The following is a 57,671-nucleotide window of genomic DNA, read 5'->3' on the forward strand; positions in this document are numbered from 1 at the left end:
GAGCTGGGCAACGCGTCTCGCCCATTCTATTACATCCATTCCCGTATCAAGTCTTCCGCCATTTACGTATACATTCCATTTATCTTCTGCTACTTTTCTAGCATCAATTGCTATGACAATACATTGTGAGCCAAAATGTTCTGCACCTTCCTGAATTAACTTCGGATTTCTCACTGCCGCTGAGTTTATTGAAACTTTATCCGCTCCAGCTCTTAGTAAATTGTACATATCTCTCACATTTGAAATCCCCCCGCCAACTGTGAGAGGAATGAATACTTTTGAAGCAGTTTTTTCTACAACATCTATAATCGTTTTTCGTCCTTCATGCGTCGCAGTAATATCTAAAAATACGATTTCATCTGCTCCCGCATCATTATATAATGCGGCTATTTCAACAGGATCACCGACGTCTTGTAACCCTATAAAATTTACACCCTTTACTACCCGCCCTTCTTTCACATCTAGACATGGAATAATTCGTTTCGCTAACATAGTTTTGCTACCTCTAGTACTTCTTCTAAATCAATCGTTTTCTCGTAAAGTGCCTTCCCAATAATGACGCCATATATATTCATATCATTTAATCTTTTCACATCTTGAATAGATGCCACTCCTCCAGAAGCAATTACACGAATATCCACGCTTTTTTGCAGTAACTCTAATTGTTCAAAGTTCGGCCCTGCAAGCGTCCCATCTTTTGAGATATCTGTAAAAACAATCGTTTGAACACCTAAACTTTCCATTTGCTTCGCTAAATAGATGTAAGAAATTTCAGATAATTCTAACCAGCCCCTCGTTGCTACGAAACCATTTTTCGCATCAATTCCAACTATGATTTGCTCGTTATATAGACGAACTGCTTCTTCTAAAAATGATTTATCATAAAGGGCAGCCGTTCCTAATATTACTTTTTCTACACCTACTGACAACAACTTCTCCACTGCCGCGAGTGACCGAACTCCTCCTCCAACTTGCACCGGAATACGTACCGCCTTGCATATTTTTTCAATGACAGGTAAATTTACCGACTCCCCAGCAATTGCTCCATCTAAATCAACAACGTGTAGTATTTTCGCTCCAAGTTTTTCAAATATGATTGCTTGTGCGACTGGATCTTCATTCATCACCGTTTCTTTACTAAACTCTCCTTGATACAGCCTTACGCATCGCCCTTCTTTTAAATCGATAGCTGGGAAGATTTCCATGCTTCTACCACTCCTTTGAAATTTTTTAACATTTGCATTCCAATTTCACCACTTTTTTCAGGATGAAACTGTGCGCCAAATATATTTCCTTTTGCTACAAAACCAGGTACTTGCACTCCATACTCACTTGCCCCATACACAATTTCATTTGGACAATCTGCATAATAAGAGTGTACATAATATACGAAAGAACCGTCCTCTACTCCATTCCAAAGCGGTATTTCTCCATCTTTCTTTAACTTATTCCACCCCATATGTGGAATTTTATATGGAACTTTTAACTTTCTAATGACACCTGGCAATAAATTTAATCCGTTACAGTCTTGTAGTTCCTCACTTTTTTCAAATAAAAGCTGCATTCCTAAGCAAATACCCAGAAGCGGTTTTCCTGAACTTCCAACTTCTTTTAGCACACATACTAAATCTTTTTCTTCTAAAATGCCCATCGCTTTCGGAAATGCGCCTACTCCCGGTAAAATAACGCCACCACTTCTCAATATTTCTTCTTTATCATCCGTTACGATGTACTCTGCTCCAATATATTTTAATGCTTGTTCCACACTGCGAATATTCCCCATTCCATAATCTATAATAGTAATCAATTACAACATCCCTTTCGTTGAATTTATACCAGTAATGTTGGCATTTTTATCGACTGCCTCTCTAAGCGCTCGACCGAACGCTTTAAATAGAGCTTCAATTTTGTGATGTGTATTGCTTCCGTATAAAATGCGAGCATGTAACGTAATATTGGCAGCATGGGCAACCGCTCTAAAAAATTCTTCCGTTAATTCTGTGTCAAAATCTCCAAGCTTCGGATTTGTTAATTCACCTTGAAATACAATATATGAGCGCCCGCTTATATCAATCGCGACAAATCCTAAAGATTCATCCATCGGTACATACGCTGAGCCGTAACGGTTAATCCCCTCTTTATTTTGCAATGCTTCTTTCAAGCAAGTTCCGAGTACAATTCCAACATCTTCAACCGTATGATGCGCATCAACGAATACATCACCTTCAGCTTCAACTTGCAAACCGAATCTTCCATGCCTAGCAAATAAAGTTAGCATATGATCAAAAAAACCAACTCCCGTTTGCACAGAAACATTCGTACTTTCATCGAGCTGCAAACTTAACTTAATCTTTGTTTCATTCGTCTCACGTGCTTGACTAGATTGGCGCATTATTCTTCCTCCTTAAATCTAATTTGGATTGCTCTTGCGTGTGCATGTAAACCTTCTTTATTTGCAAGTTCTACAATATGATGCTGTACACTTCTTAACGCTTCTTCCGTATAAGAAACGAAGCTTGATTTTTTCACAAAATCATCGACGGATAACGGAGAGAAAAACCTTGCTGTTCCACTTGTCGGTAATACGTGATTCGGCCCCGCCAAATAATCTCCGAGCGGTTCAGGTGCATATGGTCCAAGAAAAATTGATCCAGCATGCTTTACATAAGCTAGAGCATTCATTGGCTCTTTTATGTGTAACTCTAAATGTTCTGGAGCGATTTCATTTGATAAATGAAACGCCTCTGCTAAAGAAGGGACAATAAAAATTGCTCCATTTCTTTTTATTGACTCACGAGCTATTTCACTTCTTGGTAACGTCTCTAGCTGTCTTTCTATTTCTCTTTCTACTTCTTTAGCAAGCTGTACATTCGTTGTAATACAAATAGCAGTCGCTCTTTCATCATGCTCTGCTTGTGATAATAAATCAGCAGCAATATATTCGGCATTTCCTGTTTCATCTGCGATAACTACAATTTCTGATGGTCCAGCAATCATATCGATATTGACTATCCCATATACTTCTCGCTTCGCTAGAGCAACATACAAATTTCCAGGTCCTACTATTTTATCTACTTTAGGAATCGATTCCGTTCCATATGCTAGAGCAGCAATTGCTTGAGCACCACCGGCCATATAAATTTCATCTACACCTGCAAGACTTGCAGCAGCTAAAATATGCGGATCAATTCCTCCTTGCCTCGGCGGTGTTACCATTACAATTTTTTTCACTCCTGCGAGTTTTGCTGGCAATACATTCATTAATACTGATGAAGGATACGAAGCTTTCCCGCCCGGCACATATACACCTACATTTTCTAACGGCCGAATGAGCTGTCCTCTAATTATCCCTTCACTCACGCAATCGAACATCGATTGTCTTTTTTGCTTTTCGTGATACGAGACAATGTTTTTCTTTGCCTCTTCTAACGCTTCTAAAAAAGCTTGTTCTACAAACTTACTTGCTTGTTTTATTTCTTCTGCACTTACACGAAAATCTTTTATCTCTACACCATCAAACTTTTTTGTATAGAACGATACAGCTTCATCTTTACTCTTCCTTACGTTTTGAACAATTTCACTTACACTTCTTTGAACAGTTTCTTCTATTATATTAGCGCTTTCTCGTAGCAATTTTATTTTCGATAAAGCCTCTTCGAAATCTTCACAAACTATCTCCATTTAAAGTCCCCCTATTTCCCTGACAAAATTTCTTGTTCCATCATATTTATAATACCGAATATTTCGTCTTTTTTAGTTTTCAATGCAGCCTTATTCACAATCATTCGAGCTGATATAGAGCACATTTCCTCAAATACAATTAACCCGTTTTCTTGTAATGTTTTTCCTGTTTCAACAATATCAACAATTGCATCTGCCAAACCTAGAAGTGGAGCAATCTCTACAGATCCTTCTATTTTAATAATTTCTACATCCTCCCCTTTATCATGAAAATATGTAGAAGTAATGTGCGGATATTTCGTAGCAATTCGTTTTTTTCGATAACTCTTCGGATTATACGTAGGAATAGAAGCGACACAAAATTTACACACGCCTACTCCTAAATCCACCATCTCATATATATCTTTCTCACATTCCATTAATATATCTTTTCCAACGACTCCAATATCAGCTACGCCATGTTCTACATACGTAGCAACATCTACCGCTTTCACTAAAATAAATGAAATGTTTGTGTTTTTACTTTTAAACACAAGTTTTCTTCCTTTATCTTTGAGCTCTGAACAATCAATCCCAATTTTCTCAAACAGTGGAATAACATGCTTTTCTAATCTTCCTTTCGTTAACGCAATTTGAATGTTACGCATGAAGCCTCCCCTTCTTTCTGGATGATCCATTTCTCTCTCCATACATATTCCACTAGTGACTCACTCTTCGCCTCAACGACTGTCATTATTTTATTCTTGTTTGCAAATTGAAAAGTATCGTTTAAATTAGAGAATAAAGATAACTGGGCATTCTTCCCGTCCTTTTGAAGTAAATTTCGTAACCTTTCCGCTTCTGCTAATCTATTTAACTCATAATGAATCATAATATCTATTCTCTTTCGTTTATATGGTTCTTGCTGCTCTTGAAGTGCCTTAACTATTTGATTTACTTGCACCGCGAGCCCAACCGCTGGCATCATCTCTCCAAAATTTCCAATTAACTCATCATATCTTCCGCCACTAACAATCTCTTCTCCAATTTCATATATATACCCTTTGAAAATAACACCCGTATAATAATCCAAATGTTGAACCATACCTAAATCAATTGATATGTAAGAGCCATATCCTAACTGTTCAATTGTTTCATATATTTCTTTCACTCTTGCAATGGCCATTTTCATTTCATTACTTGAGGCGAGTTTTTCTGCTTCCTCAACAACATCTAAACTCCCGAATAACCTTGGTAATTTCTCAAGTAATCTTACTGTTTCATCACACCGATCTAATTTTTTTTCTTCGATAAAATTTGAGAGACTGGCATAATTTTTACTCTCAATATATGTTCTAAGTAACTTCTCTTCTTCATCATGAATGGAGAGTTTTTTTACAATACATTTATATAACTGCACTTGCCCAATCTCAATTGTAAAAGATTGTACCTTCAATTTTTGAAGTGCTTGAATTACGCTTATGACACACTCAATTTCCGCTCTTACATTATCAATCCCGATAATTTCAATACCACTTTGTACCATTTCATTATATTTTCCAGAAAGAGACTCATTCGCCCGAAATACATTTCCACTATATGTAACTTTAAGAGGAGTGTCCCATCTCTGCGTTCCAATTACTCTTGCTAAAGGAATTGTCATATCTGGGCGTAAAACGATAATCCGCCCTTTTTCATCAAAAAATTTATACATCTTTTCTTCATCTATCGGCCTATTTTGAAATGCAAAAACATCGTAAAATTCAATTGTAGGTGTCCTTATTTCTTCATAACCTCTACCTAAAAAGGTCCGTCTTAATTTTTGTTCCACTTCTTCAACTAACGTACATTCTTCGAATAAGTAATCCCTCGTTCCATTCGGATTTGCCCGCTTCCACTTTTCCATCTCATTTCACACACCTTTCCCTCTCTAATGTATGCTCATTCCATTCACCTAAACCGAAAATAAAAAGAGCCTTGTAGAAAAAATACCTACAAGGCTCTTTAGTAGAGTGTAGGTACAACGGGAATAACCCTTGTGCCTACACGTTTTCACGTTAGGTTCAAGGGTTTCATGTATGATGATGTAGTTGTGTAAGCATTTTAATAGATTGCACGATATTCATAATACTTACTCCCTTTCTCCTCTGATTTTCACATAGTATATAACAGTTAATTCTGAATGTAAATAAATTTTTAATATTCCGTTATTTATTAATATAAGGCTATCTTTCTTTCATACTCTCCAATTTCTCGTTCGTATTGCATCGTAATGCTAATTTCATCTAGACCATTTAATAATTTCTCTTTCCACATTTTCTCGATTGCGAAATGAAACCTATGCGTATTCGTTGTAATTACCTCATTCTCTAAATCTACTTCTATTTGTTCACTCGCATCCGTTTTCGCAAGTTGTTCACGCATTTCTTTATCCATTACAATCGGTAACATACCATTTTTCATGCAATTCATATAAAAAATATCTGCAAATCCCCCGGCGATAATAACGCGGAAACCATAATCAGCAAGTGCCCACGGAGCATGTTCTCTTGAAGAACCGCACCCAAAATTATCACCCGTAATTAATATACTTGCTCCTTTTCGTTCTTGCGCATTAAGAGGGAAATTAGGATTTTCATGGCGCTCATTATCATAACGCCACTCATCAAATAAATATTTTCCAAATCCCGTTCTTTCAATTCTCTTTAAATATTGCTTCGGAATAATTTGATCTGTATCAATGTTATCATTCATAAGTAATGCGGCAGTACCTTTATGAATACGAAATGGCTCCATCATAATTCTCCTTTCTAATATCAACAAAATGACCATATAACGCAGCCGCTGCTGCCATAGCTGGGCTTACTAAATGTGTTCGTGCTCCTTTCCCTTGCCTTCCTTCAAAATTACGATTTGAAGTAGATGCACAATGTTCTCCTTCAGGCACTTGATCTGGATTCATTCCAAGACACATTGAGCATCCAGGCTCTCTCCATTCAAATCCCGCTTCTTCAAATATGTGATGTAATCCTTTTTGCATCGCTGCTTCTCTTATCCTTTTAGAACCAGGCACAACAAGGGCTCGCACACCGTCTTTCACTTTTTTCCCTTTTACAACAGATGCTGCAATTTCTAAATCAGATAATCGAGAATTTGTACAAGACCCAATGAAAACATGCTGAACTGGAATTTCAAAAGTACTTTGTCCAGGACTCAATCCCATATACGAATATGCTCTTTCATCATTTTTATCATGTTTTTCTGGTAATTTTTCATCAATTCGAACACCCATACTAGGATTTGTTCCCCAAGTGACATACGGTGCTAAATCCGTAACATCTACCGAAATATGTAAATCATAAATTGCATCTGAATCTGTATAAAGCTCCGACCATTTTCCCGTAAACATTTCATAGTCTTTCGGTGCATATTCACGCCCTTTTACATAAGAAAATGTTTTCTCATCTGGTGCAATAATGCCAGCTTTCGCTCCCCCTTCAATTGCCATATTGCAAAGTGTCATCCTCTCTTCCATTTCCATAGCATGAATCGTCTCACCGTAAAATTCCATTACATATCCAGTTCCAACTGCTACACCGTACTTTGAAAGGAGATGCAAAATAATATCCTTTGCATAAACGCCTTTTGGTAACTTTCCTTTTAATTCAATTCCCATCGCTTTCGGCTTTCGTTGCCACAACGTTTGCGTTGCTAATACATGTTCTACTTCACTCGTACCAATACCAAATGCTAACGCTCCGAAAGCACCGTGGGTTGCTGTATGACTATCACCACAAACAATCGTTTTCCCTGGCTGCGTGAGTCCAAGTTCTGGTCCTATAACATGAACGATTCCTTGCTCTTCATCACCAATATCAGCTAATGGCACCTGAAATTGTTTACAGTTCTCACGAAGTGTATCCAATTGCTGCTTCGCAATACGATCGGTAATATTCCAAACATCTTTCGTTGGAATATTATGATCCATAGTTGCAAACGTTAATTCCGGTCTGCGGACAGTTCGATTTGCCAGCCGCAAGCCTTCAAAAGCTTGCGGTGACGTTACTTCATGAACGAGATGAAGATCGATATATAATAAATCCAATCCATTTTCATTCGTTGCAACTACATGTCTTTCCCAAAGCTTATCTAGTAATCTTTTGCCCATTATCGTCCTCTCCCTACTAGCGCTTGCTCTTCCATTTCTTGAATAACCGCTTTCGTAAATGAAGTTGTCGTCGCATCTCCCCCAATATCAGCTGTAACTTTTCCGGATTTAAGAACTGCAGAAATTGCGGATTCAATTGCATACCCTTCTCTCGTTAATCCAAATGATTGTCCGAGCATCATCGCAACTGAACGCATCATCGCAATTGGATTCGCTTTATTTTTCCCTGCAATATCTGGTGCTGATCCGTGAATAGGCTCATATAAAGACGGCCCGTTTTCCGCATGACTCGCTGATGGAAGCATTCCTAATGACCCTGCCAATACAGAAGCCTCGTCACTTAAAATGTCACCAAATAAATTTTCGGTTACAATTACATCAAAACGCCCTGGATTCCGAATTAACTCCATAGCAGCTGCATCTACTAAAATGTGCTCTAATTCAACATCAGGATAACGAAGAGCCACTTCTTCCGTAACAGCTCTCCATAGTTTACTAGATTCTAAAACATTCGCTTTATCAATAGACGTTACTTTTTTCTCTCTCTTACTCGCTAATTGAAAAGCATACGACACGATACGTTCAATTTCATGACGATGGTACGTAAGTGTATCAGTTGCCGATTCTTCCGTTCTTTCTTTTGGATAAGAGAAATAAATACCACCTGTTAGTTCACGAACGACAACGAAGTCAATTTCATCTACGTTTTTTAATGGCGATAAATGTGCAGTTGCGCTTTCTACTGTTACAGGGCGAACATTCGCAAATACACCAAGTCCTTTTCTTAAAGCTAATAATCCTTTCTCTGGCCTTTCTTTCGCATCATCCCACCGAGGTCCACCAACCGCTCCAAGTAAAACCGCATCACTCGCTAAACAAGCGGCAAGTGTTCGCTGTGGTAATGGTTGCCCAGTTAAATCGATAGCAGCTCCGCCAAAGTACTCATCTTGTAAATGAAAATGATGTCCATATAGCCTCTCTACCATATGCAATACTTCCTTCGCGCTTTCCATAACTTCCGGACCAACACCATCACCCGCTAAACAAACGATACGTTTCTCCAATTAAAACACTCCTTTTTTATCTGAATTTTCAGAAATATATTTTGATAAGTAAGGGACGAGTCCCTCACTTATCAAACAGTTACTTCACAAGAGTAATAAAAGATTTTAATTTTCCCGCCGCATGAACATACGCTCTCGCCGATGCTTCTAATACGTCTTGCGCAACACCAAAACCTGATACTTGATGAGTTCCTTCTTTTAATTCAACATGAACATGTGCAAGTGCATCTTGACCTTGTGTTATAGATTGTATGCGATAATCCGCTAAGTCACATTCTAATCCTAAAATTCTTTGAATTGCATTATATATCGCTTCAATACTTCCAGAACCAGTTGCTGCATCTTCGTACATATTCCCTTCCGCATCTTTTAGTACAACTGTTGCACACTGTGTACTATTTGATACGAAGTGTACTTGCAATTGCGTAATGCTATATTGTTGTGCCGAAAATGCTGCTTCACCAAGCATAAGCGCACGTAAATCTTCTTCTGTAATTTCCTTTTTTCGATCAGCTAATTTTTTAAATGCTGCAAACACCGCATCTCGTTCTTCGTTTGTAAATTCGTAGCCTAATTCTTTCATTTTTTCCGTAAATGCGTGACGTCCAGAATGTTTTCCAAGTACAAATAGATTTTGAGATTCACCTATAAGCGCCGGTTCAATAATTTCATATGTCGTCACTTCTTTTAAAACACCATCTTGATGAATACCTGATTCATGAGCGAACGCATTTGCTCCAACAATCGCTTTATTTTTTGGTACAACCATACCTGTTAAACGACTTACTAATGTACTTGTCGCTTTAATTTCTTTTAACGTCATAGAGGACTCTGCTTCATAGAAATCTTTTCTAATATGGAGAGCAACTGCGACTTCTTCTAAGGCTGCATTTCCTGCTCTTTCTCCAATTCCATTAATCGTTCCTTCTACTTGTAACGCTCCGCCTTCAACTGCAGCTAACGAGTTCGCTACTGCCATCCCAAGATCATCGTGACAATGACAAGAGAAAATTGCTTTTTCATACGAAGGAACGGATTCTTTTAAGTATTTAAAAAGAGAATAATATTCTTCTGGATTCGTATATCCAACTGTATCAGGAATATTGATTACATTCGCTCCTGCACGAATCGCTACTTCTACTGCTTCAGCTAAAAATGCTCTCGATGTTCTTGTCGCATCTTCTGCTGAAAATTGTACTGTTGGAAATAATGATTTTCCGAGCGTAACCGAGCGCTGAATGCTATCTAATACATCTTCTTTCGACATACAAAGCTTATATTTCATATGAATGTCACTCGTAGCTAAAAATACGTGTAAACGAGGAGATACAGCACCTTTCACTGCGTCATATGCTCTTCGAATATCGCTTTCCTTTGCTCTAGCTAAACTCATAACCGTAGCATTTTGAATGGTATTTGCGATACGTTTTACCGATTGAAAATCACCTTCAGAAGCCGCTGCAAATCCAGCTTCCATTACATTAATACCAAGTCTCTCTAGTTGCCTCGCAATCTGTAATTTCTCTTGTTCATTTAAATTAACTCCTGGTGATTGTTCGCCATCACGAAGCGTCGTATCCATGAACAAAATCTGCTTCATATTATTTAATCCCTACCTTTACTCGGGGCTGTACAAAAGGCATCATTTCACGTAATTTACGTCCAACTACTTCGATTTCATGTTCATTTTCTTTCTCATTTGTCGCCTGGAAATTTGGTCTTCCTGCTTTATGCTCTGCAATCCAACCTCTTGCAAATGTACCATCTTGAATTTCTGCTAATACTTCCCCCATCGCTTTCTTTGTATCTTCAGTAACAACACGTGGCCCTGATACGAAGTCACCCCACTGCGCTGTATCTGAAACTGAGTATCTCATATTTTCAAGTCCGCCTTCATACATAAGGTCAACAATTAGTTTCAGTTCATGTAAACATTCAAAATATGCAAGTTCAGGTTGATAGCCAGCATCAACTAGCGTTTCAAATCCCGCTTTTACAAGTGCAGTCACTCCGCCGCAAAGTACAGCTTGCTCTCCGAATAAATCTGTTTCTGTTTCTTCTTTAAACGTTGTTTCTAATACACCTGCTCTCGTCGCTCCAATTCCATCTGCATATGAAAGTGCCTTTTCAGTCGCAACTCCTGTTGCATCTTGATATACTGCAAATAATGCAGGAACAGCTCCACCTTCCGCAAACGTACGACGTACTAGATGTCCTGGACCTTTCGGTGCTACTAGAAATACATCTACATTAGCTGGCGGTTTTACTTGATCAAAGTGAACATTAAATCCATGCGCGAAAACTAGAGAATTGCCGCCTTGTAAGTTTGGTGCAATTTCAGCTTCATATACTTCCGGCTGTAATTCATCAGGTAGTAGAATCATTACTACATCTGCTTTTTCTGCTGCTTCCGCTACTGTATATACAGAAAAACCGTCTTCTTTCGCCTTATCCCATGACTTCCCTTTCCTCAGTCCTACTACTACATCAAATCCGTTATCACGTAAGTTTTGCGCATGCGCATGGCCTTGCGATCCATATCCGATGATTGCTACTTTCTTTTCCTTTAATACATTTACCGTTACGTCTTTTTCATAATAAACTTTCGCCATTTTCATTTCCCCCTATTTTTTAAATAATTATTGAATTAACATAACTTGTTTATCTTGTTTTTTCATACTACGTGTAAATGCTGTTACACCTGTTCTAGCAATTTCTTTCAAACCGTATGGACGAAGTAATTCAATTAACGCTTCTACTTTCTCCTGAGTACCTGTTACTTGCACCACTATGGAATCCTTCCCAACGTCTATTACAGCGGCTCGGAACGGTTCAATTAAACTATATAATTCTGCTCTTGCTACAGACGTCGCTACTTTAATAAGTGCAAGTTCTCTAGCAATCATCGCTTCTTCTGTAATATCTGATACTTTCAGTACATCGATTTGCTTATGAAGTTGTTTAATTAACTGCTCAACTTGCTGTTCATTTTCAACGTGTACAACAATCGTCATTCTCGAAATATCCGATGATTCCGTATGACCTACTGAAATACTTTCAATATTAAAATGTCTACGTGTCATAACACCTGTAATTCGATTTAACACACCGCTTTGATTTCGAACTGTCGCTGTTACAATTCTCTTCACCTTTTCTCCACTCCCTCCATTTGGTGAACCCCTTTCCCTGGGGCAACCATCGGCATAACCTTTTCAGATTGAAGTACGCGGCAATCAATTACGACTGGCTCTCTTAATTCAATTGCATACTGTAATTGTTGCTTTGCAAGAAGTGGGTCTTCAATACGAACACCTTTTATGCCATATGCATTGGCAAGTGCGACAAAATCTGGTTGGCATGAAAGTAAGGAGTACGAATATCGCCTATTATAAAATTCCTCTTGCCATTGTCTTACCATCCCTAAAGCTTCATTATTTAAAATAAAAACTTTAACCGGTAAAGAATGCTCTTTTAACACACTAAGTTCTTGCAAGGTCATTTGAAATCCAGCATCACCCACAATTGCAATAACTAGTTCTTCAGGCTTTGCGATTTGTGCACCTATTGCTGCTGGAAACCCGAAGCCCATTGTTCCCAATCCTCCAGAAGTTACCCATCTATCTGGGTTTTTCAATGGATAATATTGAGCTGCCCACATTTGATGTTGCCCAACATCTGTTGTTACAATCGCTTCTCCTTTCGTAATCTCGTATAGCATATCAATTGCATATTGAGGTTTAATACGTTCTGCATGTTCTTTGTAAGAAAGAGGGTATTTTTCTTTTCTACTATTCAATAACGAAAGCCAATCATTGTGATCTACTTCCCCTTCTTTAAAAGTGAGTATAGCTTCTAATGCTTGCTTCGCACTCGCAACAATAGGGATTTCAGTCGGCACATTTTTCCCAATTTCCGCTGGATCAATATCTATATGTGCGACAATCGCTTCTTTAGCAAAATAAGCTAAATTCCCAGTAAGACGATCATCAAATCTTGCACCTATATTAATAAGTAAGTCACATTCATATAACGCCATATTTGCGGTATATGAACCGTGCATTCCTCCCATCCCTAGAAATAGTTCATCGTCTGGCGGAAACCCACCAAGACCAAGTAATGTATGAACAACTGGAATATGATATTTGCGAGCAAAGCTTGTTAATTCTTTCGATGCTTTCGCATGCAATACACCTGCTCCAGCTAAAATTAATGGCTTTTTTGAGACCTCAATCGCTTGTAATAATTTGTTTATTTGTAGTAGATTCGGTTCATAATTAGGCTGGTATCCTGGTAAATCCATTTGTACGTCGCTACATCTCTCGCCTTGCTCTACTACCATATCTTTCGGAAGGTCAATTACGACTGGGCCCGGTCTTCCCGTTCTAGCGATATGAAATGCTTCTTTAATAATTCGGGGTAAATCCGATGCTTTTCGCACTTGATAATTATGTTTTGTCACCGGCATCGTAAGCCCCATAATATCTGCTTCTTGGAAAGCATCACTTCCGATTAACGTTGTTGCTACTTGCCCTGTAAATACAACAAGTGGTAATGAATCAATCATCGCGTCAGCTAGACCAGTAATAACATTTGTAGCACCCGGTCCACTTGTTGCAATTACCACTCCTGGATTCCCTGTAATTCTTGCATATCCTTCAGCAGCATGAATTGCACCTTGCTCATGCCTCGTTAAAATATGCGGAATTTCACAATCATAAAGCGCATCATATAGAGGTAAAACCGCACCACCTGGATACCCGAAAATCACTTCTACTTCTTCCTTTTCTAGCGCTTCTAACAATAGCTGTGCACCAGTTGCCAGTTTCTCTTCCGTTTTTGAAGACATTTTTCTTATAAGCCCCCTTTTTTAAACCATTTATAAAATAAAAAAATCCTACGTCCACACTCCAGCTATGTGCTGAAGGGACGAAAGATTTCGCGGTACCACCCTTCTTCGCAAGATTACTCTTGCCTCAGTGACTCGGGATATGAGTCTAGCTAATAACGGAGCTACCGTCTAAGCCTAAACAAACGCTTCAGCTTAGCACTCAAGGGTGATGTTCGTTGACGTGAACCATCGGTTTCCAGCAACCACCGACTCTCTGTGAGGCTTCACAGTCAACTACTCCTCCCTATCAACGCTTTATCATTTCATAAAGAGCTATTATCCAACTTTATTTTCTTCGTAAATTTTCTCTCCATCTTCTACAACTAATTTACGGAATTCTTCTAATAAACGATTCGTATGTGGCCCTGTTCTCCCTAAACCAATCGTTCTTCCATCTACTGTCGTAACAGCAATTACTTCAGCAGCTGTTCCTGTTAAAAACACTTCATCAGCTACATATACATCGTGCCTTGTAAATAATTCTTCTCTTACGTCATATCCAAGTTTTTCGCCGATTTCTAAAATCGCGTTTCGTGTAATACCTTCTAACGCTCCAGCAGAACTTGGTGGTGTAATTAATTTATTTCCCTTCACAATAAATACGTTATCTCCAGAGCCTTCAGCTACATATCCTTGGTCATTTAACATAAGTGCTTCTTGTACTCCAGCTAATTTCGCCTCAATGCGAACTAAAATATTATTTAAGTAATTTAAAGATTTTACTTGCGGCGATAAAACATCCGGGCGATTACGGCGCGTTGCAACTGTTATAATCGGAATCCCTTTTTCATAATATTCTTGTGGAAATAAAGACAATTGCTCTGCAATAACTACTACATTTGGTTTCGTACAAGAATCGGGATCCAATCCTAAATTCCCAGGTCCTCTTGATACAACGAGGCGGATATATCCATTAGATAGTTTGTTTTGTCGAATCGTTTCAACAACGATTTTCATCGCTTCTTCTAACGTATATGGAATTTCTAACATGATGGATTTCGCTGATTCATATAACCGGACAAGATGCTCTCTCAAACGGAAAACATTACCGCTATATACCCTAATTCCTTCGAACACTCCATCGCCATATAAATAGCCATGATCATATACTGAAACCTTTGCTTCGTCTTTTGGAACAAATTCTCCATTTAAGAAAATCCACTGCTCGTTCACTTGAATGCGCCCCCTATGTTCTATGAGTTTTTTATTGTTTCCTAGTCTACTCTCCTTTTCAAATAAATCAAGTGAATTTTTAGAAAATTTTTAATTTTTAATCGTACGTACATCTTTGTTTATATTGATTTAATAACATTGTTAACGTTTACAAAAAGTCAAAAAATTTTTTTCGTCAAATTCTACTAAAAAAAATATTTGTTTAAAAGAAGGGTTTTCGCCAATTGATACGAATCTATTGTATTCAATAAACGGACGTCCGATTTTATAAATCCGGGAATATACAACGACTTTTGGTGAAAAAGGGGGAAAATAATAAAAATAACGCTGTCTAAAAATAACATTCATATTTTTCATTTAGTAATCATAATCCTATTTTTAAAAAACAATTTGTCAAATTGAAGGAGGAAATAACAATGGCGTGTGTACAAATTAAAGGAACGAGACAAGAGGTAGTAGAAATGCTACAACTATTTGATCTAATGGATACGAAAGGATTTTGTAAATTCGATAATTACGTTGAAGTAGAACCAAATAGTAGGAAACATAACAACTACACAGCTTCAATCGATATTCAATCTAATAACAGTTCAGCACAAGATACATTAAATGATCAATTCGTTAGTCAAATGCTTACTGGTGTATATAACGACTAAACAAATATTCTCTTCCTACCATCTTTTCATAAATATATGCTTTGGACTTGAGCATACTAGCAACTAGATGGTAGGAGGTGAAAATTATGGCTAGAATTGGTGTTGAGAACTCTTTAACAGATGTTCAACAAGCTCTTCAGCAACAAGGACATGAAGTCGTTTCACTTAACTCTGAAAATGATGCTCATGGGTGCGATTGTTGCGTTGTAACCGGGCAAGATTCTAATATGATGGGCATTGCAGATACATCGATAAAAGGATCTGTAATTAAAGCACATGGTTTAACAACAGATGAAATTTGTCAGCAAGTTGAAAACCGCACTTAATCATTTTTATCACATTATTTGCGAGCTAACATTTAACGGGAATGGTCTCACTGATTATAGTTTCAATTTATTTATAGAAAGAGGGCTCCTTTTCAAAAGGAGCCCTCTTTTTTATATTCACCTAACGGGAAAGTAACATATACTGGATGAAAGCCCTACCTCTCTCTCATCATTACGGTTCCACTGACCGCTCCTTGATTCACTAGTATACATATAAAGCTTACATATACAATTTATAGGGTTTGTTCACAAAAGTTGTTGGTAAGACTACCCGATCTTTCGCAAACTTTTCGTATTATATTCATAAGATTTATTTACTTTATACTAGCTTTAACCGAGACACGAATTAAAATTTTAACACCAATACAATAACTTGTCAATATTTTTTACAAATTAAAAACAGACATTAACGGTTTGTCTGTTTTAGAATGGAGCTTTTTCTTTTATTACATATACAACAAAACCGCTTACTAACATACATAAGCCAACTACTAAGTTTTTGATATTAATCATAAATTCCTCTCCCTTATTCCACACATCATATATATTTACAGTTCAATTATTCCGATCATCCTAAAGCGCACTTTTTCTAATATATCATAATTCCTAAAAAATGCAAGTTCACTTGTGACGACTATTCACAAATTTATCCACAGTGCTTGGTACAGTATTTAACGCTTTTTCAATTAAATGTGTACTACTATTGAGATGCAATACTTGTACACCGTTAGAACCAACTACTAAAAAAGCCACTGGGCTAATGGAAACCCCAGCCCCGCTTCCGCCTCCGAATGGATGACTTTGCTTGTTCTCTTTATGCTGCCCTTGTCCGCCGTTATGTTTTTCAGAAATAAAATCCCCTTTAAAGTCACTTCCACCAGCTCCAAAACCAAAAGCCACTTGAGATACTGTTAATACTACATTTCCGTCAGCTGTTGAAACCGGACTTCCAACAATCGTATTTACATCTACCATCTCTTTTAAATTTGTCATTGCTGTTTTCATTAAATTTTCAATTGGATGTTCCATTATGTACTACACCCTTTCCTCATTATTCTTTTTTATACTTTCCAAAATAGAGGAAGTCATACTAAGTTTTCCTATTTTGAAAAAACATTTTTCACTTTCCGCTTGGATATTACTCCCTGTACAAGTTCGGATAAAAATAGTAAAGAGAAACATACTACTATTGAACCTTGTTATGAAAGGAGTCCTTACTTTGACTGAGAAATTTGATGAATATAAAAAAAGAGATCGAATAGATAGTGATTATAGTGACTATAAAGAAGAATACGCAGCTGAAGTTGCACCACAGCGTATTGATTATGATGATAAAGATAACGATGATGTAAGATCATCTGCAGCTGGATCGACTGCTGGTTTTATTGCTCTTGCCTTAGCAATATTATCATTATTCACATTCCCAACACTATTTGGTCTTGTGTCTGTTCTACTTGGTATTTACGCTTATAATCGTGGAGCTACTGTAACTGGTGGCACCGCAGCGATTATTGGTGGTATCGCTGCACTTATTGCGATTTTATTCCGAGCGGCGATTATTGGTTTATTGTTCTCTCTTTTTTAAAAAGAAAAAGGTATCTCGCTTCATGCGGGATACCTTATCCTGTAAATACATCTTCTGATGGATATTTAATTTTTTGTTTCGCTGGTCGTGCCAAAGAGAACACAAGTGTTAACGGTCCGATTAATCCACAAAACATAACAAACATAATAATACATTTCCCGAACGCCGATAGCTTCGCAGTAATCCCCATTGTTAACCCTACTGTGCCAAACGCTGAAATTGTCTCAAATAATAACTGAATAAAACTGAAGTCTTCTGTAAGCATTAATACAAATACCGCTGTAAAAATAAGTATTTGACTAGCAACGACAATTGCTAACGCTCTCGTTACTGTCGACATTTTAATCGTACGCTGAAATAAAACAAAATCCTCTTTCTTTCTAAAGAAAGAAAGAACTGATGTAATTAAAATAACAAATGTCGTTAACTTAATTCCACCGCCTGTCGATACACTGCCCGCACCAATAAACATTAATACCATCGTAAATAGTATCGATGACTCTTCCATCCCACCATAATCTACCGTGTTAAAACCGGCTGTACGAGGTGTAATTCCTTGGAAGAACGAAGCCCATAACTTTTCATTTAAAGATAAGTGTCCCAAAGTCTTTATATTATTATATTCCAATACAAAAATCACAATCATCGCAATAACATTAAGTGCTATCGTTCCAGCAATCATGATTTTGGAGTGCAGTGATAATTTTCGGAAACTACGGCTATACCATATATCAATTAATACCGTAAACCCTAACCCTCCTATTACAATTAAAGAACAAATCCCAATATTAATAATAGGATCTCCTACATATCTTGTTAAATTATCTGGCCAAAGCGCAAAGCCGGCATTATTATATGACGCAATAACGTGAAAAATACTATAGTATAAACCTTTTCCAAAACCAAACTCTGGAATAAAGCGAATCGATAAAAAGATAACTCCAATTAGCTCAATACAAATAGAAAAAATAAAGACACGTTTCACTAATTTCACAAGACCACCAATATTTGTTTGATTAAATGCTTCTCCAATTAATAATCGGTGGCGTAAACCGATTTTTTTACCTAATACCCAAACTATTAAAATGGCAATCGTCATAAGACCGAGACCACCCGTTTGAATTAAAAACATAATAACAATTTCACCAAACATCGTAAACGTACTTGCAGTATCTACAACTCCTAAACCGGTTACAGTCGCTGCCGACGTAGCTGTAAAGAAGGCATCTACCCAACTAATATGTACTTTCGTTGCAAACGGTAACTTTAATAACAATCCTCCGACCACAATTAAACAAAAAAAGCCTAATGCTAAAATTTGTGGTGGATTTAATCGTATAAAGCGATTATACAACCCTTGTTTTTTTGCTACTTCCATATCACTAACTCCCTTTATCAAGTGAAGCTTTTATCCCCTCATAAATAAAGACTCTTTAAGAGCCTACAAGTAGCGGGATAAACCTTATATTCTCATAATATAGTTGAGCATAATCCTTTTTTTCATAGATTTCAACTTTTATTTATATTCAGACTCTATCGTTTTACAAAAGAATATTTTCTATTATATTTCCACTTATACTATAACTCTTACAACAACAACTATTTTATCCCTTTTCAAATTCCCATATCTTTCACTCCAAGTTCACACGAGGGTCACATCTACCTTTTATAGTATACGTATCGGAGCTGTTCCTCCCTAATTTATAAGACATTCCCCAGTGTCTTGAACAGCTTTCCATCCCTAATTAAATTGACATAAATTGTCCCCTTCCTTGACCATCCTATATGTGATGGTCTTATTTTTTTGTTCTTTCTATCTTTTATTTAAAACTCCCTCGCTCTTTCACTCCATGTTCACATCTAGGTCACATCCACCTTTTATAGTATACGTATCGGAGCTATTCCTCCCTAATTTATAAGACATTCCCCAGTGTCTTTGAATAGCTTCCATCCCTAATTAAATTGACATAAATTGTCCCCTTCCCTTGACCATCCTATATGTGATGGTCTTATTTTTTTTATTTTCTCTTTCTTCTTACTTAAAACTCCCTCGCTCTTTCACTCTATGTTCACATCTAGGTCACATCGATCTTTTATAGTATACGTATCGAAGCTGTTCCTCCCTAATTTATAAGACATTCCCCAGTGTCTTGAACAGCTTTCCATCCCTAATTAAATTGACATAAATTGTCCCCTTCCCTTGACCATCCTATATGTGATGGTCTTATTTTTTTGTTCTTTCTATCTTTTATTTAAAACTCCCTCGCTCTTTCACTCCATGTTCACATCTAGGTCACATCCACCTTTTATAGTATACGTATCGGAGCTATTCCTCCCTAATTTATAAGACATTCCCCAGTGTCTTTGAATAGCTTCCATCCCTAATTAAATTGACATAAATTGTCCCCTTCCCTTGACCATCCTATATGTGATGGTCTTATTTTTTTTATTTTCTCTTTCTTCTTACTTAAAACTCCCTCGCTCTTTCACTCTATGTTCACATCTAGGTCACATCGATCTTTTATAGTATACGTATCGAAGCTGTTCCTCCCTAATTTATAAGACATTCCCCAGTGTCTTGAACAGCTTTCCATCCCTAATTAAATTGACATAAATTGTCCCCTTCCCTTGACCATCCTATATGTGATGGTCTTATTTTTTTGTTCTTTCTATCTTTTATTTAAAACTCCCTCGCTCTTTCACTCTATGTTCACATCTAGGTCATATCCACCTTTTATAGTATACGTATTGGAGCTGTTCCTCCCTAATTTATAAGACATTCCCCAGTGTCTTTGGGCAGCTTTCCATCCCTAATTAAATTGACATAAATTGTCCCCTTCCCTAGGCCATCATGTGATGGTCTATTTTATTTTCCAAATACATAATTTAACTCTCTTCGCTTATTTCAGCAATTAGCAATGGTTGTATTAACTGCTGTACTAGCTAGTATCGGTACTGCAGGTGTTGGACTTGTAATTCTTACGATGGTTTTAAATCAAGCAAATCTACCAGTAGAAGGTATTGCTTTAATTATCGGCATCGACCGCATTCTAGACATGTCTAGAATGCGGTCGATGCAATTTGCGCAATGATTGTTTCAAAATCAGAAGAAAAATATAATACAGATCAATCTGCAGCATCTTAAATCAAAAAGGAGTGAAATGATTCACTCCTTTTTTGACTTACTTCCTTTTTTCGAACGATATTCTTTTCCTTTATTATCATTACCTGTTTCAAATTCAGCACTAAACTCCTGCTGAAATTGCCCTGATTTCGGTGAACCTTGATTTCCGCTACCTTTACTACCATTACGATTTGTCATATTTCCCCCTCCTTCCTTTATTAGTAGTATGGCGCTCTATCTTTTTTCATACACATTTTATTTTTTATCATCTATTACACACGAAAGAAGACCTTCCGTATATAGGGAAGGTCTTCTTTCGTGTTAAGTAAGCGTTTTCTTATTTATAACTACTTAAATAAGTTTTTTAGAAATAGATATCATTACATTCATTTCGTCTTCTGAAAGTGAGGCGAATCTTTCTTGTAAATATTTCTTTTTCTCACCTTCCATTTTCGCGACTAACTCTTTCCCTTGTTCTGTAATCTCTAAATATACAACTCGGCGATCTGATGTAGAACGTGAACGAGTTACAAAGCCTTTATTAATTAATTTTTCTGTAACGGCTGTAATATGACTATTCGACACATTTAACTCATTAGCTACACGTGATACCATTTCTTTATTCGTGCGGTTCAATATTCTAAGGACAATGAACTCATTCCACGGTATGTAACCACCAAATATTTTTCCAATATCATTACGCAACGTGCGAAACATAGAAAAAACATTTGTCGATAGTTCTTCCATTAATTGCTCTCGATTTTGAGACAACTTTGACAGCCCCTTTTATTTCATTTAGTTAAATAAAAACCTTATTAATAATTTTACATGAAATCTTACTTTTTGTCACCTTATTTTCCCATAATTCGTAGTTTTTTAATATATATTTCATGTTACAATGAAATTGATTTTCCAGAAAAAGGAGTGAATCTAATGGATGAGGAGGAAAAGTTCTCTAATTTCAGCCTAAAAGATAAAACAATTATCATTAGTATTATTTCTCTTTTTCTCATTATATTTTTTGCCTTTATATTCTTTGTATATGTAGGAATCTTTCAAATTACAGGTATAGAATATTCATCACGAACAGCTCTACTACTCTTTTTTTTACTTATCCTTTTCTTAGATGGTATTACATATTTTATATCCATTTTCTTTAAAGTACTCCTACATCCAATGATGACAAGTATGCCCAATTGGCTCTCGATTGCTCTTCTCTCCATTATTGAAATTACACTAGATTGGTTCGTCATTCATACTGCTGACGACTGGATAGAGAGCGTACAAATGTCCAACATAGCTGAATTATGTGTCGCACTATTCCTTTACACGCTAAATAAATTAATTAGTGATAAGAAAGAGTAAGAATACAAGCTTTTCTATATAAAAATTGGTACAATGAAAACAAATCATACTAAAGAGGTGTTAATTATGAATTTACAGCAATGGGCTGATAAAGGTATGTCCTTTGATACATATGTGAATGAAATGAAAGTAAACCAATACGAGCTACTACACATTTACAATAACTTTTTAATTCCAAATGAATTACTTCCTATATTAGAAGAACGCCAAAATGATGGCTGGCGTGTTATCGTATTAACAGCTGATTGGTGCGGCGATGCTCTTTTATGTGTACCTGTTATGAAACGAATTTCTGAAGTTGCAAATATTGATATGAGATTATTAATTCGCGATGAAAACTTAGAATTAATGGATCAATATTTAACAAATGGAACAGCACGTGCGATTCCAATCTTTATTTTCATTGATAAAGATGGAAAGGAACAAGCTGTCTTTGGACCACGCGCTCCAAAAGTACAAGAATTAGTAACTTCAATGCGCGCTACATTACCTGAAAAAGAAGATCCAACATTCGAGGAAAAACAAAAAGAAATGTATGCTAATTTCCGTGCTACATTAGCTGATGATACTTCTCTTTGGGAACATGTAATGGAAAGTATGATTGAAAAAGTAGTAAAATAAAAACCTGCCGAGTTCGGCAGGTTTTTTTATTTTAACAAAATTATAATCCTTTTTTCTGAGAATATGCAGCATCTACGCACTCTGCTAAACGTTCCATTTCACCCATATATACTGCACGTGTCATCCATCCGGTCAACTTATACATAATCTTATATAAAAAATTCTTCGGTTCAAATTCTAATATTAAGGTAAGCGATGTACCTTCTTCATCTTCTTCCAACATATAAGTTGCGGCTGTATAGCCTTGCTTCATGTCACATCCAATTGATACGATATAAGGTGCTTCACACTCTAAAATTTCCGCCTCAAACTCGTATATTTTCTTCCCCATCTTTTGCACGGATATATATTTATCACCTTCACGAGGATTGTTTACATCTACGTTTGGAGGATACCTATTTTCTACCATAAAGGTACTCCATTCCATTATTTTCTCGTCATTATTTACATAATCAAACACAACATCAATTGGTGCCGGAATTACTATTTCTATTGCAAAACTCACTAAACTGCCCCTCTCAAATACCCTATCGATTTTCTTAAAGTTATTATAACGAAATCATTATGGCATATTTCACATGGTGAAATACAAGTAATTGAAGGTAAAAGTTTTATTTTTCTCTCGCTATAAAAAAATCCCCTATAGAATAGACTTTTTTTCAAATGTCTATTCTATAGGGGATTGCTGACAATTTATTCTTACATAATGAAGAAATAGAATACCGCAGCTAAAATGAAACGGTAATAAGCGAACGGTGTTAGTTTTACACGACCTAATAATTTTAAGAATGAAACAATTGCAAGCATCGCAACAACGAATGCTGTAATAAATCCAGTTGCAAATAACGGTATATCAGCTGCACTTAATATATCCCAGCTCTTGATTAAATCTAAGCCACTTGCAGCTACCATCATTGGTACTGCTAAAATGAACGTATATTCAGCTGCTGCTGTATGCGACACGCGAGCTAATAAACCACCACTTATTGTTGATCCAGAACGAGAAAATCCTGGCCAAAGCGCTAAACATTGGAACATTCCGATTGTAAATGCTTGTTTATATGTGATTTCATCTAACGTTCTTGCTGTACTTGGTTTTGAAAACTTCTCAGCAACAATCATTAAAATACCACCAGCTACTAAGCTAATAACAACCGGTCCTGGACCGAATAAAACTTCTTTAATTGCACTATGGAATAATACACCGAGTATGCCGGCAGGAATCATCCCAATAATAATATGTAATAAATTTAACGATGGTCCATCAGTTACTTTCCCTATTCCAACTAATGACCATAGGCGTTTCCAAAATATAACAACAACTGCTAAAATCGATCCCAACTGGATTACAACTTCGAAAACTTTCGCTCTATCGTCGTCAAATCCAAGTAAATGACCTGTTAAAATCATATGTCCTGTTGATGAAACTGGTAAAAACTCTGTTAATCCTTCAACAGCACCCATGATTATTCCAATTAACCAATCAGCCACAAGTAGTGCCTCCTTAATAACGAATATGTAATTTTTTCACACCTTATCATAATACCTTATCCCTTTTCAAAGTGCATCCTTTTTTTATTGATTTCATTTGTTGTATACGCTTATTTCTTTTCTATTTTTTGATTAAATTGTATGATAATAAGAGTTTGTTTTTTACGTTGAAAGGGGATTTTATGAAAGAAACTACTTCATTCTCACAAAAGTTAAAGCAATTTTTATTACTCTTTTTCCCGATTTTTGTAACGCAAATGTCATTATTTGCAATGAGCTTTTTTGATACGACAATGTCAGGACATGCGAGTCCTATTGATTTAGCGGGTGTTGCTATCGGAACAAGTATATGGCTTCCCGTTAGTACCGGCTTAACAGGAATTTTAATGGCTACTACTCCTATTGTTGCACAGCTCGTTGGATCAAAGAAAAAGGAGAACGTTCCCCACATTGTCATACAAGCAGTATATTTAGCAATTTGTGCTAGTTTCGTTGTTATCCTTATCGGATTCTTCGCTGTTTCACCTATTTTAAATGGCATGCAATTAGAAGAACCCGTGGAACGTATTGCAGCACAATTTTTAAGTATTATCGCGATTGGAATTATCCCTTTATTTACTTACACCGTCTTACGTGGATTTATTGATGCATTAGGAAAAACTCGAACAACGATGATTATTACATTACTATCATTACCAATTAACGTAGTATTAAATTACTTATTAATTTTTGGTCACTTTGGCTTTCCAAAACTCGGTGGTGTTGGTGCGGCAATCGCTTCTGCAGCAACATATTGGTGTATTTTAATTATTACCGTCATTATTATTCGTATGAAAGAGCCTTTCGCTTCTTTCAATATCTTTAAACAGTTATACCGCCCTTCCTTTACAAGCTGGAAGGAATTCCTGAAACTTGGCGTCCCTATCGGATTGGCTATCTTTTTTGAGACGAGTATTTTCGCTGCGGTAACACTTATGATGAGTAATTTTAGTACGACAACAATAGCAGCACATCAAGCAGCTATGAACTTTGCTTCCTTGTTATATATGACTCCTTTAAGTTTAGCAATGGCAATGACGATAGCAGTTGGATTTGAAGTTGGAGCAAAACGATACAATAATGCGAAACAATATGGATTTATCGGAATTGGATTAGCTCTTGCTTTCGCTCTTTTATATTCAATCCTTCTTTATTTCTTTGATGATGAAATTGCTTCTATTTATACGACAAATGCAAATGTCCATCATTTAGCAAAAGAATTTCTTATATTCGCGATTTTATTTCAAATTTCAGATGCGATTGCAACTCCAGTACAAGGAGCACTTCGTGGTTATAAAGACGTAAATGTTGCCTTAATTATGACATTAATAGCTTATTGGGTAATAGGTCTACCTCTTGGCTACATATTTGCAACTTATACTGACTGGGCAGCAAAAGGTTATTGGATCGGTCTTATTATCGGTCTAGCATTTGGAGCAATCTTCCTGCTTATCCGTCTCTTTCAAGTACAAAGAAAATATACAACGCAAAGCAGCCGCTAATGATATAGCGGCTGCTTTCTTCATGCATATTTTTTCTTGTAACGTGTAACATAATGAAAAAGAAAGGTGGATACATATGGACGAAAAACAAAAGAAACAATCATTCGATGAAGAATTCGCCCCTGAAATTTCACCTGGATATCGGCAAGATGTACATAAGCCACCTAAATATAAAAACACTTCTTTTTTAATAGGCATTACCATTTTCGCAGCCGTATTACTCGTACTCATCATTTTCGTTTATTTTTAATGGAAGGTGGTTAATTATATGAAGAAACAAGAATCTAATCATTCAAAAAGAACTGTAAAAACAGAAAAAGGATATGCAGGAGATTCTGTTCATACACTGAAACAAGTTGAGCAAGGAAACTTATACATTGCTCAAAAAGAACTTGGGCAACAAAATGAAAATCTTTAAAATCCCTCTTCTCCTTGAGGGATTTTTCATTGTACATACTGCTTTTGATCTAACACCATAAATATATTATTAACCTTTACAATTTTCATGTCATAATTTAATTTCATTTCACTTCTCTTTCCATTTTCAATACCAGTAACGTACGCTACAGCATGATAGCGAAAACTTTCATCTGTCTCTTCACGTATCTCCTCGTTTGTAAATTTATACTCTAAATCCCGAAAACGGTTTGGGTAATAATTTTCTATTAACTGTTCATACCCTCTATTTACAAATATTTCTTCACCTTTTCGTTTCACATCTTCTTTATTATTAAACCGAAACACTGCTAGTTGCGCTGTCACAAAGTGTTCTCCTACCTTTTTCTTTTCTTTATGAGTTAAAGTGTCTATACTTTTGTTCTTTAATTCCTTATTTAACTCGTAGCGATCTATCGGTTTAAAGGTAGCAAAAACCGTCTCTTTATATGACCAAAACAATCCAAAAGTGATACATAGAGAAATGATTACTATTCTTTTCTTCATAATACACCCCGCCCTCCTCCATAATGATAGTTATATTTTAACATATAGAAAGAAAATTCTGATATCATGAAGTGGAATAACCTACCTTTAACTTAGAAACGAGGAACGATTATGGACTCTTACAAACAATATATAAAAGAAGCTCTGCCGGGTCTTTCTATACATTCATATGCGCAAAATGAAGAGGGCTGGGATAATATAGCGGTTATTATAAATGACGAGCTACTGTTTCGTTTTCCGAGAAAACTTGAATATGCAAAGCGAATTCCGTTAGAAAAGGAGCTGTGTACCATTCTTTCTCATTCATTACAAAGAATCGAAATCCCTAAGTATCGCGTATTGTATAATAATAATTGTGATACTGTTCCATTTTGTAGCTATTATCCTCTCATTCATGGTAAACCGTTAAAAACTGAAATAGTTGCCCAGTTAGAGAAAGAAGAACTTGAAGTAATTATTACACAATTAGCCACTTTCCTTGCGGCTTTACATAGTATTCCTTTAAAGCATGTTGAAACGTTAGGATTCCCTATCGAAAAAACACTTACCTACTGGAAAGAACTACACACAAAATTAAATCAATATCTTACTAACAGTCTTACTTCATTACAGAAGTCAGCCTTAAATCGTTTATTCGAAAATTTCTTTGCCTATATAGCTAAATCTACCTTTCAAAATACAATCATTCATGCTGACTTTACACATCATCACATTTTATTTAACAACCTGAACAAAACCATTTCAGGTGTTATCGATTTTGGAGATGCTCAAATTGGCGATCCCGCTTTTGATTTTGCTGGGCTATATTATGATTTCGGTCATGAGTTTACTACATCTGTATATAAACACTACAGTGCACTTGTTTCTCACCGCGATCCATTACTCATTCACCGCATAACTACCTTTTATCAATACAGCCCTTTACTACATAACCTCATTTATAACATTGAAACAAATAACGAAATAGAATTAAACAAGAGTAAAGAACAATTGAAGGCAATATTACAGGGACGAGATTAAATTCTCTCCCTATACTCTCTCTCTTCATACATCATTAACTTTTTATCCATTTCAACAATAACTTTATACAATTGAAACGCCTGTAAAATTTGCAGTTGAATTCCAAAAGGAGCATTCTGTTCTTTTAACCATTGAAATACTTTCGTTTCATCTTTCATTGACTATTCCTCCCCTTATTAAAATCTGCTACAAATATACCGTAAATGATGAAAAGCTTTTCATGTCAATAACAAAAAAGGATGCAAAATTGCATCCTTTAATGTATGATTTTTTTCTTCTGCGCCGCTTCTTCCTTTACTTCTTCCTCTTGGCATTCACTACGAAAGGCACAGCTCATGCACTCAGAACGAAAATTACGCTCTGTGTAGTGCTCAGGTTGTTGTAGCATTTCTTTCATTCTAAATAAATCAGCCATTCCAGTTATAATATCTTCCTGCTTTGGAATGTACTCATACTTAATTCCTTCTATTAAATTAATCACTTCGATTTTTCCTGGAAGAATGCCGAAAGCTTTATAACTAAACACAGTCATTAACTTCTGACAAAGAGCAAGCATTTCCTCATCCGCAACAACAACATACTTTTTAATTACAAACGATTCAGTACTCCACTCACCAACTTCAAATGTCAATGACATGTGAACACCTAACTCTTCCATATATGTTTGAAATTTCTCATATAAAAATAACGGCGGCGTCTGACTATCATCCCTTTCAACAAACTGTAGTAAGTGATCCGTTAGCTTCGCTAAAACAATATAGTACTCCGCCTTTGAAGCAAACATATTAACCCTTACTTTTTTCCAATACTTTTCTAAAAGTATTAAAAGAAAAATTTTTGTTTGTTGCCCGGCAGGTACCGTGTAATATTCATTAATAATTTGATTTACAATCATTTGTGCTATTTGTTGCCATTCAAATGAAGAGGGTTCTCTTCTTTTTATATGACGGAAATAAAATTTGTGTGGACAACGCATAAAATCATACAAATGGTAATCTGTCATCGTTTTAATTGAGATTTTTTCATGCAATTGCTCTTCATCTCCCTTCTGCCATTAAGAAAGGTGTTTTACAAATTCAGCTCCAAACTGTAAACATTTTTCTACATCTTCATCTTCTGGCGTTAATTCTACTTTCAATCCTTCTAATACAACTGCTGCCCCGCGCTCCTGCATCTTTTCTATTAAAATATCAACCGCCACCCCGTATTTTGGATAACCTGAATCACATGACCCGAATACTGCCGCTTTTTTCCCAGTTAAATCAATAGAATCCATTGCGTCATAAAAATCTAAAAAATCATCCGGAAGATCACCATCTCCCCAAGTATAAGCGCCTAAAATAATACCGTCATATTGCTCTAATATAGAAGCTTCTGGTGAATCCATAATATCAATGACTTCAATTTCATTTTCTGTTTCACGAATTGCACCCGCAATATGATCAGCCATTTCCTCCGTATTTCCACTCATACTTGCAAAAATCATTACTAACTTACTCAACTGAACCTCTCCTTTTACTATGTATCGCTTTTTCTATTTGAATTGTTTTCTTCTCATCTACATATTCAGAACGAATTACATTTCGTTGCCATTCAATATGCTTATTAACATCTTTATTTTTTAATTCCCTTCGTAAAAGGTGAAATGTTTTTCTCATTCAGGTTCCTCATCTGTTTCATTGATAACAATTATCAATTTCAATTATACCATTAGATTAATTGAAATTGATTATCAAAGTCAATAACTATTTTTTAAAAAATAGTTAAAATGTACAAGCTTGTCCGTTAGCTATTCATATACTATAAATGAGCATAGTTCTTTCTCAGCCCTCTCTGACGGAAGAAATAAAAGCAACTGCGATAGAGCGCAGTTGCCTTTTTTTATGCTTTTCTACGATTTTAGTAACCTTATCGTTGTTTCTAAAAATAATTCTACTCCATAAATTAAAGCTGATTCATCTACATCAAATTTCGGATGATGATGTGGATAACAAGTATCAATATTTTTATTCCCTGTTCCTAATTTAATGAAACAACCAGGTGCTTTTCTTAAATACGCTGAAAAATCTTCTCCTCCCATAGAAAGTTCAAGATGCACAATACGCTGATTTCCGAACAATTTTATCGCACTTTTTTCTACTATTTTCGTAATGTACTCATTATTAACAACTGGATCATATCCGTAACGATACGTATATGTATAATCCCCTCCATGTGCTTCTGTAATTCCTTTCACAATTTGCTCAATTTTCTCTTTTGCTTCATCTCTTAATGTTTGATTAAAAGATCGAACAGTTCCCATTAAAGCTGCTGCACTTGGAATGATATTATCGGCCATCCCCCCATGAAATTGTGTAACTGACACTACTCTATGCATAAAAGCACTTGTATTTCTTGATACGATATGTTGTAAATTTGTAATAATTTGTGCTCCGATAGCAATAGGATCTATCGTTTCTTCTGGTCGTGCCGCGTGACCACCCTTTCCTAAAATTTCAATTGTAAATACGTCTGGTGCTGCCATCATAGGGCCATATACAATTCCTATCTTCCCACTTTCTAATCCAGACATAACGTGCAAACCTATTACATAATCGACGCCGTCCATAACACCGGCCTCCACCATTTCTTGTCCGCCACCGGGATACACTTCCTCTGCGTGCTGAAAGAACAGACGGATTTCGCCTGCAAAATCTTCCTTCATATTTGCTATCGTCTCTGCTGTACTTAATAAAATAGCTGCATGTGCATCGTGCCCGCATGCGTGCATTACACCTTTATTAACCGATCCATATGGCTTTAGTGTCTCTTCTTGAATTGGTAATGCGTCTATATCCGCTCGAACAGCAACTACTTTTCCTTTTTTCACGCTCCTTTTAATTGCTAGTACACTATACTTAGTCGGTCTTGTTACTTCAAAATAAGAAAATGAACATAATGTATCATATATAAATTGCGAAGTTTCTTTTTCATGAAACGATAATTCCGGATACTTATGGAAATGCCGTCTCCATTTCATGATATTTTCTTCTGAAATAAAACTCCTCCACTCTCTTTTCATAATAATTACCTCCTTTTAAAAGGCTCTATACCTTGAAAATGTACTAAGTACCCAGTGATTATTAACCCACTCCAATTCAGGAATAACAAAACAAATATTATATTTTCACGCCTTCTCACAATCCACTTTTATGTATTCATACAATCTACTTTCTATTTACATGTCAAACCCATTACAAATTCATGCCGAATGTAATATAATTGCTAAGTTAGGGATTTTCTTTTTTAGTATTTAGTGCTAATATCAGAAAAGAGCCTTTTGTCTTATTTTTACCTAAAATGTGGGATTTTGTTTTTTTCACAATAATGTAGGACATGATACCTACAAAGAGCTATTATTTCATTAAGAGAGGGAAAGACATGGAAAGATTAAAAGAGATATGGTCTCAACCACTCACACAATGGGTTGCAAAGACGGTTTATTACCTTGCAATTTTATTTGCATTGCTTTGGTTGTATGGATTCCATGATACAAACACAAGTACATTTATTTACAACGAATTTTAGGGTGGGAACGTTATGAAGTTATTAGAACAAATTGAAAAGTGGGCTGAAGTAACGCCTGATCAAACCGCTTTTGTTTGGCGAGATGCGAAAATTACGTACAAACAATTAAAGGAAGATTCTGATGCGTTAGCACATTGGATTTCTTCTGAGTATCCAGATGATCGTTCACCAATTATGGTTTATGGCCATATGCAACCTGAAATGATTATTAACTTTTTAGGATGTGTAAAAGCTGGACATGCTTACATTCCTGTAGATCTATCTATCCCAGCTGATCGTGTACAACGTATCGCTGAAAATTCTGGTGCGAAATTACTTTTATCAGGAACAGAAGTAACTGTAACTGATTTACCAGTTCGCATTGTAAGTGAAGACAACTTAAAAGATATTTTCTTTACTCATAAAGGGAACATTCCAAATCCTGAACATGCGGTAAAAGGTGATGAGAACTTCTACATTATTTACACATCAGGAAGTACAGGTAATCCGAAAGGGGTTCAGATTACTTATAACTGCCTTGTTAGCTTTACAAAATGGGCTGTAGAAGATTTCAACTTACAAACAGGGCAAGTATTCTTAAACCAAGCACCTTTCTCATTCGATTTATCTGTAATGGATATTTACCCATCATTAGTAACAGGTGGTACACTCTGGGCAATCGATAAAGATATGATTGCACGTCCAAAAGACTTGTTTGCTTCTTTAGAGCAATCGGATATTCAAGTATGGACTTCGACACCATCTTTCGCTGAAATGTGTTTAATGGACGCATCTTTCTCTGAGAATATGCTACCAAACATGAAAACATTCTTATTCTGCGGTGAAGTGTTACCAAATGAAGTGGCTAGAAAATTAATTGAGCGTTTCCCGAAAGCAACAATTATGAATACGTACGGTCCAACAGAGGCTACTGTTGCTGTAACAGGTATTCACGTTACAGAAGAAGTGCTTGATCAATACAAATCACTTCCAGTTGGCTACTGTAAATCAGACTGTCGCCTTCTTATTATGAAAGAAGATGGTACAATTGCATCTGACGGTGAAAAAGGTGAAATCGTAATTGTCGGTCCAAGTGTAAGCGTTGGATATTTAGGAAGTCCTGAATTAACAGAAAAAGCATTTACTATGATTGACGGTGAGCGTGCCTATAAAACAGGCGATGCTGGCTATGTAGAAAATGGTCTTCTATTCTATCATGGTCGTCTTGATTTCCAAATTAAGCTTCATGGTTATCGAATGGAATTAGAAGAAATTGAGCATCATCTTCGTGCGTGTTCTTACGTAGAAGGAGCAGTTATTGTTCCAATTAAAAAAGGTGAGAAATACGATTATTTATTAGCGGTTGTTGTTCCTGGAGAACATTCGTTCGAAAAAGAATTCAAATTAACATCTGCAATTAAAAAAGAACTCAATGAGCGATTACCGAACTACATGATTCCACGTAAATTCATGTATCAATCTTCTATTCCGATGACACCAAATGGAAAGGTAGATCGCAAAAAATTATTGAGTGAGGTTACAGCATGACCGCATATGGATCATTTTATTTTTTCGCTATAGTAGGCATTTTATTAATACCTACTATCATAGCTGGATTAAAAGGTAAAATGTTGCGTAAATATAATGCCGTTTTAACATTAGTAATGCTCGTTATTATCTTCTCTGATAAACCGAAGCAAGCAATGATGTTAGCAGCATTTATTATTTGGCAATACGCCCTTATTAAAGGCTATTTATTATTAAGAAAACAAAATAATAGTACATTCACGTTTTGTATAGCTGTTATTTTATCGATTTTACCGCTTATTTTGGCGAAAATCGCACCGTTTGTACCTGAATTGCATTTTATTGTTTTCGCAGGTATGTCTTACGTAACATTTAGAGCTGTACAAATGGTCTTTGAAGTTCGTGATAATTTAATTAAAGAACTTTCCTTCTTTAATTTTTGGGAATTCGTTTTATTCTTCCCTGCGATTTCAAGTGGACCTATCGATCGTTACCGTAGATTCCAAAAAGATATCCAAAAGCCGCCTAGTGCTGAGGAATATCAAAAGTTACTATATACAGGGCTTAACCGTATTTTCCAAGGTTTTCTGTATAAATTTATAATCGCGCACTTGATAACAACATATCTTGTAAAGGCAGTATTCGCCAATCAAGATACACTTTTATCTAATGTGATTTTTATGTACGCTACTAGCATGCAATTATTCTTTGACTTTGCAGGTTATAGTGCGTTCGTAATTGGTATCAGTTACATGATGGGAATTAAAACTCCAGAAAACTTTAATAAGCCATTCCTTAGTCGTAACATTAAAGACTTCTGGAACCGCTGGCACATGAGTTTATCATTCTGGTTCCGTGATTTTATTTACATGCGTTTCGTCTTTTTTGCAACGAAGAAAAAGTTAATTAAGAACCGTTACACAATTTCGTATATCGGTGCATTTTTAAACTTTTTCATTATGGGAATTTGGCACATCCAAGGAAGCGCAGTTGCGCAGTATGTTATTTATGGTCTATATCATGCCGCACTGTTTATTTTATTCGATATTTTCGAACGAAAAAACAAGAAGCATAAGTTTTGGCCAAATAATAAATTTACGCATGTCCTTGCGATTGTAATTACGTTCCACGTTGTATGTTTCGGTTTCCTGATCTTCTCTGGACACCTTAACAGATACTTTTAATGCACCCTTCTTATACTATTAAGAAGTTGCACATATAATATATTTCGGATATAAAGGAGATTTTAAAAATGGCAGAATTCAAAGAGCAAGTATTAGATATTTTAGAAGAAGTATGTGAAAACGATATTGTGAAAGAAAACTTAGATGTTCAATTATTTGAAGAAGGTATTCTTGATTCTTTCGCTGTAGTATCTTTATTAGTAGAATTCCAAGAGCGTTTAGAGATTGAAGTTTCTATTTCTGATTTTGACCGCGATGAGTGGGCTACACCAAATATGGTTATTAAAAAGTTAGAAGAAATCCGATGAACAAAGTAAAATTTGGTCCGATGCTTTTAGCATTGGCCCTTTTTGCTGTATTCTTACTTATTCCTACGCGCTTCCTACTCCCACTTTTAAGTGATGAGAAAGTAGAACAAGCTGCGACTTCTTTAAAAGAAGAAAAGATTCAAAGTATGATTTTACAGCAAAAGATGTTAGCAGACCCGAAATATCTTCCGATGTACGGTTCATCGGAATTCGCACGTATGGATGCTTTCCATCCATCGAATTATTTCAAAGTAAAGCCTGAAGGATTCACACCATTCCTACTTGGGCGCGGCGGAACACAAGACCTTGTACATGTATTAAACTTCGCATCTACAATGGATCAATTGAAAGATAAGAAAATGATATTCGTTCTTTCTCCGCAATGGTTTGTACCACAAGGTATTGATGAGACACACTTTGCACCTAACTTTTCAAAACAACAAGGTTACCACTTCATTTTCAACGATGATTTAAAACCTGAAATGAAAAAACAAATTGCAAAACGCTTATTAAACTTTGAGATTGTTAAAAAAGAAACTTTATTAAAAATTTCGCTTGAAGGTATCGCCTACGATGATACAAAGTATAAAGTAAAAGCACTTGCTGCTAAACCTTTCGCTTATATTTATCGTAACATTCTAGATCGTAAAGATTTATTTACAGTTATGTTTGATATTAAGCCGCATAAAGAAACGCTTGATCCATCATTGAAACAAATGAACTGGGAAGAAGCTCGTAAGCATGCTGATCAAACAGGTGCAGTAGAATCAGGATCTAACGAATATGGTATCGAAGATGATTACTTCAATAGCAAAATTAAGAAGAAATTAAAGCAACGTGAAGGCTACTTAAAAAATGATGCTTATGACCAATCACCAGAATATGAAGATTTACAAATTGTACTTGATTTATTAAAACAATCTGGTGCAAAACCGCTCTTCATTTCTGTTCCTGTAAAAGGTCCTTGGTATGATTACGCTGGCTTCTCGAAAGAAAAACGCGAATTATACTACAATAAAGTTCATGAGCAAATTAAACAAGCTGGTTATCCAATTGCTGATTTCTCAAATCATGAATATGATAAGTACTTCTTAAAAGATCATATGCACTTAGGTTGGAAAGGCTGGGTTTACATCGACGAAGCTATCCAACAATTTTATAAAGCAAACTAACGAAAAGACCGCTTGAATTATTCAAGTGGTCTTTTTCTATATACATCTTGTAATTGTTCAATTACGTTCTCTGCTTCTTTCATGACACGTTTCACTACATGCTGAGCTGATTCCGTTCGTGCTAATGATGATGCTTGTCCCGCCCAAAGCGACATATACTCTTCCTTATTTTGCTTCGCTGCTTCTTGACGTATTTTTGAAGTTAATACGTTTTGCACTGGATACATCGGTAAATTCTCTTCTCTTCCTTCATGTTTCTCTATAAATTCATTACGAATACCCCGTGCATATTTCCCGGAAAACGCACGGGTTACCGTTGTACTCGTATCTGTACTATGTAAAATTGCATCTTTATACACGTCATGCGTAATACTTTCTTCACTCGTTAAAAAGGCTGATCCCATTTGAACAGCTTCTGCCCCTAACGCAAATGCCGCAACAAGCCCTTGCCCATTCATTACACCACCTGCTGCAACAATCGGGATATGAGGTACTTCCGCTACTAATTGCGGGATTAATGCAAATGTACCAATCATCGCATCTTGTTCTTTCCCAATAAACGTTCCTCTATGCCCTCCTGCCTCGCTACCTTGCCCGACGATAATATCTACCCCTAACTTAGCAAGTGCTTTCGCTTCCGCTACATGGGTAGCTGTTCCGATAACTTTTATCCCTTCCTTTTTCAAATCATCTATTTCTTCTTTTTCTAACGTTTGAAATACAAAACTAACGACTGGTACCTTTTCCTCTAATAATACTTGTAATTGTTCTTTATAGCTTTTTGGAAGTTTTAAAGTCTTTTCTTCCTCTATACCTAATTCTCTATTCACTCCACTAAGTAATACTTTCGCCTCGTTTACCTTCTCTTCTTCTATCTGTATCTCTTTCGTTAAAAGTAAATTAACACCGAAAGGCTTATTTGTTAGTTCCCTTATTTTATAAATCGCTTCACCGATTTGTTCTGGGCTCATATACCCTGCTCCAAGCGTACCTAATCCTCCGCTATTACTCACAGCTGCAACAAGTTCTGGCGTTGTAATCGCTCCTGCCATACCTGCTTGAATGATCGGATACTTAATTTGTAATATATCTATTACTCGGCTTGTAAACATCATTTTCCCTCCTACTTTCCCTATACCTTCTTTATATGACATGCTTTCCCCTTCTTTTACAAGGATTGAACTTTCGCTCAAGCGAATATATTGAAAGAGAAGGAGGCTGAGAACAATGATTTATCCAAATGCGTTACAAAAAGGTGATACAGTAATGATTATTGCACCGTCTGGCCCACCAACACTTGAGAATGTATTAAAAGGTGTGAACGTATTACAAGAGATGGGTTTATTCGTAATAATTGGGAAGAGTGTTTATGAAAAGTATGGATATTTAGCTGGAAGTGATCAAGTTCGTCTTGATGATATACATGAAGCATTTACAAATACTGAGGTCAAAGCAGTCTTTTGTGCACGAGGTGGTTACGGCAGCGCTCGTCTACTCCCTTACATTCAATATGAAATTATTCAACGGAATCCAAAGATTTTTTGGGGATATAGCGATATTACGGCTTTACATACTGCCTTTTCACGTTATGCAGAGCTTGTAACTTTTCATGGTCCAATGATTGAAGAATTAGGAAAAGGTATCGATTCTCTCTCTTTATCTTCTTTCAATCAACTATTCCATCCGTATTCATCTATCTTATATGCATCAGAATGTATCGTACCTACCTCTCTATGTACAGTTACAGGCACATTAGTTGGAGGGAATTTAACTGTGTTAACAAGTATAATTGGCTCGCCCTATGAGATAAATACTTCAAATAAACTTTTATTGCTTGAAGATATTGGTGAAGAACCGTACCGCATTGACCGGATGTTAAATCAACTACTTTTATCTGGACAGTTTAATGAATGCAGTGGCGTTATTTTTACAAGTTGTCACGACTGCAACCCTTCTAAGCCATCTCAATCATTGCAAACAATATTATATGAATATTTCACGCCATATAATATACCTGTGTTATTCGGTTTACCGATTGGACATATAAGTCCAAATATCGGTATTCCCCTCGGAGCTACAGCAACAATAAATACAACTAACAAAACTGTTTCTATTTCTTCTGGCATAGCCACTCCATGTTCAAATTAAAAAGGAAAAGCTGCTAAGCTTTTCCTTTTACTTATAATAATTAAAGATTCGTCCTGATGCTATCTCTGCAATTTCTTCTGGAATAAATGTTTTACTCATATCTGTTCCAACATTTAATACAGCTGTCGCATCTTTCTCGATGCTACCCAATAATTCTTTTCCACGTATCGTAATAAGGGGTGTCCCTTCTGGCAACACAGCTTTTACAAATTCCAATTGTGTAAAGAATGGAACAATCCATCTACCCTCTCCTTGGAAATGACGTAAACGAAGTGTGCCTTCTGTTGCCCCGTCCTCTGCTTCTAATGAACCAGCAACATAAAACTCCGTTGTTAAGAGCAATTCATAAAATTCCTTTTGCTTTTGTTTATCATCTCCTGCTACAACGAGTACTTCTTCTATTTTCTTTACTGGAATTTGCTCCATATGATGACACCCCTATTTTCAAAATGATTATACTTAGATTATACGAAATATTCTTATTTTTTTCTACATAATTCTGCAATTATTTTATCGAAATAGTTTTTAATATTTCTTTCGTCGTCACAATAGCAGCAAATTCATCATGCAAGTTTACAAGTGTCATATTGTGAATATCCTCTGCGTTATACTCTGTGCCATCTGGACCGATGCGGTTAAAAGTAGCCGTCGCGTCACTCACTACATACGTTGTAAATCCTAAATTACCTGACATCCGTGTTGTCGTCTCTACACAATGATTTGTCGTTAATCCTACAACTACTAAAGAAGTATAATCTTTTACTCGTAATATCTCTTCTAAATTTGTCCCAATGAACGCACTGTTAACAACCTTTTGAATAATAATCTCACCTGGTAATGGCCTCACTTCTTTTTTAAAACGTACTGTTTCTGCATCTAGATGAAACATTGACTCCACATTTTCTTTATTCACATGCTGAATATGAATAACTAGTAATTCTCTTTTTCTCCATTCTTCTAACAAAATTTTCATATTTTCTTCCGCAAAAAGGTTATTCCTTGTGCCCCAGTACGGTAAGTTAAATGCTTCCTGTACATCAATGATTATAAGTGCTGCGTGATTAAGCATATTATCCTCCTAGTTAATTGGGCTGTAATTGAAACAGAAAACCAAGTTGCTGTGACGCAGTAATAAAACAAATATAGGCACAAAGCTCTACAATTTCTTTTTCAGTCCAATATTGTTTTAATACATGAAACATATTATCATCTATCGCCTTTTGGTTATGAACAAATGCATGTGCAAAAGTAACGGCTACGCTAATTTCTTCTATTTTTTGTATATCATCCGGCTTTCCCTTTGCCATACAGTACGGACATTCATTCCCAAACGCTAATGTTCTTCTTACTTGCTCCTTTAACTCTGCGGAAAGGGTCCCTGTACTATACAGTGTATTCTCTAACGTACTCCACGAATTTAATATATCCGGATTATGCCCTAATAATTTTTGAAACTTTGTATCTCCTATATTTGATAATGTAATTCTCTCCATCATTTCCCCTCCTATTTCCTTCTTTTTTATTGTAAAATAAATAAAGCTCACTTTACATTTCATATGAATCTTAATTTATAATTTTCCTTTACAAAAATTATCATTTTACTGGAGGTATCTTTACAAATGCAATTAGACCGTGTTGATCGAAAAATTTTAAATGAATTATATAATGATAGTCGCCTTTCGATGCGCGAATTGGCAAAACGAGTAAACTTATCCGCTCCGTCTACTACAGAACGTGTTCGTAAACTTGAAAGTGAAGAAATTATTCAAAAATACACAATCGGTATCAATTATAAAAAAGCAGGACTTGTTTTAGATTGTATTTTAGAAATCACTTTAAAAAATGGTGATACAACACGTATGCAACAGTTTATTCAGTCTTATCCATCTGCAAGTTTTTGTTACCGAGTAACAGGAAGCTTATGCTACATTGTAAAAATCTCTGTTCCTTCACTCGTTGAACTTGAAGAATTTATCAATGATGTTTCTTCATATGCAACGACAGTTTCTCATATCGTATTATCAGAAGTAGCTCTTACTCCGGATATTGAACATATCTTCCCAGAATATTAATTCATCTTTATTCACAAAAAAGAGTAAAAATCTCTTACATTGAGAATAAAAATGATATATCATGTATTAAAATACAAAAAGTTCGAGAAAGGGGCTTTACATTGAAAATCTGGTTTTATGAAAAAACGGCACAATTAGATGACTTGCTTGGTATTTGGGACAATGTTCCGACCATCCCTCGAATTGGTGAAAAAGTTGAACTTCTAAAAACCGTTCGGATCGTTACAGATATTAAATACGTGAAAAACGGAAATAACTTCCGTGTAGAAATTATTACAAATTAAAAAGTAGCTCTCCTTTTCATACTGGAGAGCTACTTTTTCACGGCCTATAATCCGCCTTTTTTATAATAATCTTATCTTCTTCTACAGAAACTGTTACATAATCATTTTCTTCTAACCGAAGCTTATTTACAGCTTCATCAGTTAGTTCTACAGCCATCAATCTATCTGTTACTATCACTTGGCTATATATTTCATTTTCTTCTGACGTATTCACTACTCTTTCTTCATTTATGAAACGAATCGGTGGCACACCAACTTCTTTTACTGTACGCCATTGTTTCCAAATGTAAGGGATTAACCAAAGTAACCCGACAACCGCAAGACCAATGCCGATCCATAAATTACTTTGTGCTTGTAATTCAGTAATCGAGATTGCGTCACTTCCATCTCCACCTACAAATTGCATACTCGTTGCAATCAAATTATTTAGAGCATGCACAGCAATATTCGTCCATATATTTTTTGTCTTTATGTATAGAAGGCACATAATAACACCGAACATGAAAGCACCGATAACATCAAAATGGCCTAGTCCAAAAATAAGAGAGGATATAATAACTGCACGTTTAATCCCCCATTTGTAAGCCATTCGTTGTAAGAAAAACCCTCTAAAAATAACCTCTTCCATTATTGGGGCTAATACACATGCTGAAATGAAAGTAAATATTGTCATGTATATGTTACTCGTATTAATTACATTTCCATCTTCTAACATGGTAACTAAGAAATTAGGTACAGTATGTGCTAAAATATAAAATTGAATTTGAGATATACCGACTGAAAAAATCATTCCCATTATCGTTGCTAATACAATTAACCCCCAATGTAAACGTCCGGGCTTATCAAAAAAACTTTTAAAAACAACATTATTTTTACTTGTTTTTAAATATAGCCACAATAGTGGAAATGCGAAAAAGATTGATATTTGTGACAGGAACTCTATCGTATTGTCAGAAGCATTTGATAAACTTAATGGAATCATCGTCAGGAACATCCCTATAATCATCCATCCAAAAAAACTACGTAGCCTTATACGTGAAAATGCATATTGCATATTGAACACCTCCAGAGATGATGTAAAGTGGACATTTATTCAGTGTTTTATGGGTAGCCCTTCTCCCACAAATGGCCGAATAACTAAATTATAATATGAATATAGTTGAAAATCTTCCTATTTTTCTCAGATTCTTTCAAACAACATATCTATTAAAACGACTTCATTGATAAACGTATTGCTATAATTGACATGGTATTTTTAAGTTCAGTTACTACAATTCAAGTAGTATAGGATTTAGCTGGTCTATTCTTCAACTTAGTGACAGTTATATCCTTAAATAAATATGTGTTCGCTGCATTTTATAAACCAAAAAGAAGCTTAAAAATACAGAATGCTGAGAACGTGAAACGATTAAAAAAAGAGCTAATTAATAAAAATCCCCGTGTTAACGGGGATTTTTTCTCTTATAATACGTCACGTTTTTGGAATAATACACTTGATGCTACAAGTAATACAGCAAAGTATGCAACTACAAGTAACAATGAAGTTGTAAACGTAAATTCTGTAAATGGTGGTTCTACTCCGCCACTTACTAATTTATTGCTGTCGTACACACTTAAATTTAAATGGAAAAACACCACAAATTTCGCTACACCTTTTGCAAACATCATTAGTACCATATTAATTGGTCCTTGTAAGAAAAATAGGAACATCGTAATAATTAATGGTAATACAGAATTTCTAAATACGTTTGCTAAGAAAAATGCAAGCGTTGCAAAGAAGAACGGTGAAAGTACTTGATATAAAATAGACTTCATTACGATTCCTAACGTTAATTCTGTTTTACCACCATCCATTACAATTCCGCCAATAATCATTGCGATTAACGTGCTAGCAAATATGATAAATAATATAGTAAGTAACACTGTAATATATTTAGAGAACAAAACTGTAATTCGTTTTCTTGGACGGATTAATAACTGCTTAATTGTACCTTTTTGAAACTCATCAGTAATTGTACGAGAAGCAATCGTAATTCCAAAAATTGTTGCAAATAAGGTAATTAAACCAATCTCTGAACTTACAAAGTCTAAATATGATCCTTTAAACTCATGTCCTCCTCCCCATTTCAGCATCGCTAAAACTCCCAAAATCTCCAATGCTGCAATTACACCTATTAAAATGTACATACCTTTTTTCGCATGTAACTTCAAAAATTCATTTTGAATTAATTTAAACATTACGCTTTCACTCCCCCTGTAATCGCTAAGAATTCATCCTCTAACGTTTTATTCTGAACAGTAACACCGTATACGAGTACATCAGCATTTACTAGCTCTTTTACAATTTGCGGAATCTCTTCTTTCATTATAGGTGTCACAATTACATTCCCTTGTTCCTTACCTTTAATGATTTCATTTGCTTTCTGAACTTGATCTACTTCAAACGCTACAACTACCGTTTCATCATGCTTCGCTTGTTCATGTAAGTTATACTCTTGCACAAACTCACCTTGCTTTATAATAACGACGCGGTCACACATTAATTCAATTTCACTTAATAAATGACTTGATACAATGACTGCAATATTTTCTTCCTTCGCTAATCGTTGTAAATAGTCACGAATTTGGCGAATACCAGCTGGATCTAATCCATTTGTCGGTTCATCTAAAATTAATATTTTGGGTTGATGAAGTAACGCTTGTGTAATTCCTAGGCGTTGTTTCATTCCAAGTGAATATGTTTTCACCTTTTTATGAATCGCATGCTCTAAATCAACAAGCTTTATAATTTCAGCGATACGCTCTTTACTAATTGGGGTAATTGCCATGTTTGCAAACTGCTTTAAGTTTTGCATTCCTGTCATATAATCATATAGCTCGGGATTTTCTACAATCGCTCCAATTTGCTCTAGCGCCTTTTCACGCTCTGTGCGAATACTATGGCCACAAATTGTAATATCACCTTCTGTCATCGAAATAAGACCTGTCATCATACGAATTGTCATCGTCTTACCACTACCGTTCGGTCCCAAGAACCCGTATACTTCTCCTTCTTGAACCTCAAATGATAAGCCACGAATAATTTCTGTCTTACCAATCTTTTTTCGAACATTTTCTAATTTCACTACTACGTTTCCCAATGCTGACTCCTCCTTTAGACTTCTAGTTTTTTATCGATGATACGACCTGTAACTACTAGTAATATAATTGTTAATAAACAATTAAAACATAGATTTAAAACTGTAATCTCTGTACCAGAATAGAATGATGTATTTAAAAAACCATCTTGATCTATAAATCCAATATTATTTATAGCAAACACGTACTTTTCTATTTGCTGAAAAATATACGTTATTCCCCCATTAAATGCGATAAAAACGACGAATAAAACTACGCAAACAATCTTGTTCATCGATGATTTCACATTGAATAGTTTTACAATTACTATAATTAAATAAATAGAAACTAGCATATTAATAAAATCTAGTCCCCATAAGAAAATAGATAACATATGATGTAATATTCCATAATCATATAAACTGTGGATTGCTTGCTGAACACCTAAATCTGTTTTTCCATTGTAAATATTTAAAGAAAAATAGTATAGAAAAATGATTCCTATTCCTAGCAAAATCATAAAGAGTAGTACACAAAATAAAACATTTGCACATATATACTTTTGTGCTGAAATAGAAGTATAACGTAGCATAGAGTTTTTTAACATTTTTCGAAAAGACGATATACCTGTTAGAAGAATTGCAAATCCATTTATACTTAGTACGATAAAAAATATAATAATGATTATATCTTGCCTACCTGAAATTCTAACTCCTGAAACTCCTTTCATATTAAATAAAAGAATTAATGAAACTGTAATAAATCCGAAGTAAATAATGGCTATCTTTCTCTTATTACAATTATACAGATACCGAAAAAGCTGACTCATTTCCCATAGGCCTCCTTAAACAGCTCATGTACTGCTTTACCCTTTTGAAATCGTAGTTCTTCCACATTTTCATGCAATATTATTTCTCCATCTTTCAAAAAGATTACTTCATCAAATATATTTTCGATTTCTCTTATTAAATGAGTCGATATAAGCAGCGTACAATCTTCACGATAAAATTTAAGGATTAGCTCAAGTACATGTTCTCTAGAAACAAGATCAATCCCGCCAAGTGGTTCATCCAGTACGTATAACTTCGCTTTTCGAGAAAACGTTAAAATAATTTGCAGCTTTTCAACCATACCTTTTGATAATGCTGTAATTTTTTCTTCTAACGGTATTTTAAATTCTGCAATCGTATCTACCGCTTTTTGAATATCAAACTCTTTATAAAAATCTCGATAGAAAAATAATGCATCTTTTACAGTCATCCAATCATCAAATATCGGCTTATCAGACATAAAAGAAACGATTTCTTTCGTCTCTAACCCTATTCTTTTACCGTTAATTGCTATGCTACCTTCTGAAGGATGCTGCAGCCCTGCAATCATTTTCAATAATGTCGTTTTCCCGCTCCCGTTATCTCCAACAAGCCCAACGATTTTTCCTTCTGTAATCTCTATGCTTAATTCCCGGATTACTGCTTTCAATCCGTATCGCTTCCATAGATTTTCTATTTTTAATAGCTCTGTCATTCGTTCTTCTCCCTTTTCTTATTTAATGAAGAACGAAGAATGGAAAGAATTTCTTCTTCGGAAAAACCTAAATTGTCCATTCCATCTATAAAAGAATGAAGTAATTCTTTCGCCATATCTTTTCGTAGCTCCATAATTTTCTCCCCTTCATTCGTTACATATCGCCCCATTCCTCTACGTGTTACAACAACTCCATCCCGTTCTAGTTCTTGAAATGTTCGCTGAATCGTATTTGGATTTACTTGTAATTCACTCGCTAATTCACGTACGGAGGGAATTTTATCGCCAGGCAATAAATGATCCGTTACAATTTCTTTCTTTATGCATTCCATTACCTGAATATAAATTGGTGTATTTGGAGAAAACTCGATTTTCATTTCTCCCCTCCTGTCTTAGTGTGTTAGTTAAATAGTACACTAAAACATATTATATGTAAATACTTACAAAAAAATGTAATAAAAAGACAGTATAACTTTTCGTTACACTGCCTTCCTGTAATAAAATATAAGTAAATCTATTCTAATTATAGTTTCAATCGTTTGAATTCACATATAACCTTATACGAAATTTATTTTACTTTTACTTGAGTTAGCACAGATTTAAACGTATTAATAACTGTATCTACTTCTTCATAACTAATTGTAAGGGATGGTTCAATACGAATTGTTTTTGAGTTAATTAATGTTCCCGCAACAAGAATTCCTTGATCAAACATCGCCTTTGACACTTCATAACCAATCTCGTCTTTATGGAATTCAATCCCAATCATTAAACCTTGTCCACGAATTTCAAAGATTTTATCTTCGTGCCCTTCTGCTGCTTGTTTCAATCCATTTAAGAAATACTCCCCAACTTCCATAGCTCGTTCCGGTAATTTCTCTTCCAATAATACATGGATTGTTGCAATTGCAGCAGCACATGCAAGAGGATTTCCTCCAAATGTTGTTGTATGCATAAATGGATTTTCAAACCAACTTTTGAATACTGTTTCTTTCGCAACAATAGCTCCCGCTGGCATTACCCCTCCACCAAACGCCTTCGCAAGACAAATAATATCCGGCACAACATCATATAATTCTGCAGCAAACATTTTTCCTGTACGTCCCATTCCAGTTTGTACTTCATCAAAAATAAGGAGTGATCCAAACTCATCACAAAGCTCTCGTACTTGTTTCAAATAATTTTCTGGAGGTAAAATAATACCGCCCTCTCCTTGAATTGGTTCTAAAATAACTGCTGCAACATCTTCTCCTACTAATGCACATGTCTCAAATGTTTTTCTCATCATCTCAATGTCGCCAAATGGAACGTGACGAAAACCCGGAATCAATGGTAAGAATGGCTTACGGAACATTCCTTTTGCCGTTCCTGATAAGGAACCAAGACTCTTACCATGGAAGGCACGAGTTGTAGCAATGAAAGTTGTTCGTTCACTATACATTTTTGCTAGTTTTAATGCTGCCTCTACGCTTTCTGTTCCACTATTTGTAAAGAAGGAATATTTCAAATCACCAGGTGTAATGTCCGCTAAAATCTTTGCAAGCATTGCTCGAAGTGGATCCAGTAAATCCTGGCTGTGCAATGCTTGACGTTTTAATTGATCTGTCACAGCTTTTACCACTTTCGGATTACGGTGACCAACATTATAAATTCCAAATCCACCTAAACAGTCAATATATTTTTTACCATTAATATCCATGAAGCAAGATCCTTCATCTGACCATTCTACTGCTGCAAATTGTCCATCTTTTGTTACTGTTTTTCTATAAGCAAGAAAACCAGGGTTTACATGCTCTCTAAATCCGTCTACTGTTTCTTTTTGAATCCAGTTTGCCTCTTCTTCAGTAACCTTTTCTTTTTCAATTAACTGTAGTACTTTCGTAATATACTCATTTACATTTGAACCTTTTACATCTTGCTCATTCAATTTATTTTCTACGTTCGTTCCCATCTATTTCACTCCTACATTTTTTTTATTTGCAAACCAACCAATAGGTTCTACTTCTAGATTTATATTAATCTGCTTAATTTCTTGAAATTCTTCTAAACCAAACGTTCCTAGACTACGACCTATACCACTTTGCTTATATCCGCCCCAAGGTGCCTCATTATATGTTGGATGATAGCTATTAATCCACGTAATTCCTGCGCGAAGTTTACGAATCACACGCATTGCTTTTGCACCATCAACCGTAAATACACCTCCAGCCAAGCCATAGTCTGTACCGTTTGCCAACTCAATTGCTTCCTGTTCGTCTTTAAACTTTTGAATTACTACAACAGGACCGAAGATTTCTTCCTGGACAATGCGCATATCAGGTTTTACATTGACAAAGACTGTTGGTTCAATAAAGAAACCCTCACCTTTTCCATCCTCCATTATTCGTCTACCTCCGCAAGCAACGTTTGCACCTTCGTCTTTCCCAATTTCAATATAACGTAATACTTTTTCCATATGTTCTTGACTTACAAGTGGCCCCATTTCCGATTCTGGATTATCACCAGGTCCAACGTTAATTTGCTGTGCTCGCTCTACAAAACTATTAACAAATTTATCATAAATCTTTTCTTCTACAAGGATTCTTGATCCAGCTGAACATACTTGTCCGCTACCTGCATAAATACCGAATAGAGCATAATCAATAGCGGTCTCAAAATCTGCATCTGCAAAAATAATATTTGGAGATTTCCCTCCAAGTTCTAACGAAATCTTTTTCATATTATCTGCCGCTGTTCTCATAATGTGCTTACCTGTTTTTGTTCCACCTGTAAAGGAAATCATGTCCACTTTATTACTCGCTGCAATTTCATTTCCTACTATTGGACCGGCCCCCATTACCATATTGGCAACACCTTTTGGTAGCCCTACTTTTTCAAGGATTTCGAATAGCTTTGTTGCAGTGATTGGTGTCACTTCAGAAGGTTTAAACACAATTGTATTTCCAGCTGCTAAAGCAGGTGCAATTTTCCATACACTCATCAATAGCGGATAATTCCATGGAACAATTAGTCCACAAACACCAACTGGCTCTCTTACAACCATTGCTTGCATCGGATCGGCTACATGATATGTTTGACCATCTGGCTTTGTAATCAATCCGGCATAATAGCGAAAACAAGCCGCTGCATCTCCAATATCTCCTTCTGCCTCACGGTACGTTTTTCCATTATCCATTGTTTCAAGGTATACTAATTCTTCCATATTTTTATCAATTTCATCTGCTATTTTAAATAAATATGATGCCCTTTGAGCAGTGGATGTCTCTGACCAAATTCCGCTATCAAAAGCCGCTCTTGCCACTTCTATCGCGTATTTTGCATCCTCAATCGTTCCCTCAGGTGCATATGCTATACCCTTGCCATTCGCAGGGTTAATAATCGTTCTTTTCTCTTGATTACTAGACTCTCTCCATTCACCGTTTACATACATTTTTAAATCTAGCACTATATTGAATCCTCCTTTATCGATCGTATATATATTTATAAGCAAATTTCATGCCAATATTTAAAATTCAAAGGAATCATACATAAAGTGAAACTATAATCAGTGGGGCTTTACAGGCAGCAGGGCTCCCACCTAACTTCTTTGCTCCACTTGAATTTTGAGGTGGGAGTTTTACTGCCCGCAAATAGCGGGATAAACTGACTATTTTCTTAAAAACAACAAACGATTTATGCATTTTCGCATACACTATTCCATTTTGCATAAAGTGAAACTTTAATCAGTGGGGGTTTTGTTCATCCCCCACTGATTATTAGCCCTCACCAATCGGGCGTTTACGGGCAGTTGATCTCCCACCTAACTTCTTTGCTCCACCTGAATTTTGAGGTGGGAGTTTTACTGCCCGTTAATGCGGGATAAAACAGAACGTTAATCATTTCCGCTACCGCCTTCATGACCCCGGACTTGAACCCTAGAGAATATGTACATGCTGGGCGCACACAAAAAGGAGAAGTCTATGTGACCTTCTCCTTTTTTAGGAATAAGAGATGATATCAGCTGCTATCCCTTTTTCACTAACAATTTTTTGATATTTACGACTCACTGAAGATTGGCTGATTCCAAGAGCTTTTGCAGCCTTAGTCGTTGTTTTATATTGCTTCATTGCAAGTAAAATCAATTGTTCTTCTACAGAATGTAGTGCTTCTTGTAATGGTAATACTCTTGTAATAACTGGCTTTGATTTTTTAAAGTCATAACCAGGTGTTAAAAACTTACTAACAAACTCCGCTTCAATTACTGGATCGTCTGCTGATACTACTAAACGTTCAATCATATTTTGTAATTCACGTACATTTCCTGGCCATGAATAAAACTCTAGTAAGCTAAGCGCATCTGGAGTTAAATGATAATTTTTATTATATTTTTCATTTAACTGTTGCAAGAAATGAAAGGCAAGTACCGGAACATCTTCCATTCGCTCTCGTAGGGGAGGAACTCGCAACGGAATTACATTTAGCCGATAAAACAAATCTTCACGGAATGTTCCAGATTCCACCATCTTTTCAAGACTCTTATTTGTAGCAGCAATAATTTGTACATTTATTTTCGTAGGTATTGTACTTCCAATAGGAATTACTTCTTGTTCCTGTAGGACTCTAAGCAATTTCACTTGCAAATGTAAAGGCATTTCTCCAATTTCATCTAAAAATAAAATACCTTGATCAGCCCGCTTAAAATATCCTTCTTTTCCATTTTTATCGGCTCCTGTAAAAGCACCTTTCGTATAACCAAATAGTTCACTTTCTAACAAAGTTTCTGGAATTGCACCACAATTTAATTTTAAAAATGGCTTTGAAGATCGGTTTCCAAGTTGATGAATTGCCTGAGCAATTACTTCTTTTCCGACGCCAGATTCTCCAGAAATAAGAACATTAGAAGAAAAATCTGCTATTTTTTTAGCTTGGTTAATAATTTGCTCCATTTTTGGACTACAGTAAATAAGCTTCTTAAGAAAACGATCTTTATTTTTAAAGTCATCTAACTCCTTCTTATATCGCTCTGATATCTTCTTTATTTCATGTAATTCCGTCTTCAATCTCGTCGCTTCGGTAATATCCCTTGAGGCAATAATAATACGATGAAGCTCCCCGTTTTCATTAAATACAGGGTTTCCAACTGCTAATATTTTTCTTCCGCTTTTTGTTTCTTGTACAACTGATACCTTTTTTTGTTTTTCCAACACTAATCGCGTAACAGATGGACTAAATAATCCTTTCTTTTCTAAGTCTAAAAGATTTTTTCCTAAAAGGTCTTTCAAATTACTCCCCCAAAAATCATTGATAACAGTTTCACTATAACGAATTAATTCCCCTTTATGATTAACAACTAATATTTCATCATAAATGCTAGACAAGATTGCATGTAAATCTTTATTTAAATCCTTTATATATTCAATTTCCATCGCCATGTCCTCGACCATCGGCAAATCTTGCACAATAATAACCATTCCTTCAATACTTTGATCAAAGTTTGGAATCGGACTATAGTCAACTAATACACCCATCTCATTTGTGATTTGTAATTGATTCAAGATCGTTTTTCCCGTTGTAAATACGTTATTAATGTGCTCTTCGTTAAAAATCAGTTTTGCTGGTACATTCATAACTTTTTCAGAAGTCGATTTAATCATCTTCAAACCAGACTCATTGCAATTTACAATTTTCTTTTCACGATCTACTACAAAAATCCCCATTGGAATAGACGTTAAAATAATTTTCAATATATCAACACTCTGATTTTCTTGTTTAAATAGTTCTGCAAAAACATCCTCTCTTCTTATATATCCTGTTAGCTCATCTATTTCATTTTTTACTATCGCAATCGGCTCTCCAATAATTTGAAAAAGAGCTGTTAAAGAAATATCTTTACTAAGATGACATATTGTATCTAGTGAAACAGCATTTGAAAGCAATACCTTAGCAGTTAATCCCTTACTATTTGATAGCAGATCCTTCACATGAACGTATGCAAATAATTTCTCCCCTCTTTTTAAAAATAGAAAAGATTCTTTTATATTTTCAACATCTATATTCCATTCCTTTTCAGATTGATCGATAGATAGAGAAACAATAGGTCTAATTTTTTTATGAGCAATGGAAAACATGCTGCTATTCCTCCTTTGAACTATATAATTTGTATTGTATCATTAAATACAGATTTTTTTAATTAATCTGAAAATAAAACGTTTTTTTCTTTACTTAATAAAAAAAGGAAGATGAACGCCTCCATCTTCCTCATTTTTCTATTATTAATCACTACCATTAACGAAAAGATCTTCTTGAATATAAGCTAATACCATGCCTGGAATTACTTTATCTCCTGCCTCTACTTCTAAAGATTGAACTTCTCCACTACATCCCATCTTAATTACTTCCAGCTTACCATTCATATCTTTAATAGAGAATAATGGCTCCCATTCATAAATTCGCGAATCCTTATTAATAGACACTTTTTCAATTATTCCATAACATGGGCTCGTAATAATATCATAATACACAATCAATCATCCCTTTCTTTTATTCTATTAATATTGTTCTTCTAACCTTTGTGACTGAAAACACCCCGCTTTTATATTTTTACTAATTGTACAAAGCAATAATTGTGCCAAATGAAAATACCATATTGACCATCATTTATCAGCCATCCTCCCTAGACTTGCCCCTCTTCCTTATGAATCGTTGAATGAATTATGCAATACTGCATGATTGCCCAATCTTCAAAGCAAAAGACATCGGATCCATTCCCGATGTCTTTTGCTTTTTTATATTTCCTGTACTTCTTCAAAATGCATTTGCGGAGGAGCTGAACGAAACATCTTCGTAATATATAGAAGGTACCCAATTCCAATAGCAGCCCAGCAAAGTCCCAAAATAAGTGAATGGATATTGAGGTTAAACCATAGTACCGCTACAGTAGCAGCACCCAAAATAGGCATAACTAAGTAATTTAAGAAATCTTTTATCGTTTTATATCTTTTTTTCTTGATTATATAGTAAGAAATTACAGACAAATTAACAAATGTAAATGCAATAAGCGCTCCAAAGTTAATAAGAGATGCTGCTGTTTCTAAATCAATGAATATAGCGAAGAGCGAAATAATTCCTACAAAAATAATATTATATACAGGAGTTCGCCAGCGAGGATGAATGTATCCGAATATTTTCTTCGGAATTACATTATCTCGCCCCATTACGTATAATAATCGAGATACACTTGTATGAGAAGCTAAACCGGACGCAAGTGTCCCCATAAGGGTTCCTACTAAAAAGAAAGCTTGAAATAATTTCCCGCCAACATATAGTGCAATTTCTGGAGATGCTGATTCTTGATTTTTAAATACAGATGTATCTGGAAACATAGATTGTGTAAAATACGTAGTGGTAATGAATAAAACTCCACCGATTAAAGCAGTAAGAAAAATAGCTCGAGGAATTGTTTTCTCCGCGTTTGGTGTCTCTTCTGAAAATGTAGTTACTGCATCAAAACCTAAAAACGAGAAACAAAGAATTGTCGCACCTGCAACTAACGGTGATATTTGTATATCTGATTGAAAAAACGGCTGAATGGAAAAGATTTCTCCTGTTCCCTCTCCCGATAATAAGCCTTTTATAACTAGAAAAACAAACACGGCCATTACTAACACTTGAAATATTACTAAGAAAGTATTGAAATTAGCAGTAGCATTTACGCTAATCATGTTTATTAATGTAATCAGGAGAACAAAGCCAATGACCCATACCCAACTAGGAACACTTGGGAAAAATGCTGACATATAAATTCTCGTTAATAGTGCGTTCACCATTGGTAGAAACAAATAATCCAATAACGCGGACCATCCAACAAGAAACCCAAGCCTTGCACTAATTGTCTTCTGTGTATACGTATAAGCAGATCCTGCGGTAGGAAAAACCTTTACCATTTTGCCGTAGCTTGCAGCGGTAAACAACATCCCCGCTAATGCAATAAGATAAGCTCCTGGAACATGACCACCCGTTTTTTCAGAAACGATTCCAAATGTATCAAACCCAACCATCGGTGTCATATACCCGACCCCTAGCATAACAATTGACCAAAGACCTAATGAACGTTTTAAACCAACTACTTTTCCCACCTATCATTCCTCCTACTTTCTCTATCTAATTTCCATTTAAAAATCGACAGTTAAAAGGAAGCGTTTTCAAATAACTATATATCACACCGAATATTACCTCCCTTTTCTTTACTTTTTAAATATTCATGCAATTTTTAAGCCAAAATTTCTAGCATTTAAAAATTCAATAGTAAAAAGAACGTATAGGTGGAGTTTGGTCTCATTTCTTCTCATTTTTTATTCATTTTGGCATAAGTTATTCAATCTCTCATACGACTAAATATGAAAAATAAAACTTTAATCCTTGTTTTTTTATTCCCACTTCCTCAAAAATTGGGCTTTTACAAGATTAAAATATTTCCATGAAATAATAACATTATGTAAACTATTCATAGCAAAAAAGCTGTCTTTTCTATAAAGACAGCTTTTCTATAACACTATATTAAAAATTGAATACGAAGTCATCGTCTGCTAACTTTTCAACATTCGTTGCTTTTACGTAACCATTTCCTTTTACAGAGAAGAAGTCATGGTTTTTCGTATCTGTACGTAAACCATTTAAAACGATTGGATTAATTTCTTCTTCTTCAAACTTCGGCTCAAGCCCTAAGTTCATAAGTCCTTTATTCGCATTGTAACGAACGAAACGATTTACATCCTCTACAAGACCGATAGAAGTGTAAATTTCTTCTGTATATGCCAATTCAATTTCATACAGTTTCATTAATAACTCTTGCGTTTCCATTTGTACTTCTTGTTGCTCTTCTGCAGAAAGTTCCGCGAAGATTTGTTGTGCTAAAATACCAACGAATACGCCGTGAATTGACTCGTCACGAATTATTAAGTTAATAATCTCACCACTTGCCGTCAATTTGCCTTGACCTGCTAAGTAAAGTGGATAGAAGAACCCACTATAGAATAAGTAACTTTCTAAGAACACACTTGCTACCATTGCCATGTATAACTCTTTTTTCGTTACTTCAGGCTTTAATAAACGACGATAGTAACTAGTAACAATACCAGCTTTTTTCTCAAGTAATGGATGGTTATCTACCCATTCAAAAATATCATCAATTTCTTCTTCAGTAGCTAACGTTGTGAAAATATGGCTGTAACTCTTCGCATGTACTTCTTCCATAGCGCCCATGAAAGCTAATACACTTTTCGCTTGTAAATTTTCAAGATGAACAAGTACAAGAGGCATCCCTTCGCCGCCTTGTTTCGTATCTAAAAGTGTTAAACCACCTAATACACGCTTATAAGCAATTTGCTCTTCTTTTGATAATTGTGCCCAAGTATTTTTGTCAGAAGACACTGCGATTTCTTCTTCTGTCCAAAACTGAGCGATGTTTTGCTTCCAAAACATTAAACTAAAATCATCTTCTTTTTTGTTCCAGTTTACCGCACGCATTAAATCGCCCCTTCTCTAAATAAACATAAAAAATTGATAACTAAGCATGAGCAGGGTTCAGAAAAACCCTGCTCATAATGTCTCACTTTTTATATTAAACGGTACAAGCCACGCACTCTTCCACGCTTAATTTACGTGTTCTCGTATAATAAAGACTCTTCAAGCCTTTTTTATGTGCATAAATGTAGTAACGTGCTAACTCACGTGTTGAAATATCACTATTAACATAAAGAATGGTACTAATTCCTTGGTCAATATGTTCTTGAACTTCTGCGATTAAATCAATTAATTTAAACTGATTCATATCGTAAGAAGATTTATAGTACCAGAACGTATCTTTTGATAAATACGGCATTGGATAATATGTTGTCGCATTCGCATACGTTCTTGATTCAATTTGACTTACGATTGGCATTACGCTTGAAGTTGCATTTTGAACGTAACTGATCGATTGTGTCGGAGCGATTGCAAGACGATATGAGTTGTATAAACCATTCTTCTGTACTTGCTCTTTTAAACTTGTCCAATCTTCTTTTGTTGGAATATGAATTCCTTCAAATAATTGCTGAACTGTTTCAGTTACTGGGCTGTAATCTGTCGTTTCATACTTTTCAAAGTATGTGCCGTTTGCATAATCAGACTTATCGAAGTCTTTAAATGTTTCCCCTTTTTCTTTAGCGATCTCCATACTTTTCTCAATCGAGTAGTAATTTAACATCATAAAGAATGTACGAGCGAATTCTTTCGCTTCAGCACTTTCATAAGCGATTTTATTTTTTGCTAAATATCCATGTAAGTTCATTGCTCCAAGTCCAACTGAATGAAGCTCATCATTTGCTTTTTTCACAGTTGGGGCATTCGGAATGATCGTCATATCAGAAACAGCTGTTAAAGCTTCCATTCCCGCATGAACTGCTTCACGAATTTCTTTATTTTCCATTACGTTTACGATATTTAACGATCCTAAGTTACAGTTAATATCACGACGGATAATGTCTTCTGTACCGTAATCATTTATTTCAGAAGTTTCTTGAAGCTGGAAGATTTCTGTACATAAGTTCGACATCTTCACAGTTCCAATATCCTTCAGTGGATGTTGGTTATTTGCATTTGATTTAAACATTAAGTATGGGTAACCAGACTCAAGCTGAATCATAGCAATTTTAATAAGCATATCACGCGCACTAATATCTAGTGGCTTCTTCTTCACTTTCGGATTGCTCATTAATTCATCGTACATTTCGTCGATATCTATATCATCTAAATGTTTTCCGTACTCTTTAAATACTGTATAAGGCGCGAAAACATGGAAAGGTTCGTTTTTCTCAGCAAGCTCAAAGAACTTACTTGGAATGATAATTCCGATTGATAGAGACTGAATACGGCTCTTCTCATCGGCATTGATTTTTTTTGTATCAAGGAATTCAATAATATCCCAATGGAAAATGTTTAAATATACTGCACCTGCACCTTTTCGTTGCATATTGTTACTCCATATCGTTAAAACGTATGGGGGATAGTCATTTCTGCTACCCTCTCTATATCGCTATAGAGTCCAGACCATATCTTCTTCTCACCAAATTTTTTATCTAACCATGTATCATATGTTCGATGCACATAAATATGGCATGAGTTACAGAGGGGTAATAAATTCATCATAAAGTTTGCTTGCTCAATACTTTCAAAGAAACGAAACGGAATAATGTGGTGTAAATTTAATGTATTTATATCGTATTTACTTAAACACCTTTGAATTTGGTTGGTTTGAGAAGCCAGGTTCGAGCTACATAGTCTCCTATATAGCCACTTGGTCGTTGAACCTTCTCCTTATCTAATAGATTTAGGAGCTCGGCTGCTGATTTCCTGCAATCTTGGATTTTCAGGGGTCGCTACGTAATTTCTTCGTAGTATCCTACCTCGATATACTCAGGCGTTCCAGCAATTGACCCGGTTTTATAGTTGAGCCATAAAGTTAACCCAACTGATTCGCATATGAAAACGAATCTTCAAGTAATTTCATAACAGGTACTACACCACTTGCGGCGTTATCAATACCTTTAATTTGCTCGCCACGTGCGCGTAGCTTAGATAAGTTTAAAGCTACTCCCCCACCGATTTTCGATAATTGCATTGCAGTATTAATGTTAAAGCCGATTGAATTTAAGCTATCATCCATCTCTAACAAGAAACAAGACACCATTTCTCCTCTTCTGCTTCTTCCCGCATTTAAAAAGGTTGGTGTCGCTGGTTGGTAGTTTTGTTTTACAATCATGCTTGCGAAGTGTTTTGCCTTCGCAACATCACCGCGTCCTAAGTATAATGAAACAATTGCTACACGATCTTCATAGCTTTCTAAGTATTGTTTTTGATCATTCGTTTTTAACGCATAATCTTTATAGAACTTAGATGCTGCCATATAAGATTGGAACTCGAAGTTTTCACCATAAGCGATGTTATAAACTCCTTCTACTTCCTCCAAGCTATACTCGTCCAGAACGTTGTAATAGTAATCATGTTCTTTCATATACTCCATTCGCTCTGCCACGCTATTAAAATGAACGGTATTCTCTCTAGCTTCTTCCATAAAGACTTCTAATGCCTCTTTATCTTTATGAAGCTGATAAAAACCGTCCTGCATTTGCGTGATTTCATTATTCAGTTCAATGTGTCGCAATCTCCCGCACCCTTTCTTTAAAATATTCTACATCATTATTTGTTCCAGATAACTCAAATTTTGATACAATAGGCACTTCATATTTAGTAGAAATTTTGTCAGCACTTGCACCAAACATGTCTCCCCAATTACGATTGCCACTTGCAGATACGCCTTTTAATTTTTCATTATTGCGTTCTAAAAAGTCTAAAACACGTTCCGGTACATTTCCAAAACCTGTTGTATACGTAATAAGAATAAAGTCTTCATCTAATACTAGAGCTTCTTCAATTTGAACGGCCGGCATATTTAATTTGTGGATGAAACGCTTCACGTTTCCTGTCATAGAATCATATGCAACTAACATTTCCGACCCTCCCTCTCCAATCTATATTCTCTGTATGTCGTTTCTTGATTTCTCTATATATTGTATTACGTTTCAAAATAAGACACAAGATATATGTATAAATTCTTTCTTTTTTTAACTTTTACTTTTCGACATGACCGTCGATTTTTTTCAATACAAAGACTATGAAACAACATTCTAAAACTCATGTCAATAAAGTGCTTTTCAAAAAACTTGTCAACGAATTTAACCTTATTTTTAAAAAAGTTAGCAATATTTTTTGTCATAAAACAGTAAATGCTGGAGTAATATATTTCTCCAGCATCACGCAAAAAAGAACAGACCTTAAACGATAATCTGTTCCAAAAAACGATTACATTTATCAATTTTACTTTATTAAATATTTATACATACTCTTTCGTTCCTCGTTACATACTAAAAGATAACTATTATAGAAAAAGATTATTATTATGGAACTTCAATTTATTTATGAAAAAAATTATTCAGGGTGCTCAATACGCAAAATATCTTTTACAAATATATGATGTGGATTCTCATCTTTATCAAGCATTGTGCATACAGGAGCTTCTTCATCAAAGTATACAATTATTCCTTCTACGTACTGATATGTATGTTGAACTTGTACAGTTACTTTAATTTCT

65 protein-coding genes, 3 pseudogenes and 1 other annotated feature (2 of these 69 only partly in view) are annotated in these 57,671 nt (G+C 35.5%); of the genes and pseudogenes, 18 read left to right on the forward strand and 50 right to left on the reverse strand.

What is annotated here, in order from left to right; genetic code table 11:
• The 16 genes from hisF to MKX77_RS17130 all read right to left on the reverse strand — a co-directional run.
• On the reverse strand, nucleotides 1–492 hold the 5' portion of the coding sequence (hisF, locus tag MKX77_RS17055) for an imidazole glycerol phosphate synthase subunit HisF (RefSeq protein ID WP_341307295.1). The gene continues 267 nt to the left of window position 1, outside the view; only the first 492 of its 759 coding nucleotides appear in the window; it begins with the start codon at nucleotides 490–492; its stop codon lies off the left edge, out of view.
• A complete protein-coding gene (gene hisA / locus MKX77_RS17060; protein WP_341307296.1) occupies nucleotides 486–1,205 on the reverse strand; it encodes a 1-(5-phosphoribosyl)-5-[(5-phosphoribosylamino)methylideneamino]imidazole-4-carboxamide isomerase in 720 nt (239 codons plus the stop codon). The genes hisF and hisA overlap by 7 nt, the downstream gene beginning before the upstream one ends.
• Nucleotides 1,178–1,807, reverse strand: a complete 630-nt coding sequence (gene hisH, locus MKX77_RS17065; RefSeq protein ID WP_215555713.1) for an imidazole glycerol phosphate synthase subunit HisH — start codon at nucleotides 1,805–1,807, stop codon at nucleotides 1,178–1,180. The genes hisA and hisH overlap by 28 nt, the downstream gene beginning before the upstream one ends.
• The gene (gene hisB, locus MKX77_RS17070; protein WP_215555712.1) at nucleotides 1,808–2,392 is read right to left on the reverse strand and encodes an imidazoleglycerol-phosphate dehydratase HisB; all 585 of its coding nucleotides are present in this window, start codon (nucleotides 2,390–2,392) and stop codon (nucleotides 1,808–1,810) included.
• Nucleotides 2,392–3,681 (reverse strand): histidinol dehydrogenase, encoded by a 1,290-nt coding sequence (hisD, locus tag MKX77_RS17075; protein WP_341307297.1) that lies wholly within the window; start codon nucleotides 3,679–3,681, stop codon nucleotides 2,392–2,394. The genes hisB and hisD overlap by 1 nt, the downstream gene beginning before the upstream one ends.
• An 11-nt stretch (nucleotides 3,682–3,692) precedes the next feature.
• Nucleotides 3,693–4,328: an ATP phosphoribosyltransferase gene (gene hisG, locus MKX77_RS17080; RefSeq protein WP_002202661.1), complete on the reverse strand. Its 636-nt coding sequence runs from the start codon at nucleotides 4,326–4,328 to the stop codon at nucleotides 3,693–3,695.
• Nucleotides 4,304–5,566 (reverse strand): ATP phosphoribosyltransferase regulatory subunit, encoded by a 1,263-nt coding sequence (locus MKX77_RS17085; protein ID WP_215555710.1) that lies wholly within the window; start codon nucleotides 5,564–5,566, stop codon nucleotides 4,304–4,306. The genes hisG and MKX77_RS17085 overlap by 25 nt, the downstream gene beginning before the upstream one ends.
• A gap of 308 nt (nucleotides 5,567–5,874) precedes the next feature.
• Nucleotides 5,875–6,456, reverse strand: a complete 582-nt coding sequence (gene leuD, locus MKX77_RS17090; RefSeq protein ID WP_215555709.1) for a 3-isopropylmalate dehydratase small subunit — start codon at nucleotides 6,454–6,456, stop codon at nucleotides 5,875–5,877.
• Nucleotides 6,434–7,828 carry a 3-isopropylmalate dehydratase large subunit gene (leuC, locus tag MKX77_RS17095; protein WP_215555708.1) on the reverse strand — a complete coding sequence of 465 codons (1,395 nt, stop codon included), beginning with the start codon at nucleotides 7,826–7,828 and terminating at the stop codon, nucleotides 6,434–6,436. Before leuC ends, leuD begins: the two co-directional genes overlap by 23 nt.
• On the reverse strand, nucleotides 7,828–8,892 hold the full coding sequence (leuB, locus tag MKX77_RS17100; protein ID WP_215555707.1) for a 3-isopropylmalate dehydrogenase: 1,065 nt from the start codon (nucleotides 8,890–8,892) through the stop codon (nucleotides 7,828–7,830). Before leuB ends, leuC begins: the two co-directional genes overlap by 1 nt.
• Before the next feature lie 79 nt (nucleotides 8,893–8,971).
• Complete coding sequence (gene leuA, locus MKX77_RS17105) at nucleotides 8,972–10,492, reverse strand: 2-isopropylmalate synthase (protein ID WP_341307298.1); 1,521 nt, start codon at nucleotides 10,490–10,492, stop codon at nucleotides 8,972–8,974.
• Between the two features lies 1 nt (nucleotide 10,493).
• Nucleotides 10,494–11,504, reverse strand: a complete 1,011-nt coding sequence (gene ilvC / locus MKX77_RS17110; RefSeq protein WP_215555705.1) for a ketol-acid reductoisomerase — start codon at nucleotides 11,502–11,504, stop codon at nucleotides 10,494–10,496.
• 27 nt (nucleotides 11,505–11,531) lie between these two features.
• Nucleotides 11,532–12,041 (reverse strand): acetolactate synthase small subunit, encoded by a 510-nt coding sequence (ilvN, locus tag MKX77_RS17115; protein WP_000822948.1) that lies wholly within the window; start codon nucleotides 12,039–12,041, stop codon nucleotides 11,532–11,534.
• Nucleotides 12,038–13,738 carry an acetolactate synthase large subunit gene (gene ilvB, locus MKX77_RS17120; RefSeq protein WP_341307299.1) on the reverse strand — a complete coding sequence of 567 codons (1,701 nt, stop codon included), beginning with the start codon at nucleotides 13,736–13,738 and terminating at the stop codon, nucleotides 12,038–12,040. The genes ilvN and ilvB overlap by 4 nt, the downstream gene beginning before the upstream one ends.
• Nucleotides 13,739–13,811: 73 nt before the next feature.
• Nucleotides 13,812–14,040 (reverse strand) — a binding site (T-box leader).
• 16 nt (nucleotides 14,041–14,056) lie between these two features.
• A complete protein-coding gene (ilvE, locus tag MKX77_RS17125; RefSeq protein ID WP_002030649.1) occupies nucleotides 14,057–14,953 on the reverse strand; it encodes a branched-chain-amino-acid transaminase in 897 nt (298 codons plus the stop codon).
• A gap of 141 nt (nucleotides 14,954–15,094) precedes the next feature.
• On the reverse strand, nucleotides 15,095–15,310 hold the full coding sequence (locus MKX77_RS17130; RefSeq protein WP_341307300.1) for a hypothetical protein: 216 nt from the start codon (nucleotides 15,308–15,310) through the stop codon (nucleotides 15,095–15,097).
• Between the two features lie 59 nt (nucleotides 15,311–15,369).
• Here MKX77_RS17130 and MKX77_RS17135 point away from each other — a divergent pair, with 59 nt between their 5' ends.
• Entirely contained in the window at nucleotides 15,370–15,609 is a 240-nt protein-coding gene (locus MKX77_RS17135; RefSeq protein WP_002011724.1) for a DUF3911 family protein, read from the forward strand.
• A gap of 86 nt (nucleotides 15,610–15,695) precedes the next feature.
• Entirely contained in the window at nucleotides 15,696–15,935 is a 240-nt protein-coding gene (locus tag MKX77_RS17140) for a YkuS family protein (protein WP_002011725.1), read from the forward strand.
• A 423-nt stretch (nucleotides 15,936–16,358) separates the two neighbouring features.
• Here the strand turns inward: MKX77_RS17140 and MKX77_RS17145 are convergent, their stop codons facing one another.
• Nucleotides 16,359–16,448, reverse strand: a complete 90-nt coding sequence (locus tag MKX77_RS17145; protein WP_000608225.1) for a hypothetical protein — start codon at nucleotides 16,446–16,448, stop codon at nucleotides 16,359–16,361.
• Nucleotides 16,449–16,556: 108 nt separating this feature from the next.
• A complete protein-coding gene (gene ytfJ, locus MKX77_RS17150; RefSeq protein WP_215555702.1) occupies nucleotides 16,557–16,964 on the reverse strand; it encodes a GerW family sporulation protein in 408 nt (135 codons plus the stop codon).
• Nucleotides 16,965–17,154: 190 nt separating this feature from the next.
• Here ytfJ and MKX77_RS17155 point away from each other — a divergent pair, with 190 nt between their 5' ends.
• The gene (locus MKX77_RS17155) at nucleotides 17,155–17,520 is read left to right on the forward strand and encodes an imidazole glycerol phosphate synthase (protein ID WP_341307301.1); all 366 of its coding nucleotides are present in this window, start codon (nucleotides 17,155–17,157) and stop codon (nucleotides 17,518–17,520) included.
• A 34-nt stretch (nucleotides 17,521–17,554) separates the two neighbouring features.
• Here MKX77_RS17155 and MKX77_RS17160 read toward each other — a convergent pair whose 3' ends face one another.
• Nucleotides 17,555–18,898: a TrkH family potassium uptake protein gene (locus MKX77_RS17160; RefSeq protein WP_341307302.1), complete on the reverse strand. Its 1,344-nt coding sequence runs from the start codon at nucleotides 18,896–18,898 to the stop codon at nucleotides 17,555–17,557.
• Between the two features lie 1,531 nt (nucleotides 18,899–20,429).
• Between MKX77_RS17160 and MKX77_RS17165 the strand changes: the two are divergent.
• Nucleotides 20,430–20,665, forward strand: a pseudogene (locus MKX77_RS17165) (cation:dicarboxylate symporter family transporter); the annotation flags it as partial.
• Nucleotides 20,666–20,686: 21 nt separating this feature from the next.
• On the opposite strand, the gene MKX77_RS17170 reads toward MKX77_RS17165, so the two are convergent.
• Together MKX77_RS17170 and MKX77_RS17175 are read right to left on the reverse strand one after the other, a co-directional pair.
• Nucleotides 20,687–20,842, reverse strand: a complete 156-nt coding sequence (locus MKX77_RS17170; protein WP_000184931.1) for a hypothetical protein — start codon at nucleotides 20,840–20,842, stop codon at nucleotides 20,687–20,689.
• Between the two features lie 153 nt (nucleotides 20,843–20,995).
• Nucleotides 20,996–21,415: a MarR family winged helix-turn-helix transcriptional regulator gene (locus tag MKX77_RS17175; RefSeq protein WP_215555701.1), complete on the reverse strand. Its 420-nt coding sequence runs from the start codon at nucleotides 21,413–21,415 to the stop codon at nucleotides 20,996–20,998.
• 162 nt (nucleotides 21,416–21,577) lie between these two features.
• Between MKX77_RS17175 and MKX77_RS17180 the strand changes: the two genes are divergently transcribed.
• Both MKX77_RS17180 and MKX77_RS17185 read left to right on the forward strand, forming a co-directional pair.
• On the forward strand, nucleotides 21,578–22,009 hold the full coding sequence (locus MKX77_RS17180) for a regulatory YrvL family protein (RefSeq protein ID WP_215555700.1): 432 nt from the start codon (nucleotides 21,578–21,580) through the stop codon (nucleotides 22,007–22,009).
• Between the two features lie 33 nt (nucleotides 22,010–22,042).
• Nucleotides 22,043–22,630, forward strand: coding sequence for a thioredoxin family protein (locus MKX77_RS17185; protein WP_215555699.1), 588 nt, complete (start codon nucleotides 22,043–22,045; stop codon nucleotides 22,628–22,630).
• Nucleotides 22,631–22,670: 40 nt separating this feature from the next.
• Here the strand turns inward: MKX77_RS17185 and MKX77_RS17190 are convergent, their stop codons facing one another.
• Together MKX77_RS17190 and uppP are read right to left on the reverse strand one after the other, a co-directional pair.
• Nucleotides 22,671–23,135 carry an SRPBCC family protein gene (locus MKX77_RS17190; protein ID WP_199672520.1) on the reverse strand — a complete coding sequence of 155 codons (465 nt, stop codon included), beginning with the start codon at nucleotides 23,133–23,135 and terminating at the stop codon, nucleotides 22,671–22,673.
• 194 nt (nucleotides 23,136–23,329) lie between these two features.
• Nucleotides 23,330–24,121 (reverse strand): bacitracin resistance undecaprenyl-diphosphatase, encoded by a 792-nt coding sequence (gene uppP / locus MKX77_RS17195; protein WP_341307303.1) that lies wholly within the window; start codon nucleotides 24,119–24,121, stop codon nucleotides 23,330–23,332.
• A gap of 182 nt (nucleotides 24,122–24,303) precedes the next feature.
• Between uppP and MKX77_RS17200 the strand changes: the two genes are divergently transcribed.
• The 3 genes from MKX77_RS17200 to MKX77_RS17210 all read left to right on the forward strand — a co-directional run bounded on the left by MKX77_RS17200 (nucleotide 24,304) and on the right by MKX77_RS17210 (nucleotide 26,080).
• Complete coding sequence (locus MKX77_RS17200; protein ID WP_341307304.1) at nucleotides 24,304–25,662, forward strand: MATE family efflux transporter; 1,359 nt, start codon at nucleotides 24,304–24,306, stop codon at nucleotides 25,660–25,662.
• 76 nt (nucleotides 25,663–25,738) lie between these two features.
• Entirely contained in the window at nucleotides 25,739–25,912 is a 174-nt protein-coding gene (locus MKX77_RS17205; protein WP_016101494.1) for a hypothetical protein, read from the forward strand.
• Nucleotides 25,913–25,930: 18 nt separating this feature from the next.
• On the forward strand, nucleotides 25,931–26,080 hold the full coding sequence (locus MKX77_RS17210; RefSeq protein WP_341307305.1) for a hypothetical protein: 150 nt from the start codon (nucleotides 25,931–25,933) through the stop codon (nucleotides 26,078–26,080).
• Between the two features lie 26 nt (nucleotides 26,081–26,106).
• Here MKX77_RS17210 and MKX77_RS17215 read toward each other — a convergent pair whose 3' ends face one another.
• Entirely contained in the window at nucleotides 26,107–26,604 is a 498-nt protein-coding gene (locus MKX77_RS17215) for a biotin transporter BioY (RefSeq protein WP_341307306.1), read from the reverse strand.
• Between the two features lie 111 nt (nucleotides 26,605–26,715).
• Here MKX77_RS17215 and MKX77_RS17220 point away from each other — a divergent pair, with 111 nt between their 5' ends.
• Nucleotides 26,716–27,624 carry an aminoglycoside phosphotransferase family protein gene (locus MKX77_RS17220; RefSeq protein ID WP_341307307.1) on the forward strand — a complete coding sequence of 303 codons (909 nt, stop codon included), beginning with the start codon at nucleotides 26,716–26,718 and terminating at the stop codon, nucleotides 27,622–27,624.
• Here MKX77_RS17220 and MKX77_RS17225 read toward each other — a convergent pair.
• The 5 genes from MKX77_RS17225 to MKX77_RS17245 form a co-directional block, all read right to left on the reverse strand.
• On the reverse strand, nucleotides 27,621–27,782 hold the full coding sequence (locus MKX77_RS17225; protein WP_002149564.1) for a hypothetical protein: 162 nt from the start codon (nucleotides 27,780–27,782) through the stop codon (nucleotides 27,621–27,623). The genes MKX77_RS17220 and MKX77_RS17225 overlap by 4 nt on opposite strands.
• Nucleotides 27,783–27,880: 98 nt before the next feature.
• Nucleotides 27,881–28,654 (reverse strand): hypothetical protein, encoded by a 774-nt coding sequence (locus MKX77_RS17230; protein WP_341307308.1) that lies wholly within the window; start codon nucleotides 28,652–28,654, stop codon nucleotides 27,881–27,883.
• A 24-nt stretch (nucleotides 28,655–28,678) separates the two neighbouring features.
• Nucleotides 28,679–29,125, reverse strand: coding sequence for a flavodoxin (locus tag MKX77_RS17235; RefSeq protein ID WP_215555693.1), 447 nt, complete (start codon nucleotides 29,123–29,125; stop codon nucleotides 28,679–28,681).
• Nucleotides 29,118–29,282 (reverse strand): hypothetical protein, encoded by a 165-nt coding sequence (locus MKX77_RS17240; protein ID WP_341307309.1) that lies wholly within the window; start codon nucleotides 29,280–29,282, stop codon nucleotides 29,118–29,120. The genes MKX77_RS17235 and MKX77_RS17240 overlap by 8 nt, the downstream gene beginning before the upstream one ends.
• 233 nt (nucleotides 29,283–29,515) lie before the next feature.
• Nucleotides 29,516–30,685, reverse strand: a complete 1,170-nt coding sequence (locus MKX77_RS17245; protein ID WP_341307310.1) for an amidohydrolase — start codon at nucleotides 30,683–30,685, stop codon at nucleotides 29,516–29,518.
• Nucleotides 30,686–31,044: 359 nt separating this feature from the next.
• Between MKX77_RS17245 and MKX77_RS17250 the strand changes: the two genes are divergently transcribed.
• From MKX77_RS17250 to dltD, 5 genes are all read left to right on the forward strand, one after another.
• Nucleotides 31,045–31,191 carry a teichoic acid D-Ala incorporation-associated protein DltX gene (locus tag MKX77_RS17250; RefSeq protein ID WP_002011626.1) on the forward strand — a complete coding sequence of 49 codons (147 nt, stop codon included), beginning with the start codon at nucleotides 31,045–31,047 and terminating at the stop codon, nucleotides 31,189–31,191.
• A gap of 12 nt (nucleotides 31,192–31,203) precedes the next feature.
• On the forward strand, nucleotides 31,204–32,718 hold the full coding sequence (gene dltA, locus MKX77_RS17255) for a D-alanine--poly(phosphoribitol) ligase subunit DltA (protein ID WP_341307311.1): 1,515 nt from the start codon (nucleotides 31,204–31,206) through the stop codon (nucleotides 32,716–32,718).
• On the forward strand, nucleotides 32,715–33,881 hold the full coding sequence (dltB, locus tag MKX77_RS17260) for a D-alanyl-lipoteichoic acid biosynthesis protein DltB (protein ID WP_341307312.1): 1,167 nt from the start codon (nucleotides 32,715–32,717) through the stop codon (nucleotides 33,879–33,881). Before dltA ends, dltB begins: the two co-directional genes overlap by 4 nt.
• A 68-nt stretch (nucleotides 33,882–33,949) precedes the next feature.
• Entirely contained in the window at nucleotides 33,950–34,189 is a 240-nt protein-coding gene (gene dltC, locus MKX77_RS17265; RefSeq protein WP_002011622.1) for a D-alanine--poly(phosphoribitol) ligase subunit DltC, read from the forward strand.
• Nucleotides 34,186–35,361 carry a D-alanyl-lipoteichoic acid biosynthesis protein DltD gene (gene dltD, locus MKX77_RS17270; protein ID WP_341307313.1) on the forward strand — a complete coding sequence of 392 codons (1,176 nt, stop codon included), beginning with the start codon at nucleotides 34,186–34,188 and terminating at the stop codon, nucleotides 35,359–35,361. The genes dltC and dltD overlap by 4 nt, the downstream gene beginning before the upstream one ends.
• A 17-nt stretch (nucleotides 35,362–35,378) precedes the next feature.
• Here dltD and MKX77_RS17275 read toward each other — a convergent pair whose 3' ends face one another.
• Nucleotides 35,379–36,515, reverse strand: coding sequence for an NAD(P)H-dependent flavin oxidoreductase (locus MKX77_RS17275; protein ID WP_215555687.1), 1,137 nt, complete (start codon nucleotides 36,513–36,515; stop codon nucleotides 35,379–35,381).
• Between the two features lie 73 nt (nucleotides 36,516–36,588).
• Between MKX77_RS17275 and MKX77_RS17280 the strand changes: the two genes are divergently transcribed.
• Nucleotides 36,589–37,509, forward strand: coding sequence for a S66 peptidase family protein (locus MKX77_RS17280; protein WP_341307314.1), 921 nt, complete (start codon nucleotides 36,589–36,591; stop codon nucleotides 37,507–37,509).
• 27 nt (nucleotides 37,510–37,536) lie between these two features.
• On the opposite strand, the gene MKX77_RS17285 is transcribed toward MKX77_RS17280, so the two are convergent.
• The 3 genes from MKX77_RS17285 to MKX77_RS17295 all read right to left on the reverse strand — a co-directional run bounded on the left by MKX77_RS17285 (nucleotide 37,537) and on the right by MKX77_RS17295 (nucleotide 39,005).
• On the reverse strand, nucleotides 37,537–37,935 hold the full coding sequence (locus tag MKX77_RS17285) for an SseB family protein (protein ID WP_341307315.1): 399 nt from the start codon (nucleotides 37,933–37,935) through the stop codon (nucleotides 37,537–37,539).
• A 79-nt stretch (nucleotides 37,936–38,014) separates the two neighbouring features.
• Nucleotides 38,015–38,578 (reverse strand): cysteine hydrolase family protein, encoded by a 564-nt coding sequence (locus MKX77_RS17290; RefSeq protein ID WP_341307316.1) that lies wholly within the window; start codon nucleotides 38,576–38,578, stop codon nucleotides 38,015–38,017.
• Between the two features lie 13 nt (nucleotides 38,579–38,591).
• Entirely contained in the window at nucleotides 38,592–39,005 is a 414-nt protein-coding gene (locus MKX77_RS17295) for a carboxymuconolactone decarboxylase family protein (protein WP_341307317.1), read from the reverse strand.
• 123 nt (nucleotides 39,006–39,128) lie between these two features.
• Here MKX77_RS17295 and MKX77_RS17300 point away from each other — a divergent pair, with 123 nt between their 5' ends.
• Complete coding sequence (locus MKX77_RS17300) at nucleotides 39,129–39,581, forward strand: Lrp/AsnC family transcriptional regulator (protein WP_215555683.1); 453 nt, start codon at nucleotides 39,129–39,131, stop codon at nucleotides 39,579–39,581.
• Between the two features lie 101 nt (nucleotides 39,582–39,682).
• On the forward strand, nucleotides 39,683–39,865 hold the full coding sequence (locus tag MKX77_RS17305) for a DUF3913 family protein (protein WP_000707108.1): 183 nt from the start codon (nucleotides 39,683–39,685) through the stop codon (nucleotides 39,863–39,865).
• Between the two features lie 37 nt (nucleotides 39,866–39,902).
• Here the strand turns inward: MKX77_RS17305 and MKX77_RS17310 are convergent, their stop codons facing one another.
• The 17 genes and pseudogenes from MKX77_RS17310 to MKX77_RS17390 form a co-directional block, all read right to left on the reverse strand.
• Nucleotides 39,903–40,919, reverse strand: coding sequence for a CPBP family intramembrane glutamic endopeptidase (locus MKX77_RS17310; protein ID WP_341307318.1), 1,017 nt, complete (start codon nucleotides 40,917–40,919; stop codon nucleotides 39,903–39,905).
• A gap of 407 nt (nucleotides 40,920–41,326) precedes the next feature.
• The gene (locus MKX77_RS17315) at nucleotides 41,327–42,103 is read right to left on the reverse strand and encodes an ABC transporter permease (protein ID WP_215555681.1); all 777 of its coding nucleotides are present in this window, start codon (nucleotides 42,101–42,103) and stop codon (nucleotides 41,327–41,329) included.
• A complete protein-coding gene (locus MKX77_RS17320) occupies nucleotides 42,103–43,005 on the reverse strand; it encodes an ABC transporter ATP-binding protein (protein ID WP_341307319.1) in 903 nt (300 codons plus the stop codon). Before MKX77_RS17320 ends, MKX77_RS17315 begins: the two co-directional genes overlap by 1 nt.
• 14 nt (nucleotides 43,006–43,019) lie before the next feature.
• The gene (locus MKX77_RS17325; protein ID WP_193645780.1) at nucleotides 43,020–43,811 is read right to left on the reverse strand and encodes an ABC transporter permease; all 792 of its coding nucleotides are present in this window, start codon (nucleotides 43,809–43,811) and stop codon (nucleotides 43,020–43,022) included.
• Entirely contained in the window at nucleotides 43,808–44,506 is a 699-nt protein-coding gene (locus tag MKX77_RS17330; protein WP_341307320.1) for an ABC transporter ATP-binding protein, read from the reverse strand. The genes MKX77_RS17325 and MKX77_RS17330 overlap by 4 nt, the downstream gene beginning before the upstream one ends.
• The gene (locus MKX77_RS17335) at nucleotides 44,503–44,883 is read right to left on the reverse strand and encodes a GntR family transcriptional regulator (protein ID WP_215555679.1); all 381 of its coding nucleotides are present in this window, start codon (nucleotides 44,881–44,883) and stop codon (nucleotides 44,503–44,505) included. Before MKX77_RS17335 ends, MKX77_RS17330 begins: the two co-directional genes overlap by 4 nt.
• Nucleotides 44,884–45,074: 191 nt before the next feature.
• Nucleotides 45,075–46,457, reverse strand: a complete 1,383-nt coding sequence (locus MKX77_RS17340; protein WP_215555678.1) for a putrescine aminotransferase — start codon at nucleotides 46,455–46,457, stop codon at nucleotides 45,075–45,077.
• A complete protein-coding gene (locus tag MKX77_RS17345) occupies nucleotides 46,458–47,951 on the reverse strand; it encodes an aldehyde dehydrogenase family protein (protein WP_341307321.1) in 1,494 nt (497 codons plus the stop codon).
• 532 nt (nucleotides 47,952–48,483) lie between these two features.
• Nucleotides 48,484–50,613 carry a sigma 54-interacting transcriptional regulator gene (locus MKX77_RS17350; RefSeq protein WP_341307322.1) on the reverse strand — a complete coding sequence of 710 codons (2,130 nt, stop codon included), beginning with the start codon at nucleotides 50,611–50,613 and terminating at the stop codon, nucleotides 48,484–48,486.
• A gap of 144 nt (nucleotides 50,614–50,757) precedes the next feature.
• Complete coding sequence (locus tag MKX77_RS17355) at nucleotides 50,758–51,006, reverse strand: hypothetical protein (protein ID WP_078173247.1); 249 nt, start codon at nucleotides 51,004–51,006, stop codon at nucleotides 50,758–50,760.
• 264 nt (nucleotides 51,007–51,270) lie between these two features.
• On the reverse strand, nucleotides 51,271–52,620 hold the full coding sequence (locus MKX77_RS17360) for an APC family permease (protein WP_341307323.1): 1,350 nt from the start codon (nucleotides 52,618–52,620) through the stop codon (nucleotides 51,271–51,273).
• 421 nt (nucleotides 52,621–53,041) lie between these two features.
• On the reverse strand, nucleotides 53,042–54,010 hold the full coding sequence (nrdF, locus tag MKX77_RS17365; RefSeq protein ID WP_341307324.1) for a class 1b ribonucleoside-diphosphate reductase subunit beta: 969 nt from the start codon (nucleotides 54,008–54,010) through the stop codon (nucleotides 53,042–53,044).
• Between the two features lie 94 nt (nucleotides 54,011–54,104).
• Nucleotides 54,105–55,490: pseudogene (locus MKX77_RS17370) on the reverse strand (ribonucleoside-diphosphate reductase subunit alpha); the annotation flags it as partial.
• A 20-nt stretch (nucleotides 55,491–55,510) separates the two neighbouring features.
• Nucleotides 55,511–55,786, reverse strand: coding sequence for an HNH endonuclease signature motif containing protein (locus MKX77_RS17375; protein ID WP_341307976.1), 276 nt, complete (start codon nucleotides 55,784–55,786; stop codon nucleotides 55,511–55,513).
• Nucleotides 55,787–55,985: 199 nt separating this feature from the next.
• Nucleotides 55,986–56,684, reverse strand: a pseudogene (locus MKX77_RS17380) (ribonucleotide reductase N-terminal alpha domain-containing protein); the annotation flags it as partial.
• Nucleotides 56,671–57,030, reverse strand: a complete 360-nt coding sequence (gene nrdI, locus MKX77_RS17385; protein ID WP_105584136.1) for a class Ib ribonucleoside-diphosphate reductase assembly flavoprotein NrdI — start codon at nucleotides 57,028–57,030, stop codon at nucleotides 56,671–56,673. The pseudogene MKX77_RS17380 and the gene nrdI, both read right to left, overlap by 14 nt.
• Nucleotides 57,031–57,508: 478 nt before the next feature.
• Nucleotides 57,509–57,671: the 3' portion of a hypothetical protein gene (locus MKX77_RS17390; protein ID WP_215555673.1), read on the reverse strand. It continues 155 nt past the right edge of the window; only the last 163 of its 318 coding nucleotides appear in the window; its start codon lies off the right edge, out of view; its stop codon occupies nucleotides 57,509–57,511.

The sequence above is a fragment of the Bacillus sp. FSL R9-9410 genome, from assembly GCF_038050385.1.
Taxonomy (GTDB): domain Bacteria; phylum Bacillota; class Bacilli; order Bacillales; family Bacillaceae_G; genus Bacillus_A; species Bacillus_A cereus_U.

Excerpts from the sequence above, each read along its gene's own strand:
- hisA (WP_341307296.1), bottom strand. The coding sequence starts at position 1,205 with ATGGAAATCTTCCCAGCTATCGATTTAAAAGAAGGGCGATGCGTAAGG.
- hisB (WP_215555712.1), bottom strand. The coding sequence starts at position 2,392 with ATGCGCCAATCTAGTCAAGCACGTGAGACGAATGAAACAAAGATTAAG.
- hisD (WP_341307297.1), bottom strand. The coding sequence starts at position 3,681 with ATGGAGATAGTTTGTGAAGATTTCGAAGAGGCTTTATCGAAAATAAAA.
- hisG (WP_002202661.1), bottom strand. The coding sequence starts at position 4,328 with ATGCGTAACATTCAAATTGCGTTAACGAAAGGAAGATTAGAAAAGCAT.
- MKX77_RS17085 (WP_215555710.1), bottom strand. The coding sequence starts at position 5,566 with ATGGAAAAGTGGAAGCGGGCAAATCCGAATGGAACGAGGGATTACTTA.
- leuD (WP_215555709.1), bottom strand. The coding sequence starts at position 6,456 with ATGGAGCCATTTCGTATTCATAAAGGTACTGCCGCATTACTTATGAAT.
- leuC (WP_215555708.1), bottom strand. The coding sequence starts at position 7,828 with ATGGGCAAAAGATTACTAGATAAGCTTTGGGAAAGACATGTAGTTGCA.
- leuA (WP_341307298.1), bottom strand. The coding sequence starts at position 10,492 with ATGAAGCAGATTTTGTTCATGGATACGACGCTTCGTGATGGCGAACAA.
- ilvC (WP_215555705.1), bottom strand. The coding sequence starts at position 11,504 with ATGGCGAAAGTTTATTATGAAAAAGACGTAACGGTAAATGTATTAAAG.
- ilvB (WP_341307299.1), bottom strand. The coding sequence starts at position 13,738 with ATGTCTTCAAAAACGGAAGAGAAACTGGCAACTGGTGCACAGCTATTG.
- MKX77_RS17130 (WP_341307300.1), bottom strand. The coding sequence starts at position 15,310 with ATGAAAAATATGAATGTTATTTTTAGACAGCGTTATTTTTATTATTTT.
- MKX77_RS17135 (WP_002011724.1), top strand. The coding sequence starts at position 15,370 with ATGGCGTGTGTACAAATTAAAGGAACGAGACAAGAGGTAGTAGAAATG.
- MKX77_RS17140 (WP_002011725.1), top strand. The coding sequence starts at position 15,696 with ATGGCTAGAATTGGTGTTGAGAACTCTTTAACAGATGTTCAACAAGCT.
- MKX77_RS17145 (WP_000608225.1), bottom strand. The coding sequence starts at position 16,448 with ATGATTAATATCAAAAACTTAGTAGTTGGCTTATGTATGTTAGTAAGC.
- ytfJ (WP_215555702.1), bottom strand. The coding sequence starts at position 16,964 with ATGGAACATCCAATTGAAAATTTAATGAAAACAGCAATGACAAATTTA.
- MKX77_RS17160 (WP_341307302.1), bottom strand. The coding sequence starts at position 18,898 with ATGGAAGTAGCAAAAAAACAAGGGTTGTATAATCGCTTTATACGATTA.
- MKX77_RS17170 (WP_000184931.1), bottom strand. The coding sequence starts at position 20,842 with ATGACAAATCGTAATGGTAGTAAAGGTAGCGGAAATCAAGGTTCACCG.
- MKX77_RS17180 (WP_215555700.1), top strand. The coding sequence starts at position 21,578 with ATGGATGAGGAGGAAAAGTTCTCTAATTTCAGCCTAAAAGATAAAACA.
- MKX77_RS17185 (WP_215555699.1), top strand. The coding sequence starts at position 22,043 with ATGAAAACAAATCATACTAAAGAGGTGTTAATTATGAATTTACAGCAA.
- MKX77_RS17200 (WP_341307304.1), top strand. The coding sequence starts at position 24,304 with ATGAAAGAAACTACTTCATTCTCACAAAAGTTAAAGCAATTTTTATTA.
- MKX77_RS17205 (WP_016101494.1), top strand. The coding sequence starts at position 25,739 with ATGGACGAAAAACAAAAGAAACAATCATTCGATGAAGAATTCGCCCCT.
- MKX77_RS17210 (WP_341307305.1), top strand. The coding sequence starts at position 25,931 with ATGAAGAAACAAGAATCTAATCATTCAAAAAGAACTGTAAAAACAGAA.
- MKX77_RS17215 (WP_341307306.1), bottom strand. The coding sequence starts at position 26,604 with ATGAAGAAAAGAATAGTAATCATTTCTCTATGTATCACTTTTGGATTG.
- MKX77_RS17220 (WP_341307307.1), top strand. The coding sequence starts at position 26,716 with ATGGACTCTTACAAACAATATATAAAAGAAGCTCTGCCGGGTCTTTCT.
- MKX77_RS17225 (WP_002149564.1), bottom strand. The coding sequence starts at position 27,782 with ATGAAAGATGAAACGAAAGTATTTCAATGGTTAAAAGAACAGAATGCT.
- MKX77_RS17240 (WP_341307309.1), bottom strand. The coding sequence starts at position 29,282 with ATGAGAAAAACATTTCACCTTTTACGAAGGGAATTAAAAAATAAAGAT.
- MKX77_RS17245 (WP_341307310.1), bottom strand. The coding sequence starts at position 30,685 with ATGAAAAGAGAGTGGAGGAGTTTTATTTCAGAAGAAAATATCATGAAA.
- MKX77_RS17250 (WP_002011626.1), top strand. The coding sequence starts at position 31,045 with ATGGAAAGATTAAAAGAGATATGGTCTCAACCACTCACACAATGGGTT.
- dltA (WP_341307311.1), top strand. The coding sequence starts at position 31,204 with ATGAAGTTATTAGAACAAATTGAAAAGTGGGCTGAAGTAACGCCTGAT.
- dltB (WP_341307312.1), top strand. The coding sequence starts at position 32,715 with ATGACCGCATATGGATCATTTTATTTTTTCGCTATAGTAGGCATTTTA.
- dltC (WP_002011622.1), top strand. The coding sequence starts at position 33,950 with ATGGCAGAATTCAAAGAGCAAGTATTAGATATTTTAGAAGAAGTATGT.
- dltD (WP_341307313.1), top strand. The coding sequence starts at position 34,186 with ATGAACAAAGTAAAATTTGGTCCGATGCTTTTAGCATTGGCCCTTTTT.
- MKX77_RS17275 (WP_215555687.1), bottom strand. The coding sequence starts at position 36,515 with ATGTCATATAAAGAAGGTATAGGGAAAGTAGGAGGGAAAATGATGTTT.
- MKX77_RS17280 (WP_341307314.1), top strand. The coding sequence starts at position 36,589 with ATGATTTATCCAAATGCGTTACAAAAAGGTGATACAGTAATGATTATT.
- MKX77_RS17285 (WP_341307315.1), bottom strand. The coding sequence starts at position 37,935 with ATGGAGCAAATTCCAGTAAAGAAAATAGAAGAAGTACTCGTTGTAGCA.
- MKX77_RS17290 (WP_341307316.1), bottom strand. The coding sequence starts at position 38,578 with ATGCTTAATCACGCAGCACTTATAATCATTGATGTACAGGAAGCATTT.
- MKX77_RS17295 (WP_341307317.1), bottom strand. The coding sequence starts at position 39,005 with ATGATGGAGAGAATTACATTATCAAATATAGGAGATACAAAGTTTCAA.
- MKX77_RS17300 (WP_215555683.1), top strand. The coding sequence starts at position 39,129 with ATGCAATTAGACCGTGTTGATCGAAAAATTTTAAATGAATTATATAAT.
- MKX77_RS17310 (WP_341307318.1), bottom strand. The coding sequence starts at position 40,919 with ATGCAATATGCATTTTCACGTATAAGGCTACGTAGTTTTTTTGGATGG.
- MKX77_RS17315 (WP_215555681.1), bottom strand. The coding sequence starts at position 42,103 with ATGTTTAAATTAATTCAAAATGAATTTTTGAAGTTACATGCGAAAAAA.
- MKX77_RS17325 (WP_193645780.1), bottom strand. The coding sequence starts at position 43,811 with ATGAGTCAGCTTTTTCGGTATCTGTATAATTGTAATAAGAGAAAGATA.
- MKX77_RS17330 (WP_341307320.1), bottom strand. The coding sequence starts at position 44,506 with ATGACAGAGCTATTAAAAATAGAAAATCTATGGAAGCGATACGGATTG.
- MKX77_RS17335 (WP_215555679.1), bottom strand. The coding sequence starts at position 44,883 with ATGAAAATCGAGTTTTCTCCAAATACACCAATTTATATTCAGGTAATG.
- MKX77_RS17340 (WP_215555678.1), bottom strand. The coding sequence starts at position 46,457 with ATGGGAACGAACGTAGAAAATAAATTGAATGAGCAAGATGTAAAAGGT.
- MKX77_RS17350 (WP_341307322.1), bottom strand. The coding sequence starts at position 50,613 with ATGTTTTCCATTGCTCATAAAAAAATTAGACCTATTGTTTCTCTATCT.
- nrdF (WP_341307324.1), bottom strand. The coding sequence starts at position 54,010 with ATGCGTGCGGTAAACTGGAACAAAAAAGAAGATGATTTTAGTTTAATG.
- nrdI (WP_105584136.1), bottom strand. The coding sequence starts at position 57,030 with ATGTTAGTTGCATATGATTCTATGACAGGAAACGTGAAGCGTTTCATC.